Raw genomic sequence first — 57,032 nt, 5'->3', positions numbered from 1 at the left:
TCTGGTTTGGGCTGTTGTGGGCCACAGTAGGTGTTCTGTCTATAGGGTTTATTGTCGGCTTTTTCATTTTAATCGCTAATAGCATTTGGCTGTTATACCGTATGTTGCGCGGCTTATTGATGTTAAATGATAACAAAGCTATGTATACATTTAGCTAAACCTATAACTAGGTTGCCCTGTGTGTATGGCAGGCAACCTAGCCAACGTTATCTCTCTTTACGGCTTAGCTTTCAAAAAATCAGCGACTTCGAGTAGCACTAGTTCGTTATCGTCTTGCTGATTAGGCTCACGACTAGAAGAAAAAGGATAATTATTGTCGTTGCCTACGACGATATGCTTTGCATCCACTACATCGACATTCTCAATAGTGAAAAAGGGAAATTGCAGTACGCCATCTGTTAGCGGTTTACGTGCTAACTGCTGTGGATCTTGGATTGCTAACAAATCAATATAACCAATCTTTTGTACTGCCCCACCCGCCATGTCAGGAGTGAACGCTATTTTGTAAACACGTTTAAACTCAGGTAATTGTGAAAAACACGTGGTGGTGTCTCGATTTGGTTGACAGGCTTTATCAGGGGTTCCCTCACCATTGTCGCGCTCAATGACCAAGGCTGTATTTTCATCAATCATATTAAAGTCGCCAATCGCATGATGCGCAGCCTCTAACGGATAATCCCAGTAACGTCCTGTCCAACGTTCTTTTGCTACATCAAACTCCAAAATACGTAATACCGTGCGCTGATCTTTTTGCTCCCAGCTGCTTGTATTTTGGTCCCACAAGGGCCCTTCTAGCATGGGGTATAAAAAGGCACCGTCTTTGGAAGCTGCCATTCCTTCAATGCCTTTGGAGCGTCGCAAGTTAACATTCGTATAGGTGCCGTCAGGTATAGCTGGCGACGATACGGCATAGTGATCAGGCGAGCGCACGACGTCTTGCTCAACTTCAGTTTCAAACACAGCCTGAATTTGCCCCGCTTTATTTGCTTTAATTAAATACGGACCAAACTCCTCACCAAACCACAGGGAGTCGCCTATTACCTGCATGCTTTCTAAGTCAAAATCAGAGCCCGTTAGATAACGCTCAGGTGTTAATTCGTGCACTATACGAAACGGCACCTTGTGCTGGGGGTCGCTTAAAAACACCGTTTCTAATTGATGGTAATCGCCTTTTTCCCAATCAATACGATAGCGATTGGCATACAACATGGAATCAGATGAGTTGGCTTTGCTGCCAAACCCATTATCTGTCACTATCCACATGGTGCCGTCTGGCATAACTTGAATACCAGAATGACCTTGCAAGGGCTGGCCTTGGATCGGTAAATGATGTCCGGTGAGTCTGTCTGCTGATTTACCCGGCACCGCACCGAGTGCAGTCATTTTCTTTCCCGTGGTGTATTTACCTGATGTCTGTAAGTCTACAGGGGCGTCTTTTGGGGCTGTTAGGGTTGCGTCTGCTTTTAGGACAGCATGGCCTTTTAAGGTCGCGGTGAACTCCTGCTGAGCCCATGCATTTCCAAATGCTAAGGCCATTCCAAAAAACAACACAGTATGCTTCATTTTCACGCTAAGGTCCTTTAACTAAGGTAAAAAAAGCAGTGTAAAGATTTCATGTTAAAAACAAATGACTGTCGTAAAAGCCTTAACTCTTGAAATGTCAATTACTGGGTCTTAGGTATTTTGAAGCGTAACTGCATGTCTCTTTTGCGCCTCATTCTTTAGACAACGCCCTGCCATTGATAAGCTTTAAGTAAAACAGAGACTTATTAATAGATACTCTCCATTTTCCTATTGACAAGCCAGTCTCTGCAGCACATACTACGTAGATGCTTCTAAGCTTGGTGTGTTGCTTTAAAGCGTCAAATCATAATTATTATTAATCAACTCACCGACACGTTGTCATAAAAAAAACATCTCTCAGCGCTACACTGCGCTTATTACTACGTGATCGGTCATTTATAAAAACAACCAAAAGGGAGTCTTATAATGAAAACAATTTACCCAAATGAGCTTATTTCGCGTCCAGAGCACGCAACCTTAAATAAAACTGATATTCGCCTTGGTGATGTGGTTTATTTACAGCCTAAACACGGGCCACAAATTGCCAGCACGGTTATTTATGGTGCCCCTTTGTTCGGCTGCACGACCTATACGGCTGATGCCTCTTGCCAAAAAGGTCAACGTATTCGCTTTCGCTTTAGACTAAAAGATATTCATCATGTTGCACCACGTGTAGATGCTATGCATTAAATACGTTTTATTTTCAGTACAACGCCTGCCTATAGCAGGCGTTTTTTATTGAAGCTACACTAAAGCCATTTAGCACTACTAAGAATCACAAGGAATCACAATGAAAAAAGTCTATTTAGCAGGGCCAGATGTGTTTTTTCATGATGCCGCCTTGCGCGCTGAACAACATAAAAATTTGTGCTTATCCCATGGTTTTGAGCCTTTGCATCCGGCAGACGGTGTCGAAGCAACGGCAGCCGGTATTTATCATGCCAATATTCGTATGATCCAAGAGGCCGATGCCGTATTAGCGAACTTAAACCCATTCCGAGGGGCTGAGCCCGACTCTGGTACTGCATTCGAAGTTGGGTATGCGGTAGCGCGAGGGATTCCTGTTATTGGGTATTTAGCAGGCCCTACCCAGATTAAGGACCAAGTAAAAACCTATTATGGCCCTATCTATTTTGACGATGAAAAAGAAATGTGGCTGGATCAAAACCAAAGCATGGTCGAAGACTTTGGTTTACCCGTCAATTTAATGTTAGGGGTGTCGTCACAACTTGTTTTTGGTGATTTGCTGACGGCTATTATCCATTTGCAGGGCCAGCTTTACGATTAAGCAATGGTACTATATGGCCATTATTGATTCAGGTACGAATGGGCATGATTCCTATATTAATGTATCACCAAGTCGGGACGCCAAACCCTAAAGGCACCCCCTACAGAGGCTTAACGGTACACCCTAACGATTTCAAACGACAAATGGTATGGCTAAAGCGCTTTGGCTATACCGGCTTAGCCATGCGCGATCTCTTGCCCTATCTCACAGGGGAAAAAACGGGCAAGGTAGTCGGTATTACCTTCGATGACGGTTACCGTAATGTGCTTCAACATGCGATTCCGGTGCTAAATGAGCTAGGCTTTACTTCTACGAACTATATCGTTAGCAATCACTTAGGGGGTACGAATTTTTGGGATCATGCCAAGGGTGTGCCCAGCGCAGAGTTAATGACGCACCAAGAACTCCAACAGTGGTTGGCCGCAGGCCATGAAATTGGCTCACACACATTGGATCATGTCCATTTACCCGAGGTCAGCCCCACCGAGGCACAGCGTCAGATCCTGCAGTCTAAAAACGATTTGGAACAGCAGCTAGGCACAGCCGTTGAGGCTTTTTGTTATCCTTATGGACATAAAAACACGGCCATTGAAAACTGGGTTCGTGAAAGCGGCTATAGCAATGCCACGACTACCGCACGCGGTTTAGCTCTTAGCACCGATGACATGATGGATCTACCTCGTGTATTGGTAGCTCGTTCGACGCATATTTTTCGCTTTTTGCAAAAATGCTTAACCCAACTTGAACATAAAAAAAGAACCCAATAATGAGCTTTCCACGCCTGCGTATTGCTTTTGTTACTTTTAAGTTTGGCCATCAATATGGCGGTGCCGAGGCCTACGGTACCGAGCTCATGCGCGAGCTGGCTCTACACCATGATGTGCATGTTTATACACACATTTATGACAGCGCCTGCCCAGTACAGCTTCCTCACACGATTGTGGATGCACCGGCTGCTGGGCCATCGTGGTGGCGTACTTACACCTTCGCTAAAAATATAGAAAAGGAACTGGCGCATCACTCTTTTGATATTGTGCATTCCCATGTGAATGGATGGGTAGCCGATGTCGATGTATTACATGTCAAAAGTGTGCGTTATCACTGGATTACTCAAGCTAGCCCCCTCAAGCGCTTATGGCACCACTTAAGCCCACGTATTGCCATGTATTTATACTTAGAGCAAAAACGTGTACACCTTAAACCGCCTAAACGCACCGTCGTGGTATCGGAATTAGTAAAAAACCAACTTCAGCTGGCCTACCAAACTCAGTATCCCTTCGATGTCGTTACACCTGGGGTGCAGTTGCCTAGCCAGCATTCCGAGCTACGTCATCCTACACGCCGAGCATTAGGTTTTAGCGATACAGACCGTGTCGGTCTTTTTGTGGCCCGTAATCCGCGCAGCAAAGGACTCAATACCCTACTGAGTGCCATGCAAACCCTGCCTGCACAGGTCAAACTATTGATTGTGGGGGTGGCGGCGCCAAAAATTAACTCTTTGCGCCACGAATTAGTTCAGCTTGCTTTGCAAGATCGCGTGGTACTGATCGAGCAAAGCCCAACTATCGAGGCCTATTTTCAGGCGGCTGATTTTGCTGTACACCCAACATTAAACGATAGTTTTGGGATGGCCCCCCTAGAAGCGATGAGCCATAGACTGCCAGTTATTTTAAGTCAGGCTAAATATTGCGGTTTGGCGTATTATGTCGAGCACGAAAAACAGGCTTTAGTTTTACATGACCCGCGCGACTCTGGCGAATTAGCGGCTGCTATCACCCACCTACTGCACAACCCAGTCTTAAGCAAGACGCTCGGAAACGAAGGGCATGCGCTGGCCGAACAACTGAGTTGGGGAAATATTGCTAAACGCTATTTACTTATCTATGCAGAAATTTTAGCAGCACAGCTGCATCGCGCGCGCCCTACTTTGGTAGACCCCCTAGAAAAAAATGAAACCTAACTAAAAACGCCCTCGATCTGATGAAAATCGAGGGCGTTGCTTTAGCGAGTTAACTAAACAGTATTAGTCTGTAGTTAAAAGCTTTTTATAGTAGGTAGGTAGCGCAAACAAAGCCCCATGTACCGCATTGTTATAGTATTGCAATTCGGTTATATCACGTTGCTGTATACGTTGCTCGACCTCGGCAGCATCTATTGCCGTAGGGATTAAGCTGTCCGATACCACAGCCATCGCCCAGTACGCACCATACAATGGGATATGTAAGCCATAGGCATTGACTTGGGCGAACACGGCTTGTAGGTCGGTGTTTAAACGACGGATTTGCTCGGGTTCATAAAATGGTGCGCCTAGATGGATCACCATCGCGCCCCCTTCTGCTAGCGCTTTTTTGCATTCTGCAAAAAAAGCCGGCGTATAAAGCGGACCAGCTGGCGTTTCCGGATCCGTTAAATCCAACAAAATCAAATCAAACTTTTCTGTGGTTTCACGAATAAATTGCGCCCCATCCCCAACTAAGACCTTAGCCCGCGGGTTATCCAGTGCGCCTTTATTAATACGCTGCAAATACGTTTTAGACACCTCAATCACATCTGCATCGAGGTCAACGAGGGTGGCTGATTCGATGGTATTGTGCTTTAAGAGTTCCTCGAGCGCGCCGCCATCGCCCCCACCTAAAATTAAGGCGTTACGTGGATTTGGATGACTAATTGCGGCTGGGTGAACTAGCGTTTCGTGATAGAAAAACTCTTCGTTTTCTGCAGTCATCAAGCAACCATCTAAACGCAAAGTTAGCCCAAGGTCTTTAGACTCTAATAACTCTAAGTGTTGGAACTGGGTCTTTTTTGATAGAACCCGACGTTTAAATCTAAAGCCATAGACGCTGTCTGGGTTAATATTTTCCCAAAGCAGCTCGGCCTCGCTGGGCTCATCTTGGTCACCACGTATTAGGTGATTACGTTGAATTTGCGTAGGATTAAATGCCGCAATAATGCCATCTAGCAGCTGTTGAGCTTTACCAGAATTATCATCGCTAAAATTACACACATAGACATCTAAGGTCACACCGCCTCGTTCAGGCCAAGTATGAATCGCTAGATGAGATTCTGCGAGTAATATGGCTCCTGTTACACCGCCAGGTTCACCTTGGTATTCAGGAAATGTTACCCATTTCTCGCCCACGATGGTCAAACCGGAAAGTTCAGTTTGGTGTCGACATAAGTCTGCCAATGCCACTTCGTCAATAAAAATAGACGTATCGCCGGTACATTGGTATAAATCTGCGGTAAGGTGCAGGCCTTGCATAGGAACAGCGCTCCTTGGTTAAAGGATTTCACTCTGGGATCCACCACAGGAGTGAAAAAAGCCCGAAGCCAATCGTTAATATAAATAGTTTAAGCTTGGCTTCACGAAAACGTAGCATGATACAGCAATAAAAGTGCTGTACCTATGCTGACTCAATAAAAAAGGATGATAGCGGCATATACACCACAGATAGCCGCATATCGATTATTTTAGTACTAAGGCCTTACCACTGGCCAAGGGCACGGCCTAATGCCGCCACCCCCAGCGCAGCAAAGATCAAGGCCGCTACACTGTGCACTAAACGCACAGGAATGGCACCAGCAATACGGTCACCTATAAGCACAGCTGGCACGTTTGCGATCATCATTCCCAACGTTGTTCCTAAAACCACATAAGTAAATGACTGATATTGTGCCGCTAAGGCTACGGTAGCCACTTGGGTTTTATCGCCCATTTCGGCAATAAAAAAAGCAATTAATGTGGTAGTAAAGACACCAAACTTTGCAAGCTGCGCGTCTTTTTCATCGAAGGTGTCTGGAATGAGCATCCAGCCCGCCATGAGCAAAAAGCCTATACCTAGGATCCACGCTAATGTGGTGGGCTGGAATAACCCAGGCAACCACGCCCCTAGCGCACTAGCTAAAGCGTGATTAGCCAATGTCGCAACAAGAATACCTAAGATGATGGGCAGGGGACGTTTAAAACGTGCGGCTAAGATAAACGCCAATAATTGGGTTTTATCCCCTATTTCAGCTAATGCCACAATACCGGTAGAGACGAGAAAAGCATCCACTTTATTATTTCTCCTGGCCGGTTTTTTAGACAATTGACCGTATGGCTTCCCCGGCCATACTGGAAGCCATACGGTCAAAGGTCTTGCCAGGTATAGAACTGTCGGCGCCATGATCCAAGAAGGGATCAAGTATGTTGACGCAAACCTCTACACATTGTTGTGTTAGAGCGGCTACTCCCCAATGACGACCCAAACTATAGCGGATTATTTACGCATTGTCTAACCGATACTTGATATAACTCAATCCGCCTAAGGGATTGCCCGTATAAGCTTATAGGTATCACGCTATAAGCTTATGCTCAAAATGCTAAGAACTATCAGATCATCCGCCCACCTTTGAAGGTAGACCCATGAGCAAAACGGTAAAAACTGAACAATTACAACCTGGCAAGCGAGGTTTTTTAAAAAACTTGCTAGGCGTAGGTGCTGCTGCCACCGTCATTCCCATTACCCCTGTACAAGCAGGTATTAACGATCAACCCCCACGTCGACCTGGTATACCAGGCAAGCGTTACGGGATGGTGATTGATTTACGTAAGTGCATTGGCTGTCAAGCCTGTACTGTAGGGTGTTCAATGGAAAACCAACCCCCTATTGGTCAATTTAGAACCACCGTATTGCAGTATGAAGTGGCCGATTATGACGATGGCCAGCCTGCCATGTTCAATCTGCCTCGTCTGTGCAACCACTGCGACAACCCACCCTGCGTTCCTGTGTGTCCTGTACAAGCCACTTTCCAACGTGAAGACGGCATTGTGCTGGTCGATAACGAGCGTTGTGTAGGCTGTGCTTACTGTGTACAAGCTTGCCCTTACGATGCCCGGTTCATTAATCACGAAACCCAGACAGCAGACAAATGCACATTTTGTGAACACCGCCTAGAAGTGGGTTTATTGCCGGCGTGCGTGGAAACCTGTGTGGGTGGCGCTCGTGTTATTGGTGATTTAAACGATCCAAACAGTATCGCCTCACAAATGATTGCCGAGCATAAAGATGAAGTCAAAGTACTAAAACCCGATATGAATACGGCGCCACGCGTGTATTACATTGGGATGCCCGATGAGTTTGTGGATGGTGTAGAGGGCCAAACCAGCGTGCGCTTGGTGGCTGAATACTAATTAGGATGCCGTTATGAACATTATTGAAATTCTTACCCCTTCCTATGACGCCGCATGGCTACCTTGGGCGGTGCAATACTTCTTTTTAGTAGCCATTGCCTGCACCACAGCCATCACAGCCGCCGTCGTGGCATTACGTCCCGTGGGCGCACCCGAGCGTCAAATTTTGCCAGCAGCAGTAACCATACTCGCTGTGACTGCGGTTGCCGCGCCCGTGGCGCTATTGGCTGACTTACACCAGCCTGCTCGTTTCTGGCATTTTTATGCCTACTTTACCCCTTGGTCGTGGATGTCGATTGGGGCAGTACTTTTACCCATTTTTGTGAGCCTGTCTTTATTGTTTTGTGCATTATGGTGGTTGGGTAAAAACAGTCTGCTGCGCATCTGTGGTTTGGCGCTGATTGTGTCTGCATTAACCATTTTGCTTTACACCGGCGCAGAAGTCATGATTGTCCGTTCACGCCCACTTTGGCATACCTATTTTCTGCCGATTAACTTTGCTCTTACTGGTTGGCTGGCCGCGCTAGGCGCCATGCTATTTGTAGCACGTTGGCTACCAGGCGGTGTGGCAGCCCTACCCGCAGCGTATATGCGTAAGCTCGGGTTACTTGCTTTAGCGCTTCTTACGCTAAGCGCGATGGCGTGGGTGATTACAGGCTGGCTTGGCTTAGACCCCTCTTTTCCCACTGCACTAGAGCTATTTATTACGTATCCTACCTGGCGCACTAGTCTTATAAGCTCAGTGGTTCTGGCTTTACTGTTGTTCCTTTTGCTTCGTGTTCCGGCGTCACGCTTATGTGCCCCATGGCACTCTCTGCTTTGCGCAGTACTGATGATGGCCGCAGCATGGGTATTCCGTTGGGTGGTACTGATGAGTGTCCAAGGAGTCCCTAAATACGGTGCCGGCCTCTACTTACACAGTATGCCTCTTGGTAGTAATGGTCTATTAGGAATGCTAGGGGTATTTGGCCTTTGCGCGGCGCTATTAGCCATTGTCACTTGGTTTATCGACCGCTACCCCTCTTGGACTGCTTTGCGTCCCCACAATGCTTAATGAACAGATTCGGAAATTGCTATGAGTAAACAGGACAAACCCAATAACGACAGACGTAAACTGTTAAAACACGGTTCATTGGCAGCGGGTGGCATGGCCGTCTTTGCTGCTGGTTACACCGATACCGTGGTCAACGCCGTCAAAGGTTTTACCCAAGGGTCGGCAGGGCATCCCCCTAAAAGTGCTACACGTGGGAATGCGCTCACCCCTGAATTCACTATTAACCAAGAAACAGGACAGCTCACTACTCAACCTGGCCAGGTCGTCAGCCCTTCCTTATGTTTAGGCTGCTGGACTCAATGTGGTGTACGCGTACGGGTTGACCAAGAAAGCAATAGCATTATGCGTATTGCAGGGAACCCTTATCACCCGTTAGCCACCACGCGTCCCGCAGACATGAACCTAGAAGTGCGCGAGGTATATGCCAAGCTTGGCTTAGAGTACGGCATTGACGATCGTGCCACCTCTTGTGCACGCGGCAGCTCAATGCAACAGCAGGTCACCAACCCCTATCGTGTCCTCACTCCGCTAAAGCGCGTGGGTAAACGTGGCGAAGGTAAATGGGAAAGCATTAGTTTTGAGCAGCTAATTGAGGAAGTGTGTGAAGGCGGCGATCTTTTTGGTGAGGGTCATGTCGATGGCTTACGTGCCATTTTTGACCGTGAAACGTTAATTGATCCTAATAATCCGGAATATGGCCCCCTATCTAATCAGCTAATTATGACGGATGCGGGTAATGAAGGCCGCACCCCCCTTATTCGTCGTTTTGCTCAACAGTCTTTTGGCACCATGAACTTTGCTAACCACGGCTCGTACTGTGGTCAAAGTTTCCGCGTCGGCGCAGGCTTAGCGCTGGGCAACGTAGCGGGTATGCCCCACGGCAAACCCGACTGGTCCAACGCCGAGTTTGGCTTATTTATTGGCGCGGCGCCTGCCCAGTCAGGGAACCCGTTCCAACGTCAAGGCCGTGAGCTAGCCGAAGCCCGCTCCAGACCAGAAAATCCTTTTAAATATGTAGTGGTTTCACCTGTATTACCTACTTCATCTAGCTTAGCAGCAGGCTCGGGCAATCGTTGGATCGCCGTTAAACCAGCTACCGATTTGGCCCTCGTTATGGGGCTTATTCGCTGGATGCTTGAAAACGAACGCTTTGATCGTCAAATGCTAGCCCAGCCAGGCCCGGCGGCTATGTTAGCTGCGGGCGAGGCCTCTTGGTGTAACGCCACTCACTTGATGATTAACGACCCTTCACACCCGCGTCATGGCACGTTTTTACGTGCGAGCGATATGGGCTGGCCTGTACAGGAACCCGCTGAAGGCGAAGAAGCCCAAGCCGTATTTGTAGTACAACGAGCCGATGGCAGCTTAGCGCCGCATGACACCACATTAGAAAGTGCTGAATTGTTCGTTGATCGTAGTGTGGTCGCACCCGGTCTAGGTGAAACCCCCATCAAGGTATGTAGCTCTTTAAGTAAACTGCGTGAAGAAGCACAGCGTATGAGCTTAGAGGAATACAGTGCTCAATGCGGTATTCCTGTTGCAGACATCGTGGCTTTAGCCGAGGAATTGACCAGCTACGGCAAACGAGCCGTGGTGGATGCACACGGTGGCACCATGAGTGGGGCTGGCTTTTACACCGCCTATGCGATTTCTATGCTTAACACCTTAGTGGGTAACTTAAACGTTAAAGGTGGCTTGGTATTAGATGCTGGTCCTTTTGGCCCCTTCGGTCCTGGTCCACGCTATGACTTCCGTTTCCCCGGTCAAGCACAACCTAAAGGTCTTTCTTTAGCGCGTAACCGCATGGCTTACGAAAAGTCATCCGAATACAAGCGGCGTGTTGCGGCGGGGGAAAATCCGTACCCGGCCCCTGCACCTTGGTATCCTATCGTTAACGGCACCCTTAGCTCTGAAATCATTGCTTCCGGTATGGCTGGTTATCCTTATAAAGCTAAGGCATGGATTAACCACATGGGTAACTTCCTCTATGGTATTGCCGGCATGCGCAATGCCATGTACGACGATTTATGCGACCCGAAAAAAATGCCGCTGATTGTCTCCATTGAGCCATTTATTAATGAGACCAGTGCCATTGCTGACTACATTGTGCCCGATACTGTCACGTATGAAAGTTGGGGCGTCTCGGCGCCTTGGGCTGACGTGATTGCTAAAACCTCTACCGTGCGTTGGCCTGTGGTTGAGCCCAAAGTCAGCCGCACCGCTGATGGCGAACCTATCTCGTTAGAAAGCTTTTTAATTACCGTAGCAAAACGCATAGGCATGCCAGGGTTTGGCGATAATGCTATAGGCGTTCCTAACAGTGATGCACGTCTGGGTATCCATTCGGCTCCCGATTTCTATCTACGCGGTTTTGCTAATATCGCTTATGCCATGAAACGTCCAGTGGCTGACGCTAGCGATGACGACTTAGCCTTAACAGGGGTTGACCGTTACGAAGAGCGCATCAAAGAGCGAGTTTCTGACGAGGAGTGGCGTAAAGTCGCTACCATTATGAGTCGTGGCGGTCGTTTCGACCGAGTCGAAGACGCTTGGGATGAAAACAAGGGTCAGCTCAAGCTACTGCATGAGTTCATGCTCCCTATCTGGGATGAAAAGCTGTTCCTCTCTAAGCACGCTTATACTGGCGAGCATAACAGCGGCTGCCCTACTTGGTACCCGACCCGTATGGCGGATGGCAGTGCCATGCGCGAGCATTACGCCGAGCAAGACTGGCCTTTCCTCATGACCTCTTACAAGTCCAACTTGATGAGTTCAATGTCTATTGCTGTGGATCGTTTACGTCAAGTGCACCCGCACAACCCCGTATCGATTAACAAGGCCGATGCAGAGCGACTGGGGATACGCAATGGCGATGCCATTCGTATTGTCAGCCCAGGACACAGTACCGAAGGGGTAGCTATGATTCGTGACGGCGTCATGCAAGGCGCATTAGCAATCGAACACGGCTATGGTCATAAAGAGCTAGGGGCTCGAGCCCATCAAATTGATGGTCAGACCACCGCACACAATCCTGCCTTAGCAGCCGGGGTAAATATTAACGACCTAGGCTTTCGCGATGTCACCCGCGGTCAACACAATAATGTGTGGATTGACTGGGTTTCCGGAGCGGTTGTTCGCCAAGGGCTACCCGCTCGTATTGAGAAGATTTAATTCATTAAGCTAGCACTTTAATCGTCTAGGCTTAGCACCTTGATAATCACTATCAAGGTGCTTTTTTTTACATCATAATGCTATATTAGCTGATGAAATTATTTGTTAGGCTCTTTTTAGCCCTTAGGTCTCTATTTTGAATTACGTTACATCCAGCCGTCTGCCCACTGAATGGGGCGAATTTAATCTCCATGTTTTTATTGAAAAACAAACCCAGAAAGAACATTTAGTTATTGCAATGGGTGATTTAACCACGCCCGAGCCCGTGCTGTTGCGCTTGCACTCCGAGTGTCTAACGGGTGATGCCCTATTTAGCTTGCGCTGCGACTGTGGTCCTCAGCTAAAAAAAGCCTTACAACGTATTGCTGCCGAAGGCCGCGGTGCTGTTTTATATTTACGCCAAGAAGGCCGTGGTATTGGCTTAATTAATAAAATTCGTGCTTATCACTTACAAGACGAAGGCGCCGACACGGTTGAAGCCAACAATCAATTGGGCTTTGATGCCGACGAGCGTGATTACGAGTTAGTACGCCCTATGCTGGATTTCTTTACTATTGACTCAATTCGTCTAATGACCAATAACCCACGCAAAGTCAAAGCCCTAGAAAATATGGGGTATAACGTAGTAGAACGTATTGAACATCGCATTCAGCCCAACCCTTACAATCAATATTATCTGCACACCAAAGCCTTAAAACTTGGCCATTTATTGCAAAATGGCACCGATGGCTTACCGGACTCAACCGATGATTAATTTCACCTGGGTCGCACCTAAAGGCATGCGTATTCTCACTAGCATAAGTCTATTGATGCTTGCCGCTTGCAGCACAACGCCTAGCTCATCTTTGGCGTTAACCTTTCCTTTTCAAGTCTTAGGTAACGAACCGGGTTGGTCGGTTCGTTTGAACTATGATTTAGCAGCTGACGTGGTGCTGGATACAGGAAGCACGCGTTTCAATACCACCTTTACCCCCACGCACCACAGCACCAACGACTGGGTCGCTCAGGCCAAACAGGGCGATGACCAGTTAGTGTTACGCATTCGGGCGGGCTATTGCAATGACACCATGAGCGATACCGTTTATGCCTACCAAGCGGAACTAGTCATTAATGATAAAGTCTTGCAAGGGTGTGGACGTGCCGCTTTCGATCTGTAGCGAATACGCATTTAATAAAAAAACGCCTCGTTGAGGCGTTTTTTGTATTGAATTCGCTTTAAATTTGCTTAGCGAGCTGGGCAGCTAAACCAATATAACGGCGAGGGGTCATAGCCAATAAATCGGCTTTGACGTTTTCGGGTAGATCCAGTCCGGTAATGAAATCGCGCAAACCTATTTCATTAATGCCTTTACCGCGAGTTAGCTCTTTTAATTGCTCGTAGGGGTTAGGCAAGCCATAACGGCGCATTACCGTTTGCACTGGCTCGGCTAAGACTTCCCAGCAGTTGTCTAAGTCTGTGTTGATGACCTCTGCATTGATTTCGAGCTTATTCAAGCCACGTAAACACGCATCATAGGCCACAACGCTATAGCCTAGACCCACACCTAAGTTACGCAATACGGTGGAATCGGTGAGGTCTCGCTGCCAACGCGATACGGGAAGTTTTTCCGATAAGTGACGGAATACGGCATTAGCTAAGCCTAGATTACCTTCGGAGTTTTCGAAATCAATGGGGTTAACTTTGTGCGGCATGGTGGAAGAACCGATCTCCCCTTCTTTGAGGCGCTGTTTAAAGTAACCCAACGCAATATAACCCCAGATGTCGCGGTTAAAGTCTAATAAAATGGTGTTAGCACGGCCAATAGCATCAAATAACTGCGCCATCCAATCGTGCGGCTCGATCTGGATGGTGTGTTCGTTTTGCACCAAACCTAGCTGCTGCAATACCGCTTTACTAAATGCAGGCCAATTGATTTCAGGGTAAGCGCTTAGATGCGCATTATAGTTTCCGGTGGCTCCATTCAGCTTGGCTAATGGCTCTACCGCCACAATGGCCGCAATGGCGCGCTCTAGACGTACTGCCACGTTGGCAAACTCTTTACCCATGGTAGTTGGGCTAGCAGGTTGACCGTGGGTGCGTGAAAGCAAAGGCTGATCAGCGTACTCGTGTGCCTTGGCTTTAAGGGCGTCACACAGCTTTTGCAACTGAGGCACGATGACCTGCTGACGAGCACGCGTCAGCATGAGCGCGTGCGAGGTATTGTTGATGTCTTCAGAGGTACAAGCAAAGTGGATAAATTCGGCTGCTGAGTTAAGTTCGGCATCGTCTTGGACTTGCTCTTTTAGCCAATATTCGACTGCTTTCACGTCGTGATTAGTGACGCGCTCGATTTCCTTGATGCGTTGAGCATCGGCCTCGGTGAAATTTGTCACAAGGGCATTTAAGCGATCAATGGCCCCTTGGCTAAATGCAGGCAGTTCAGGCAAATTGGCTTGGGATAATGCAATAAGCCATGCTACTTCGACTTCGACACGGTGCGCCATAAAGCCGGCTTCGGATAAAAGGCCACGTAAGTCATTGCAACGGCTTGCGTAACGACCGTCAAGCGGAGACAACGCATTTAAAGGAGTAAGTTGATCAGCAATCTGCATGGTAATTTAGGTATAAGAGGAAAAAATAGCTAAACCGCTATTCTACCATCGGCCTTTGTGTTACGTCCCATTCGCTTAAGCTAGGCTCTATTTAGGCCAACTAAACAGTATTTTTTATGCATCATCGCCTAGCTCTATCACGCCATGCAGTGCAATGCATAGTTCGATTTCAAAAGCCAGAAATAACTGCATATATGCACAGCACATGACATTAAAACCACAAAAAAGTGTGTTTCTACGTATGCAGCCCCAAATATTCTCGTGCTTTATTATTTCCGGGTTAGAACTTGCTATACTTTTTTAGCTAGCAACTCACACATTCTCTCTATGAAACTTCTTGGTTCACTGACTTGCCCATTCGTACGCAAAGTACGCGTCGTTATGGCAGAAAAAAAACTCGACTACGAATTACTTCTCGAAGACGTGTGGGCCGACGACACCATCGTTCAGCAATATAATCCATTGGGCAAAATCCCTTGTCTAATTATGGATGACTACGGTAGTTTGTTCGACTCCCGCGTCATTGTTGAATACCTTGATACCTTATCACCGGTTAGTCGCCTCATACCCCAATCTGGGCGTGAGCGTGCCACCACCAAAGCTTGGGAAGCCGTGGCCGATGGTCTCATGGATGCCGCTGAAAGCATTCACGTAGAATTAACGCAGCGACCGACTGCGCGCCAATGCTCCGATTGGACTAATCGTCAGAAAAATAAAATTTTGGCGGCGCTCAAACACATGGAAGCCGAGCTATCCTCAACCCAGCCGTACTGCACTGGCAATAACCTTAGCCTAGCTGACTTAGCGGTGGGGTGTGCATTAGCCTATCTCGATCTGCGCTTTCCTGACCTAGATTGGCGCTCCGAATGCGAAAAACTGGCAGGGCTTTTGACTAAACTAGAAAGTCGCCCCTCTTTTCAGGCCACAACGCTTGATGAATTGACCGCTAACTAATTATTCCCACAAAAAAACCCCAACCGCCTAAAGAAATAGCGAGGCAGTTGGGGCAATATATGCGTTTTTTTTGGCTTAGAACCCAAAGTGAACACGTAGCGTTTCAAATAGCATCTGCACAGCCAAAAGCAATAACATCGTCGCAAAAATACGCTTTAATGTTTTGACCGGCAATCGATGGGCCATACGTGCTCCGAATGGCGCGCTCAACATACTGCATAGGGTTAGCACCACTAAGGCTGGCCAATACACAAAACCAATTAACCCCTGAGCCAGATTCGTGTATTGAGATCCTGCCCAGACATAGCCTATGCCATTGGCGATAGCAATAAAAAAGCCTAAGGCGGCAGAGGTTGCGATGGCTTTAGGCATGGGAATGTTCGCGCGCACCAAAAAAGGCACAGATAAAAATCCGCCCCCGGCCCCTAGCAGACCAGAAATAAAGCCCACCACCCCACCAAAACCAGTGATCTTCCACGAAGCCGGTAAGCCTACCCCGCTAGGAGGCGGGCTATTTTTAAACATCTTGATCGCGCTATATACCACAAACGAGGCAAAGATCACTGCTAGAGCTACGCCATTCACATAAGCAAATACAGCACCACCTGACAGTAGCCCGCCGATTAACAACCCTGGCACCATGAGTTTGACTACGTCCCACCGGATAGCGCCATGGGTCTGGTGCGCTTTTACACTGGATACTGAAGTAAAAATGATGGTTGCCATCGCCGTCGCAATCGCCACATGCACAGCAATTTCCGCCGGTACCCCAAGCAATGGCAAGAGCAGATTAAGAAAAGGCACGAGAATCATGCCCCCGCCAATTCCTAATAAACCTGCCGCAAACCCAACAAACGCACCCAGTAAAGCAAATAAAAGAATAAACGTCAGAGTCATTACTGAATAATCCCACCACCCAAGCACACCTCGCCATCGTAAAGCACCACGGATTGCCCCGGCGTTACGGCCCATTGGGCCTGCTCAAAATGCAAGCGAAGTGTAGTGGTATCGGCATGAAGAATTTGGCAGGCTGCATCCGTTTGGCGATAACGGGTTTTAGCGGCGCAGTAAGAAAGCTCAGGAGCGTGACCGGCTATCCAACTGATATTTTCGGCATTAAGGTCGTGGTTTAATAACCAGGGATGGTCGTGTCCTTGAACCACATACAGTGTATTGGTGGCTAGGTCTTTGCGTGCCGCATACCACGCATCAGCGGTGCCATCATCACGCTGTTTGCCTTTGATACCCCCTACTCCTAGCCCTTTGCGCTGGCCATAGGTATAAAAAGCTAAGCCCATGTGTTCGCCTACGACTTGGCCTTCTGGAGTTTTAATAGGACCCGGTTTAGTTGGGAGATAGCGATTTAAAAACTCACGAAAAGGCCGCTCACCAATAAAACAAATACCGGTTGAATCTTTTTTCTTAGCATTCGGAAGCTGCAATTGCTCGGCGATACGACGCACCTCGGTCTTTTCAATTTCCCCTAAAGGAAATAAAGTGCGAGATAGCTGCGCCTGATTTAATCGATGCAAAAAATAGCTTTGGTCTTTGCTTTGATCTACCCCTTTTAATAGCTGATATTGCGTGCCCTGCGCTGTGCTTAGCGCCCGTACCCGAGCATAGTGCCCCGTTGCAATACGTTCGGCCCCTAGACTCATTGCATGATCTAAAAACGCTTTGAATTTAATTTCGGCGTTGCACAACACATCGGGATTAGGCGTACGCCCAGCTGTGTATTCACGTAAAAACTCGGCAAAAACACGGTCTTTGTATTCCGCCGCAAAATTAACCGCTTCGATTTCAATTCCAAGTAAATCCGCCACGCTTGCTGCATCTAGCCAATCTTGACGGCTTGAGCAGTATTCGCTGTCGTCATCGTCTTCCCAGTTTTTCATGAACAAGCCAATGACCTCGTAGCCCTGCTGTTTTAATAGCCAAGCGGACACAGAGGAGTCCACCCCACCCGAGAGACCGATTACTACGCGCCCTTTAGAGCCTGTCGAAGTTGTCATAATGCAAATCTGTACCTAAAAAAAGTCGTTTCGACTCGTTATAAAACCTAGTGTATTGTACCTCTGTCATTCATAGAGGCCTTAAATTCATGCCAAGTTGTCGGAGAAATACAAAAAAAGCAGAGCTGAACATCGTGTATTCAGCCCTGCTTTCTTAGAGAGAGGGAATAAGCGAAAAGACTACTTGCTTTGGCGACGTACACGAACCGCCTGAGCCAGACGCTCTAGAACGGCCTCGGAGTCTTCCCAACCGATGCACCCATCTGTAATACTTTGCCCGTAGGTTAACGGCTGCCCGTCAACGAGGTCTTGGCGTCCTGCTACCAAGTGGCTCTCTACCATAACACCAAAAATACGGTCATCGCCTTGTTCGACTTGTTCACATACCTCGTTGATCACTTCGGGCTGGCGGCGGTAGTCTTTATTGCTATTGGCATGGCTGGCATCAATCATAATACGTGGCAATAAACCCGATGCCGTCATTTCCTGACCCGTTTGCTCTACACTAGCCGCATCGTGATTAGGGGCTTTACCGCCACGCAAAATAATATGGCAGTCTTCGTTCCCTTTAGTGGACACGATAGCAGAGTGGCCGCCTTTAGTAACAGATAAAAAGTGGTGAGGCTGCGAAGCAGCTTTAATTGCATCAATAGCAATACGCGTGCTGCCACCTGTACCGTTTTTAAAACCTACTGGACACGACAAACCGGAGGCGAGCTCGCGGTGAACTTGGCTTTCCGTAGTACGTGCCCCAATTGCCCCCCATGAAACCAAGTCTGCAATGTACTGCGGGGTAATCATATCGAGGTACTCACACCCTGCTGGCAGACCTAATGCATTAACCTCTAGCAATAACTGACGCGCAATACGTAATCCTTGGTTGATATTAAAGCTGCCGTCTAGGTTAGGGTCGTTAATTAGCCCTTTCCAGCCTACTGTGGTGCGTGGCTTTTCAAAATAAACGCGCATCACAATTTCTAGCTCGTCTTTGTATTTGTCACGTAAAGGAACAAGACGACGCGCATAGTCCATGGCGGCTTCGGTATCATGAATAGAACAAGGACCAATGACGACGACGAGTCGATCATCTTGATCATGCAAAATGTTGTGAATGGCCTGACGTGCACTGTGCACTACTTTAGATACATCAACTGAGCAGGCAAACTCGCGCATTAAATGCGCGGGTGGGCTTAACTCTTTAATTTCCCGAATACGTAAATCATCTGTATTGTGCGACACGTCTTGACTCCATTGAGGTTGTGCTGCCAGAGCGTGCGGCATAAAAAAAGCCGCCTTGTGCGCTGGCGGCTTTAGTTGGGAATTTTTTGCTATGTGTTCTGTGTACAAGCTATCCCTTCCTGCGCCAGCGGCATAGGAAACGCATAAAAATAAAAGAAGAAAAAGGATAAGGCTTTGTACATAAATTTATCCTAACATACCTTTTAGAAAAAGCACAATCATTAATACTCCCTGTTTCCCCTTCTTCTTGCGATTAATTTTGACTACCGCATTCTCTTTTAAATAGGCTGAGCCTAAATCGTTTGAGTTGAAATGATTTGTTAGGCTATGATTACTATGCAAATAAATTGCTGACCTCATCCGTCAGTTCAGATGAACGTAATCAGAGAAAGGAAAAGCAATGCGCTTATTTTCACGATCTACTCTTCTTTGCGGTACCGCGGCAACGCTATTAACACTAGGGCTTTCCACGCATGCCGCATCCCTAGAGGACATTCAAAAAAAAGGGACTATCCGTATCGCTGTAGCCAATGAAATTCCCTATGGTTATACCGATTTAAACGGCGAAGCCAAAGGGGTTGGCCCTGAAGTTGCCATGCATTTAGTTAAAGCGCTAGGCATCGACAAGATTGAATGGCAAACCACCAATTTTGGTTCACTAATTCCTGGTTTACAAGCCGATCGCTTTGATATGGTTGCTGCAGAAATGGCGATTTTGCCTCAGCGCTGTGAGCAAATTTTATTTTCAGAGCCAAACAGTTCATATGGTGAAGGCTTATTGGTTGCAGCAGGCAACCCGAAAGACTTGCACAGCTACGAAGCCTTTAAAGACAGTAAAAACAAAGTCGCTATTATGGCCGGAGCGGATCAATTAGAAATGATGCAAGCACTTGGCGTCGACGAATCACAACTCGTCACGATTTCCAATAATGCCGATGCCATTTCAACTGTCGCCACGGGTCGTGCAGATGCATATGCTGCCACGGGTCTGACTGCCGCGGAACTCGCTAAACAAAGCGACAAGGTGGAATTAGCCGCTCAGTTTGAAGACCCTGTTATCGATGGCGAGGCCATTCGGAGTTGGGGAGGCTTTACCTTTGCTAAAGATTCAGAAAGCTTGCGTGACGCCATCAATAAAGAATTAGCTGCTTTCAAACAAACCAAAGAATGGCAAGAAATATTGAGCCGTTACGGTTTTAGCGACGTGGATCAGAGCGAATCCAACGCAAAAAGCACTGCCGATCTTTGTATGAGCTCATAACGTATGAGTTGGATAGAATACAGTGGCCCCTTGCTCTCCGGAGCATGGGTCACAGTGCAACTGACTCTTTACTCCTCGGTGCTAGGGGCCGTGTTTGCCTTTTTATTTGGCGTAGGCCGCTTGTCTCACCATTGGTGGGTCAAGGCAATCAGTGTCAGCTTTATTGAGATTTTCCGAGGCACTTCCCTCTTAGTTCAGCTGTTTTGGCTATTTTTTGCTTTACCCATGTTGGGGCAGTTGATTGGTATCGACTTGCGATTGCCACCCGTCTTAGCAGGAACCTTGGCCCTGGCATTAAACATAGGTGCTTATGGCGCAGAGGTGGTGCGCGGCGCGATTCAAGCGGTCCCCCCTTCCCAATACGAAGCCGCTAAAGCCTTGGATTTTAACGCACGCCAAACCATGTGGCGAATTGCCGTGCCCCAAGCCATTCCAGAAATGATGCCCACCTTTGGCAATTTAGCGATTCAGAACCTGAAAGATACGGCGTTGGTGTCATTAATTGGTTTAGCCGATATGGCATTTAGAGCTGAACAAATTCGCAACTTTACCCAAGACAGCACCACCATCTATACCATGCTGCTTTTTATGTATTTTGGCATGGCACTGGTGATTAGTGGTTTGATGCATTTACTTGAACGTTACACCAGCCGTTGGCGTGCAGGAGGTCAATAATGTTATTTGGCATCAGTTGGGATACCAGTAGCGCTTGGGCATTTGCTTGGTCTATTTTACCTATTTTAGGTAAAGGCCTAATCGTGACTTTACAGGCCACCCTACTGGGATTTTTTGTAGCTGCCGTGTTGGGTTTAATTTTGGCGGCTTTAAAAAGCGTCAGACTAAAAGTTATTTCCTGGCCAGCACGGTTTATTAGCGAATTTATACGCGATACACCGTTATTAGTACAGCTCTTCTTTTTATATTATGTCTTGCCTGACTATGGCGTGGTTTTGCCTGCTTTTCTGACGGGCGCCTTGGCCTTAGGCCTGCAATACAGCGCCTACACCTCTGAAGTCTACCGCGCAGGTATTGAGTCCGTGGCACGGGGCCAACTTGAAGCCGCACGCGCTTTGGATTTATCAGGGTGGCGCACCTTCAGCACGATTGTGTTACCCCAAGCCATTCCTCGTATTGTGCCTGCTTTGGGCAATTATTTAGTTTCTATAATGAAAGACGTGCCGATTTTATCGGTCGTTGCTGTACTGGAATTACTTAATGTTGCCAAAATTATTGGTGATCGGAGCTTTCAATACCTTATCCCGCTATCTATGGTCGGACTGATTTATCTTATTATGACCTTGATTGCTGCTTGGCTCGTTCGACTATTAGATGAACGCTTACCCAAAGAAGGGATCCATTTACATCATGACTAACTCTAACACCATTATTGATTTTCAAAACGTGACCAAAAAATTCGGTGATCACACTGTGCTCAACGAGTTAAACTTCACCGTCAACAAAGGTGAAAAAGTCACCATTATCGGACCGTCTGGGTCAGGCAAGTCTACTGTGTTGCGTATTCTTATGACCCTAGAAGACATTCAAGGCGGTGTTATTTACGTAGACGGCGAGCCACTATGGCACGAAAACAAAAACGACCAGCTTGTTCCTGCTAGTGAAGCCCACTTGCGTCACATGCGTAAAAAAATGGGGATGGTTTTCCAACAATTCAACTTATTTCCTCACATGACTGTGCTGCGTAACGTCACTGAAGCACCCATTCATGTGCTGGGGCTAGATAAGAAAAAAGCCAAACAGCGTGCAATGGACTATTTAGATTTAGTCGGCTTAACTGACCATGCTAATAAATTTCCTAGTCAGCTTTCTGGCGGACAGCAGCAACGAGTAGGCATAGCGCGAGCATTAGCCATGCGACCTAACATTATGCTCTTTGATGAACCCACATCGGCTTTAGATCCCGAGTTGGTCGGTGAAGTATTGCAGGTGATTGAGCACTTATGTTCTAAGCATGACCTCACCATCTTGTTAGTCACTCATGAAATGCAATTTGCTCGGCAAATTTCTGATCGTATTTGCTTTTTCGATCAAGGGGTGATTGTGGAAGACGCGCCAGCAGAACAGTTGTTTTCTGCCCCACAGCATGCACGCACCAAAGAGTTCTTAAGTCATTTTATGCAACATAATGGTAATGGTCAGCAAGACTCCCCTTAAAATGCCCTCGACCTAAGCAATGAGGTGTTCCGCACCAGTGATAAAGAAAGGCGTCTCTAAAGACGCCTTTTTTTATCGTAGCAACACGCATCACGAAGGACTCAACACGTGCTGAACAGTGCGCTGTCCTAAAAAGTCAGGCCGAGGCTCTAAACCGTATTTTGGGGCTTGCAGCGCATTTTCTACACTGTTGTACACCATAAACAGATTAGAGCGAGCCCAAGGGCTGATATTGTTTGCAGAGCCATGAATAGTATTGCAATCAAAAAAGATGACGGATCCGGCTTTAGCTTGCACCGTCTCTAAACCCCCTTGATCGACCAACTGAGTCAAATGGTCTTGGCTGGGCACACCATACTCTTGTTTTTTCAAGGACTGCTTGTGGTGTTGTTCTGGCGTTTCACCTAGACACGGCACAAAGTACCGATGGGAACCCGGCACCAGCATTAAAGAGCCATTACTGGCATTGTTATCAGTTAGCAACACAGAGCAACTCAAGGCGCGCATGGCGGGCATACCGTCTTCTACGTGCCATGTTTCAAAATCCGAATGCCAATAAAAGGCTTTACCGGTAAAACCCGGCTTAAAATTAGCACGGGTTTGATGCATGTATACATCCGAGCCAAGAATTTGACATGCTACATTCAGTAAACGTGGGTCTTGTACCAACTGCTGTACCAAGGCACTGTGCTCATGCACTTTGAATAATGAGCGAATAGCATCACTACCAGGTTCAGTGATCGTTCCAGGCTGACCGACTAGCTCTTGGTTTTGCAATAGGCGGTGTAACTCATCCGCATAGGTTTGTACCTCGGCCGGGTCAAACACATCATGCATGACGAGAAAACCGTTTTCTTCATAACTACGTAACTGTTCGGCGCTCAACGCTTTGGCATAGGTTCCTCGTGCATAGACTACGGGCTCAACACGAGGAATTAATGCCATAGGCGTTGCTACGCGAGACGGATAGTAATCGGTAGCAACTGTCATAGATAAATCTCCTAACTTACGTCTGCAGGATAAACTCCCTCTTCATCATGAACTTCCAACCCACTTAATGGCGGGTTAAAGACACAAATCACACGTAACGGTTTTTCACCACCTCGTAGGTAATGCTCGTCATGCTCATCTAAGGCATAGACGACTCCAGGTCCGAGTGCATATTTTTTACCATCGGCTACGGTCTCTATTTCCCCGTCGCCTTCTACACACCATACCGCTTCAAGGTGGTTTTGGTAATGGATATGAGTCTCTGTTCCAGGAAAAATCACCGTTTCATGAAAAGAAAAACCCATGCCGTCTTTTTTAAGTAGAACTCGACGACTAACCCAGTTGTCGGTACGGACTTCGTGTTCAGTTCCAATTACGTCTTTTACATTACGTACGATCATTAGCTTGCTCCGAGTTTAAGAATTTTTGCTGTTTGCGGTGTCTGTGCCATGACTTCAGCAACACTTTGCTCTAGGATGTGCAGCCCTTTTTTCAAGTGCTCTGTCTCAATGGTCAATGCAGGTAAAAGTTTTACCACTTCATCTTGAGCGCCAGAGGTTTCAATGACCAAGCCTTTTTCAAACGCGCGGCTTGCAATTTGTGCCGCCACGTCGGAACCGGCTGGGCTCACCAAGCCCTGAATTAAGCCACGACCTCGGACACTGAGTCCTGACCCAGGATAGCTATGCACAATATTCTCTAGCCAATCACGTACGATGCTTTCTTTTTGTTGGATTTGTTTGCTGAACTCAGCATTAGCCCAATACTCGTCTAATGCAGCCGTTGCCGTCACAAAAGCTAGGTTATTACCACGGAAAGTACCGTTATGGGCGCTCGGCTTCCAGATATCTAACTCAGGTTTCATCAATACCAGTGACATGGGCAGACCATAACCTGACAAGGATTTAGATAGGGTAATGATGTCTGGCTGAATACCGAATTTCTCAAAGCTGAAAAAGGTTCCGGTACGACCGCAACCTACTTGAATGTCGTCAACGATCATTAACATACCGTGAGCTTTACATAACTGCTGAAGCGCTTTTAACCAGCGGGCCGTGGCAACGTTTACGCCCCCTTCGCCTTGAATGGTTTCTACAATCACGGCAGCTGGCTTATCTAAACCGCTGCTTGGATCGTCTAAAAGACGCTCTAGGTAGCTAATGGTATCGACATCAGGCCCCATGTAGCCGTCATAAGGCATAAAGGTCGTGTTCTGAAGCTGAATGCCTGCTGCGTCTCTAAACTTTTTATTTGCCGTTGCTGCTAGAGCGCCGCAACTCACCCCATGGAAACCATGGGTAAATGAAATTACATTTTGCCGCCCAGTTACTTGACGTGCTAATTTTAGTGCTGCCTCAACCGCATTGGTACCGGTAGGGCCAGTGAACTGCAAGGTGTAATTCCAATTACGCGGCTTGAATAAGTGTTTATCCACTGCCTCTAGAAACTCTTTTTTTGCTGAGGTGGCCATATCTAAACCATGCACCACTCCATCGCTTTCCACATATTCAATGAGTTTTTGCTTGAACACTTCATTGTTGTGGCCATAGTTTAAGGTTCCTGCCCCGCTAAAAAAGTCGATGTAATCTTTACCTGATTCATCACGCAATAAGGAGCCCTTAGCGTAAGTAAACAGTACAGGGAAGGAACGGATATAGCCACGCACTTGTGATTCCATGCGTTCGAATATTTTTAAATCTGACATGATTTTCTCCTCGTTGTTATAACAAGTTTGTCGTCAAAGGGCCGATACGCAGTAACGGCTCCACTTGCGGTTTTACAAAATGCTCTGCAATTAAAAAGTCAAGCTCTGTCAGCTGTGCTTGATGGCGCTGAGCTAGTTTTTCAAACAGGCGTCGCGATGAGCTATTGTCTGGGTCTACGGTAGTCTCAATGAACCTAATGTCCTCTAAGCCTTCCCGATCCAATAGCGCATCTAGCATTTTTTGTGCCACACCACGACCACGCATGGTCGCGTGTACAGCGACTTGCCAAATGAATAATGTCTGTTTTTTCTGGGGATGTCGGTAGGCCGATATAAAGCCTACGAGTTGATCTGCATCGTAAGCAACGATGCACGTTTGAGCGAAATGTGTACTTAACAGTAAATACACATAATTCGAATTGAGATCTAACGGAGGGCACGCTTGAACGAGTTCATAAATAGCGGCCCCATCGTTGATGGTTGGCTGGTGGAATCGCAGCGGGTCTTCGTCGCTGCTTTCCGTGTTCGTTGTGTTTGTCTCTGTTTTTGTAATGGTCAAACCACTAAACCCGATTCCGGTGGTACAGCGCCTTCGGGTATCTCCAATAAAGCAGATACAGATTGGTCGGCTTCCATTTCTGCATCTGAGTCAATCAAGGCCACCACTCGCTCTAAGGCCGTAGTAATTTGCTTTTGTTCTTGCTCAGAAAGCTGCTGTAAAGCTTCGCTTAGCTTTTGCTGTAGCGGTGATGGTGTACTTTGGGCTAATTCTTTACCTGCTGTGGTAGCAGACACATACACAATACGACGGTCTTCACGACTGCGTTCACGTTGAACTAGGTTTTTGTCTTCGAGTCGATCTAAGATACCGACCACCGTGCTTGGACTGACGTGCATTTCACGGCTAATCATGGTGGCAGTTAAAGGACCTTTTTCTATAACGGTGCGCAAGCAGACCAACTGAGGGGCTGTAATATTGCTACCCGCCGACAGCTGTCGAGAGTGCAACGCAATAGAGCGTGTGATACGACGTAATGCACGCAATATGCGTAAATCATATTGATCCTGTGTTTTCATTTAGCTTTCATATTCCACATCAAGCAAATAATCATTTCAACTGAAATCATATCCATTGAAATGAGTATTGTCAAATAAAGAAAAGGCCGCTAGTGCGGCCCCCCATCATTCAGTTTTAGCCTTTACTATGCTGTACCACCAACGGTAAGCCCATCAATTCGGATAGAAGGCATGCCCACCCCCACAGGAACGCTTTGCCCATCTTTACCGCAGGTCCCTACACCGGAGTCTAAAGCCATATTATTAGCAATCATTGAAACTTGATTCATGGCCTCGATGCCAGAACCAATGAGTGTCGCCCCCTTTACAGGGTGAACCAATTTCCCATTTTCAATGAGCCAAGCCTCGGAAGCAGAAAACACAAACTTTCCGCTGGTGATATCGACTTGACCACCCCCAAAGTTAGCAGCATAAATGCCTTTTTTTACTGAAGCAATTAACTCATCAGGATGATGAGAACCATTTAACATATATGTATTTGTCATACGCGGCATGGGTAAATACGCATAGGACTCGCGACGGCCATTACCCGTTACGGGCATATTCATTAAGCGTGCGTTCAACATGTCTTGCATGTAACCGGTCAAAATGCCGTCCTCAATCAACACATTGTGTTGGGTTGGGTTGCCTTCATCATCGATATTTAACGACCCACGACGATCGGTTAAGGTGCCATCATCAATGACGGTGACGCCTTTAGAGGCCACCTGCTCGCCAATACGATCACTAAATACGCTTGACCCTTTACGGTTAAAGTCGCCCTCTAAGCCATGTCCCACTGCCTCGTGCAAAAGAATCCCTGGCCAGCCTGCCCCAAGGACGACGGGCATTTCACCAGCTGGTGCGGGTTTGGCCTCGAGATTAATCAAGGCTTGATCGACCGCCTGATCCACATAGTTTTGTAAAAGAGCATCATCAAAATAGCCTAGATCAAAACGACCGCCCCCGCCCGAGCTGCCACTTTCGCGTCGCCCAGCACGCTCTGCTATCACTGTAATAGATAAACGCACTAAGGGACGAACATCAGCCGCTAAACGGCCATCGCTACCAGCCACTAATACCGTATCGCACGTGGCGCCCAAACTGGCCATCACCTGAATGACCTGAGGGTCTTTAGCTCGAGCCATGCGTTCAACTTTTTCAAGCAATGCGACTTTTTCTGGTGCGGTTAGACTATCTAGGGGGTCATTAGGTACATAAAGCAACGGTCTTGTGCTAGGTCGCGCATTGAGCAACGGTATTTGCCCCTGCTGGCCTTGGCGAGCAATGCTGCGCACAGCATGGGCAGCGTTTAGCAAAGCCTCTTGACTTAAGATATCAGAATACGAGAAAGCTGTCTTTTCACCACTAATAGCGCGTACGCCTACCCCTTGTTCAATATTAAAACTGCCTGTTTTAACAATGCCTTCCTCGAGGCTCCAGGCCTCGCTACGCGAATATTGAAAATACAAATCGGCATAGTCCACTCGATGGGTAAAAATCTCAGCCAAACTGTGTTGTAAATCGTGCTCGGTCACGCCCCATGGGGTTAATAAAACCGATTTGGCTGTGCTCAATGCATCCAAAGCCGATGGACTTGTCATCATCTACAATCCTTAAATTACTCAAACAAAGCGGCGATGCGTAAGTGCAGGCAAGCCTGAGCGCACTTCACTTAATCGCTTCTTTTCTATTATGCCATTGACCACCCCTTCGCCTGTGGTCAAATTATCGATTACTACACCCCAAGGGTCGATGAGTTGGGTATGCCCCCATGTTTGACGCCCATTTGGGTGAACCCCGCCTTGGGCTGGTGCCAAAACATAGCATTGGTTTTCTATGGCTCGGGCACGTAGTAAGAGGTCCCAATGTGCTTGACCTGTCGTGTAGGTAAAAGCCGCGGGCAATACTAAAAGATCTATCGGGCCCATTGCCCTAAAAAGCTCTGGAAAACGTAAGTCATAACAAATACCCAAACCGACTTTAAACCCTTGTATGTCAACCACTGTAGGAATTAAATTTCCTGCTTGAATGGTTTGTGCTTCGTCATAGTGCTCGGTTTCGCTTTGGAAGCTGAAGAGATGAATTTTGTCATAACGTGCTATGCACTGACCGGCGGGGTCAAAAACTAATGTGCTGTTGTAATAACGCGTAGTATCTGGCGCCTGTAAACCCAGGGTACCACCAATCAAACACACCCCATGTAACGCCGCCTGTTCAGATAAAAACTGTTGGATGGGGCCATGACCAAATTCTTCTATTAGTGCTTGCTTTTGTGTTTCTGTATTTCCCAAAAAGCAAAAGTATTCCGGTAAAGCAATAATTTCCGCTTTGGAAAGAGCGGCTTGTGCAATCCAATACGCTGCAGCCCTTAAATTTTCGCTTAGATATGGACCAGAAACCATTTGAATAGCGGCTAGCTTTATTCGTTTATTATCAGGATAACTCATCATTATGCTTCCACCATGATCTTTACTTACGCTATTTTTGTTAATACATTTTATTCTTTTATAAAAAGCGTTAGAATCTATTTGTAAGAGTTGGCTCTTACATTAATATAAAATAGTTAAATAACTAAACACACAAACACAGGAAAAGACAATGCCCCAAGAAAACTTCTTAAGTGAAAAACAGCAGCTTGAAAAACAAATACAAAAACTCCAACGTAAAATGCGTACCCTGCACACACGCCAACGCCGTCCTGTTATCAACTCAATTATTAAATCCATGCAAGAGTACGGCATTACCCCAGAGGAAATCACCCAAGCTTTCGATCGCCGTCAAAAACGTGGTGCTACAACGAGTTCTACCCCAGCTCGTTTCCAAAACCCCGAAACAGGCGAAACCTGGACAGGTCGTGGTCGCCCACCCCGCTGGATTGTTGACGCTGAAGCCCAAGGTAAAAATCGTGATGATTTCTTAATTAAGTAAATCGTTTAGGTAAACGGTCAATTAACGCGCTGCTCCACCCAAAGAGCAGCGCGTTTTTTATTATTTAACCTCTACGTATTGCACCTTGCCATTCATTCCAGGAAAATTAGTAAAAGCCGCTTTAGCCAACAAAGGTATAACAGATACTAAGTTATCGTCATCACTTTTATTAATAGCTGTCACTTTAAATACTTCTTTCATTCCCGATTCACGGTCTTTAATTACAACTGATAACGTATTGTTGTATACATTAACGGGAACAGAAACGTATTGGGGTGTGGGATAATACATACCTCCGAAATGCATCGAACCGAAACCCGCCCATATGCCCGTAGAGAACGGTCCGCCATAGAAAAATGGATCATAGGGGTCACTATAACGCTCTACCCATTCTTGTTGTACCGGATTGCCATAGTCAACCTCGACAGCTAAACGGCTTTCATCCCCCCCTTCGACCAAGCCAGCCGCACCCATAGCTATACGCACAGAGTCAGCAACCGATTGAAATTCCAAGCTATTTTTTTGCTCTGCATTGGCTACAATTTGATAACGAGCCTGATACAGCTCGGTAGGCCATTGTTGAAACGTCGTGACTTTTGCTGACCAAGAGCTCGCACACCCAGAAAGCAACAGCACCAATGCACTCAGCCAGAAATAGCTAAGGCTTTTATAGTGAAACTTTGTCTTAGCTACACGCATACCAACTCCTTTATTTACGTGAAAAGACTACAATAAATATATTAATCTTTTTTCTTTTTTATCTCTTGCCAATTAGCCGATGACTCCCACCATCTTAAGAAAAAACTACACTCCTTACGCTTACCAGATCCCGCATTTACACTTGCACTTTGATTTAGGTCTACAGCGTACTCGCATCCATAGTCGCTTTATTGTCCATACCGACACGCCTGGCGCCCCCTTAGTATTAGATGGTGAGGACTTACATCTCTTACGCATTCAGGTCGATGGTCAAGTGTTAGCGGATTCCGACTACTTACTTAGTCCCACTACTCTACATATACCCCTAAGCCAACCCACACACACCATTGAAATTGAAAACTATTGTGAACCGGCCCAAAACACGAGCTTAATGGGGTTATACCAATCGGGGCAGCACTTATTTACCCAATGTGAGGCCGAAGGCTTTAGAAAAATCACATGGTTTGCCGACCGGCCTGATGTGCTAAGCCGATACACAGTGCATTTAGTCGGCGATAAACAGCTGTTCCCCTATTTGCTCTCTAATGGCAATCTTATCCATAGTGCTGAGCTAAGCCCCACGCGCCATGAGGCAATTTGGGAAGACCCTTTTGCCAAACCGTCTTATTTATTTGCAGTCGTAGCTGGTGATTTTGATTGCCGCGAGCAACACATACATACCGCTTCAGGGCGCCAGGTTCTGTTGCAAATTTACAGTGATAAGGGCGATTACGATAAAACCGAATGGGCCATGCAAAGCTTAATTAACGCCTTGCGTTGGGATGAGCAGCGTTTTGGTTTAGAGCTTGATTTAGATCGTTACATGGTGGTGTCAGCGGCTGATTTCAATATGGGGGCAATGGAAAACAAAGGGCTCAATGTGTTTAACGCGGCCTATGTTTTGGCGCAACCGCAAAGTACAACTGATCAAAGCTACCGCGATATTGAAGCCGTCATTGGTCATGAATACTTTCATAACTGGACAGGCAATCGAGTCACCTGCCGTGATTGGTTTCAGCTCTCACTCAAAGAGGGCCTAACTGTTTTTAGAGACCAAGAATTTAGCGCCGATATGCTGGCAGCAGGCCTAGACGGTGCCGCCGCCCAAAGTGCACGCGCGGTAAAACGCATCGATGATGTCAATGTCTTGCATTTAGCCCAGTTCCCCGAGGACGCTGGCCCCATGGCGCACCCTATACGGCCCAATAGTTACGAGGAAATTAGCAATTTCTATACCGCCACCATCTACGAGAAAGGGGCTGAAGTCATCCGCATGTTTCACACTCTGTTAGGCGAAAGCGGGTTTCAAGCAGCATTAAAAACGTATTTTACTCAGTTTGATAGCCAAGCTGTCACTTGCGACGATTTTATGGCGTGCATGGATCAACAATACCAGTCGCAGTTCCCCGGCCAAACCTTGGCTGCTTTTGCAGGGTGGTACGAGCAAGCCGGTACGCCACGTTTAGGGGTACAACTGCACTACGATGCTGCCTTGCAAACAGCAACCTTGACCATTCACCAACACAACCCGCCCGTTGGGATTGAGCTTTTAACACAGCCCTTGGCCCCTAAGCCCGCTTTATTAATGCCGTTGACACTGGGCTTTTTAAATACGCACGGTGCACCTCTTAAAGTGATGCACGAACAAAAAACAGCAAACCAATTCACTTTGCGTATTGACCAAGCCCAGCAACAATTTGTGTTTGAGCAGGTGACCGAAGCACCAGTTCTATCACTGTTACGCGACTTTTCTGCCCCAGTACATCTTGATTATGAACGCCCCCTTGATGAGCTCATTGTACTAGCTCATCATGATGACAATGCTTTTAGTCGGTGGCATGCCATTCAAAATCTGGCGCAACGTTGCCTGCTAACTGACGATGCAACTGAAAGCGCGCCATTGCAACACGCTCTACTTCAGGTATGGACGCGTTTACTCGAAGACACCGACTTATCCAGTGCCTATTTAAGTCGTGCCTTACGCTTACCTAGCGTGCGGCAGCTGCTTACACAAATGCGCCCCATAGCACCTGATGTGTTGGTACGACGTCATCAAAACCTTGAGTACGCGCTCGCGCAACAGCTCAGTCATGCTTGGGCCACTTTATACGAACGCTTACTTAGCCAAACCCCCTCGGCTTATTCTCCTCATGCAACCGAAGCTGGGGATCGCGCTTTAAAAAACCTAGCGCTGCAACAGCTTGTTATGGCTCAGCACCCACACGCTTTAGCGTGGGCCCAAGCCCAATACCATTCTGCCACCAATATGACAGACCAATGGGGCGCGTTAACAGCTCTCGTGCATTATGGTCCTGCTGAACAGCGTCAAGCAGTGTTAAACGACTTTTATGCTACGTGGCACTCTAATGCGTTGGTATTGGATCGCTGGTTTAGCATTCAAGCAAATGCCCCCTACTTCGACGTCAATCAGGCCATTGCTCTTAGCCAGCACCCTGACTTTACTTTACGTAACCCAAACCGGGCGCGTGCATTGATCTTTCAGTTCTGCACGAATAACATGACGCAAGTACACTGCCCATCTGGTTATGATTTTTGGTACAACCATGTCGTGGCTCTGGATGCGCTCAACCCAGAAATTTCTGCCCGCTTATGCCGAGCCTTTGATAACTGGTCCCATTATGCCGAGCCATTCCGTTCGGAACTAAAACAGCGTTTCGAGCGTTTGCAGCAACACTCTCAGCTCTCTCCTAACGTTAAAGAAATCGTTCAAAAAGCTCTCACTATTAAATAACGTCATGCACTTAAAGAAAAACCTTACTCATTATTTAGTTGAACAACAGCGCGAACACCATGTCGTCACCGCTGATGTACGTCTACTCATCGAAACGGTGGCACGCGCGTGTAAAGCCATTGGCCATGCAGTTAGCAAGGGCGCTTTAGGTGGTGTACTAGGTAGCCTAGACAGTGAAAACGTCCAAGGCGAAGTACAAAAAAAGCTAGATGTCATTTCAAATGAAATTTTGCTTGAGGCCAATGAATGGGGCGGCAACTTAGCTGCCATGGCGTCCGAGGAAATGGACACCATCCATCGCATTCCCAGCCATTACCCTAAGGGTAAAAATTTATTGTTATTTGATCCTTTAGATGGTTCGTCAAACATTGACGTCAACGTTTCTATTGGAACGATTTTCTCGGTATTGCAACTGCCCGAAGAAGCTCACAGCCGCACCATTGAGGAAAAAGACTTTATGCAACCGGGCGTGCAACAGGTGGCAGCAGGCTATGCCGTGTATGGCCCACAAACTATGTTGATCCTAACCGTGGGTTCAGGCGTAGTAGGCTTTACATTAGACCGTGAAACCGGCTCGTGGGTGTTAACGCATCCTGCGATTACGATTCCTGAAGACACGGCAGAATTTGCCATTAACATGTCAAATCAACGCCATTGGGAAGCCCCCATCAGTCGTTATATTGACGAGTGCTTGCAAGGCCAAGACGGGCCGTTAGGAAAAAATTACAATATGCGTTGGATTGCTTCCATGGTGGCGGATGTGCATCGTATTTTAACGCGCGGCGGTATTTTCATGTACCCACGTGATCACCGTGAATCGGTCCGTCAGGGTAAGTTACGCTTGATGTACGAGGCTAATCCCATGAGCTTTCTCGTTGAACAAGCCGGTGGTGCTGCTGTTGACGGTGCTCAGCGTATTTTAGATATCCAACCTAATGCATTGCATCAACGTGTCGGTGTGGTGTTAGGCTCTAAAAATGAAGTGGAACGCGTTCAACGTTACCACCTTGAGCACAGCGCCTCGTAACCCTACCAGACGCCTATCAAAAAAGCCGAACTCGACCAGTTCGGCTTTTTTATGGGATAGCACGCAAAACCTCGCCATTCAGGGCGGGGATGGGTCGCTACGCCAATTAATTATCTAGAGTCAAAATCGTAGCCCCAGTCGTTTGACCAGCCGCTAAGGCCTTGTGGGCCTCGCCGACTTGTTCGAGCGGAACCCGTTGTCCAATTTGGATCTTGATCTGGCCACTTTCTACCAAATCAAAGAGCTCATCGGCTGCCGTTTGCATGGCCTCTTGGGTCGCTACAAAGTTGCCTAAGATAGGACGGGTGACATATAACGAGCCTTTTTGCGCCAAAATACCTAAATTAACACCCGTTACTGGGCCAGACGCGTTCCCGTAGCTTACCATTAAGCCGCGTGGTTGCAGACAATCTAACGAGCGCTCCCAGGTTGCGGCCCCTACCCCGTCGTAGACGACCGGCACCTTGGCGCCGTCGGTTAGCTCTAGCACACGCTGTACTACGTCTTCTGTTTTATAATTAATCATGGCCCAAGCGCCATGCTGCTTGGCGAGCTCCATCTTTTCAGCGCTGGAAGCTGTACCAATTAAATTCACCCCTAAGGCCTTGGCCCATTGGCATGCAATCAGGCCGACGCCCCCTGCTGCGGCATGAAATAAGATGGTTTGCCCGGGCTCTAGGCGATATGTTTGACGAAACAAATATTGCACGGTTAGGCCTTTAAGCATCATGGCCGCGCCTTCTTCGAAACTAATGGCATCAGGGAGCTTCACCACGCGATCAGCAGGTAAGCAATGCGCCTCGGCATACGCACCGAGGGGGCCTTGACCATATGCAACGCGGTCGCCTTCTTTAACGTGTGTGACCTCTGCACCTACTGCTTCGACCACACCTGCCCCCTCAAAGCCCAGACCATGAGGAAGCGTAGAGGGATACAACCCGTCACGACAGTAAATATCAATAAAGTTCAAACCGATGGCTTTGTTACGCACCACGACCTCGTGAGCTTGAGGCTGCGGCACAGGAAGCTGCACCATTTGCATTACCTCTGGACCGCCATTTTTCTCAATTCGAATTGCTTTAATCGACGTTGACATAGATAGACTCCTGAATGCATCAAACAATAAAATTAATACAAACGCTGGCGTTGCACTAAACCTGAAATTGACTGCCCGCCTAAAAAAGCCACTGCTTTTTCATGAATATGGCGTGCGGTTGGGTAACGTAATGACACCCCTGAAATGTGGGGTGTCATCGTAATACGTGGATGCTGCCAAAACGGGTGGGTGGTAGGTAAGGGCTCTTGGTGAAATACATCCAATAATGCGCCGCTCATATGTCCACTATCAATGACCTCAAGCAAGTCTTGGTCTACCACGTGGGGGCCGCGCGCCATATTAATTAAGTAACTATCTGGCTGCAGTTTTAATAAATTTGATTTATTTAATAAGCCGGTTGTCTCGGGTGTTAAGGGCAATACATTCACTAAAATACGTGATGCCGCTAAAAAGGCATCGAATTCGTGTTCCCCCGCATAGAGTTTGGTTCCGTTTGAGTCATGACGCGCTGTGCGCACCCATGCGCTAACCGGATAGCCTAAGACCTCTAGGCTTTGCACGACCTTTTGACCTATTTGGCCATAGCCCATTACTCCAATGGGCCACTGTTCGCGGTGTACCGGACGAATCACTTTCCATGTGTTTTGTTGTTGTAGCTCGACATAAGGGGCAAAGCGTTGCGTGGCATTTAATACACCATAAATCGCGTATTCAGCCATTTGCACTGCCATACCGCCGTCCTCGACACGGTACACAGGGATCTGTTCGGGGATCACATCAAAATCTATCGCGTCTACCCCTGCGCCCATATTAAATACCGCTTTCAGTTGAGGCTGCTCGACAAATAACTGCGCATCAGGCCGCCAGACAATGGCGATATCTGCTTTGATTGCTAGACCTGGGGTCCACTCTAGCACCTGCCAGTCGGGCTGTAACTCTTGAAAAATGCGTACCCATTCTTGGCCAGACTTGGGATGCTCTACCGCTATGAACACTGTGGTCATGTTTTATTTACCCTTTTCTTAAAATGGCTTGTGAAGAAGTGCACCACGCAAACTGTTTCTTCTAACAAACACGTTCTGCCTAATTATCACGTCTATTGTTACACTAGAGCCTGTATTACACATACCACGTATCAAAACTCTGCAGCGGCAACGACTTTTCATTGTAAAATGGGCGCTCTGCATGGGTGATGCTGCTCTCGTTATACAATAGAGCCTCGCACAAAACCTAGATGCACTGCAACAGTGTAGTTCACACCAAGTACAAAGACCTGAATACACATGCCGTGCTCTTCACCTTTCCATTCATTTTTTTCTTTTGGTATTTGTTATGGCTGGTCACAGTAAATGGGCTAATATCCAACATCGCAAAGGGCGCCAAGACGCAAAGCGCTCTAAAATTTGGACAAAAATTATCCGCGAAATTACCGTAGCGGCACGCGAGGCAGGCCCCGACCCAGACTCAAACCCCCGTTTACGCTTGGCGATGGATAAAGCCACCGCAGCTAACATGCCTAAAGATAATGTCAGCCGTGCGGTACAGCGTGGTGCGGGCGGTGCCGATGACGGCAACTACGAAGAAGTTCGCTACGAAGGTTACGGAGTGGGTGGTGCTGCCGTTATTGTGGACTGTTTAACCGATAACCGTAATCGCACGGCGCCCGAAGTCCGTCACGCTTTCAGCAAACACGGTGGCAACCTTGGCGTAGACGGGTCGGTCGTTTTCCAATTTAAACATTGCGGGCAATTTATTTTCGCCCCCGGCACCAGCGAAGAAGCCGTTATGGATGCTGCCCTCGAAGCCGGTGCAGACGATATCGTTACCGACGAGGAAGGTCTCATCGAAGTCATTTGCGAGCCGACCCATTTCAGTGCTGTGAAAGCCGCTTTTGAAGCCGCTGGCCTTAACCCTGAAGTCGCCGAAGTCACCATGAAAGCCGAGAATGAAACTGAACTCGAAGGCGATGACGCCGTTACAATGCAAAAACTCCTAGACGCTCTGGAGTCACTCGATGACGTCCAAGAGGTCTACACCACGGCCGTTATGGACGAAACAGAATAATTAACACTTTTTAAGGTACACCCAACCCTCTCCATTATGAAGCTACTAGTTATCGGCGGTGGCGGCCGTGAACATGCCCTGGCATGGCGCCTCACTCAATCCCAACGCGTTGAAATGGTCTATGTGGCCCCTGGCAACGGCGGTACGGCTACTGGTGAACGTATGCAAAACGTTCCCATCACAGAGGTCTCTGAGCTCGTCAAATTTGCCCAAGACAATCAAATTGCTTTTGCCGTGGTAGGCCCCGAGGCCCCTTTAGCAGCAGGTGTTGTGGATGCGTTTCGTGCCGCCGGCTTAAAGATTTTTGGTCCTACTAAAGCCGCTGCGCAACTAGAAAGCTCCAAGGAATACGCCAAGGATTTCATGGCACGCCATCAAATTCCTTCGGCAGCTTATGCGTCTTTCACTGATCTCGAGGCCGCTAAAAGCTATATTCGCGAACACGGCGCACCTATTGTCGTCAAAGCCGATGGCTTAGCGGCGGGTAAAGGCGTTATTGTTGCCATGACCGAAGCCGAAGCCCTCGACGCCGTTGACGATATGCTGGGTGGCGGTATGTTTGGTCAAGCTGGAGCACGTGTTGTGATCGAGGAATTCCTTACCGGCGAAGAAGCCAGCTTTATTGTCATGTGCGATGGCAAACACGTGTTGCCCATGGCCACTAGCCAAGACCACAAGCGCTTAAAGGATAACGACCAAGGGCCTAATACAGGCGGGATGGGTGCGTATTCACCTGCCCCTATTGTCAGTCCTACCTTGCACAATCGCATTATGCGCGAGGTCATCAACCCCACCTTACAAGGCATGGCCAAAGAAGGTCTACCCTACACGGGTTTTCTCTACGCGGGTCTAATGATCGGCGAGGGCCCTGATGCTACCCGTCCCTTAAAAGTGCTTGAGTACAACTGTCGCCTTGGCGATCCTGAAACTCAGCCCATTATGATGCGTATCAAAAACGACTTAACAGAAGTGTTCGAGTTAGCTTTTGCATCAAAATTGGATGATGCTACGATCGATTGGGATCGCCGTACCGCTATTGGCGTCGTGATGGCTGCCGCCAACTACCCCGATGCCCCCCGTTATGGCGATGTCATTCACACTTTGCCAGCCGATACGGAAAAATGCATGATTTTCCATGCAGGCACACAGTTAGACGAGGGCGAACTTAAAACCTCAGGAGGGCGTGTACTGTGCGTTACCGCACTGGGTGAGTCCGTGCGTCGCGCCCAAGAGGCCGCTTATGCTACCGTTACCCATGTGCACTTTGATGGCAAGCAATTCCGTAGTGATATTGGTTGGCGTGCTTTACCTACCTCCGAGTCATAATGAATTCCACTATTCAACCCGTTTATGATTATTTAATTGGTCTACAACAAGACATTGTGGGCCAACTTGAAGCCATAGATGGCAACGCTTTTGCCACCGACCAATGGGAACGTGCCGAAGGTGGCGGGGGCATTTCACGCTATCTAGAAAACAGCACGGTCTTTGAGCGTGCGGCAGTTCTGTTTAGCCATGTCAAAGGCTCACAACTGCCGCCTTCTGCCAGTGCACAGCGGCCCGAGCTTGCAGGCCGCCCTTGGGAGGCCATGGGGGTCTCTTTAGTGATTCACCCCCGTAACCCCTATGTCCCCACTTCGCATATGAACGTGCGCTTATTTGTGGCGCACCCGACTCAAGACGACCAAGAGCCGGTGTTTTGGTTTGGCGGTGGTCTTGATCTCACCCCGTATTATCTTTTCGAAGACGACGCTGTGCATTTTCACCAAATGTGTGCAGATGCCCTCGCCCCATTCGGTGCAGATAAATACCCAGCTTATAAAACGTGGTGTGACCAGTACTTTTACTTGAAACACCGTGATGAAACCCGGGGTATTGGTGGCATTTTCTTTGATGACCTCAACGAAGATGGCTTTGAGCAAAGTTTTGCGCTTATGCAGTCAGTAGGCAACCATTTTGCTAAAGCCTATATGCCTATAGTGAAAGCGCGCTATCAGCTTGAGTACGGTAGTCGCGAGCGTGAATTTCAAGCCTATCGCCGCGGACGTTATGTTGAGTTTAATTTGGTTTTCGACCGAGGCACCCTGTTTGGTTTGCAATCGGGGGGTCGCACCGAATCCATTTTACTTTCTATGCCACCCATGGCTCATTGGCGCTATTGCTGGCAGCCAGAACCCGACAGTCCTGAAGCCAAACTCTACGATTACCTGAAACCCAGAGAATGGCTAAAGAACGCATAGGCTTATTGGGGGGCAGCTTCGACCCAGTTCATCTAGCGCATATTGCGTTAGCCAATGCAGCACTCTATAGCTTACAGCTCCATCAGGTGCAGTTGTTACCTGCAGCACAACCCTGGCAAAAGGAACAACTGGGTGCGCCAGCAGCGCATCGTATTGCCATGTTAGAGCTAGCTTGTGCCCCCTATTATCATTTGGTGGTGAATCCTATAGAAATTGAACGTGGCGGCCCCACATATACCTATGACACTGTCAGTCAGTTGCCCTCTGATAACGATTACTTTTGGATACTTGGTTCGGACCAACTGCAAAACTTTACGAGCTGGCATTATTGGCAGCGCATTTTAGACCACGTGCAATTAGCCGTTGCTAAGCGTCCTGATGCCTCATTACAAGCACCGGCCGAACTTCAAAACTACTTGCAGTCGCAGAACAAAGTCTTACATCATATAGACTTTGCCCCCACTTCTATTTCCGCTACGCTGATACGTGAACGGCTACAACAGCATCAGTCCGTAGCTTCGATGGTGCCTCAAACTGTGGTGCACTACATTGAACAACATCATCTCTATCAGCTATGAAAAATTTTATGAATATCGAAGATCAACTTCAACTTGTGGTGAACGCACTGGACGATGTGCGCGCCCAAGACATTAAAGCCTTTAACACCAGCAAACTTACCGGTCTATTTGATCGCGTGGTCATTGCGAGTGGTAACTCAAACCGTCAAACCAAAGCCTTAGCCGACAGTGTCGTCGATGCGGCAAAAAAGGCCGGCTTGCATGTATTAGCCTATGAAGGCGCTGAAACCGGTGAGTGGGTATTGGTCGACTTAGGCGATATTGTGGTGCATGCGATGCAACCCGCTATTCGCGACTACTATCACCTTGAGGAAATTTGGGGCGAATTCCCCGTAGAGCTTGATCTAAAAACAGATCAAATGCCTTCTTTATCTGACGATTAATTCAACGCCCTTTATGGGCGTTGCGCTTTATGAAAATACACATTATTGCGGTCGGGCAACGCATGCCTGACTGGGTTCAAACCGCATGGCTTGATTACAGTCAGCGCATGCCTGCTGATTACAGTCTAGAGCTTAAAGAAATCAAACCCGAGCCACGAACGACTGGAAAAACCGTCTCACAAATGATGGCCGCCGAGGCCAAACGCATTGAGGCGGCCATCCCTGCCCACGCGCACATCGTGGCCTTAGACGAGCTTGGACGCAACCTAACGACCATGCAGTTAGCCGATCAATTACAACAATGGCGAGATCAAAGCCAAGATCTTGCTATTATTATTGGTGGGCCAGATGGGTTGGACGCGGATTTCAAAAAGCGCTGTCCACAAAAAATACGGTTATCGGACTTGACCCTGCCTCACCCTATGGTACGGGTATTGCTTGCCGAGCAGCTTTACCGTGCCTGGTCAATTAACCACAATCACCCTTATCATCGGAGCTAATCGGTATGACACTGCGAAGAACAAAAATTGTGGCTACCTTAGGACCTGCTAGCGATAGCGCTGCCGCTATAGAACAACTGATCTTAGCGGGAATGGATGTGGCTCGTCTTAACTTTTCTCATGGTTCTGCCGACGACCACCGCACCAAAGCTCAGCTTGTGCGCGAGCTAGCACTCAAGCATGGCCGTAGTGTGGCGCTTATGGGTGACTTACAAGGGCCCAAAATTCGTATTGCTCGCTTTACAAATGGTGCGGTGCAATTACAGCCTGGGCACGCCTTTACCCTGTCTACTACCCACCCCGCAGAAGACGGAACAGAGCAAATTGTAGCGGTCGAATACCCGCCCTTAATTGATGCTTGCCAGCCAGGCGATGAGCTCTTGCTTGATGACGGCAAGATCGTTTTACAGGTACAAGCCGTCCATGATGATCGCGTAGAAACCACCGTGATCAATGGGGGCGAGCTCTCGAACAATAAAGGCGTTAATCGTCGTGGTGGGGGTATTTCCGCACCGAGCCTCACCGATAAAGACAAAAACGATATTTTACTGGCCGCAGCGCTTCAGTTGGATTATGTGGCGGTGTCTTTCCCTCGCTACGGCAAAGACATACAACAAGCTCGCGACCTTTTGCAGGCAGCGGGCTCATCCGCGTGGCTAGTCGCTAAAATAGAACGGGCTGAGGCCGTAGCAGACGATGCTGCCTTAGATGACATTATTTCGGCTAGCGATGGTGTGATGGTGGCTCGGGGCGATCTGGGTGTAGAGATTGGCGATGCTCGTTTAGTAGGTATTCAAAAGCGTATCATTTCCCATGCTCGTACGTTAAATAAGTTGGTCATTACCGCCACCCAAATGATGGAATCCATGACAACCAGCCCCGTGCCTACCCGCGCTGAGGTTTCTGACGTCGCTAATGCCGTACTGGACTACACCGACGCGGTAATGTTGTCAGGGGAAAGCGCCACCGGCCAATACCCTGTGCAAGCTATCCAAGCCATGGCCCGTATTTGCCTAGGCGCTGAAGCAGAACCCACCAGTGGGATCTCCAAGCACCGCTTAGGTGAAGTCTTTCAACGCTGCGATGACACCATTGCGTTGTCAGCCATGTACGCAGCAAACCATTTCCCTGGTATTAAAGCAATCGTAAGCTTAAGCGAAAGTGGTCGTACACCGCTTATTATGTCGCGCATTAAGTCTACCGTACCGATTTTTTGTTTTACCCGACATGCCGCAACCTTTCAACGCAGTGCATTATTTCGCGGGGTATATGGCGTCGACTTTGATGCTAGCGCCTATGCTGCTGACGCCGTCGCCCCAGCCGCTATTGATTTTTTAGTGCAACAAAACCGGCTTCAAGCAGGCGACTGGATTATCTTGACGCAAGGCACACAAAACCAACCCGGCGGCACGGACAGCATGCAAATTTTGCAGGTTTCTTGATGTAGGGGGCCGGTCAATGAGCACTTCACTTTATCTGGCCTCTGCAAGCCCAAGGCGCCACGAGCTATTGCTGCAAATTGGTGTGCCTCATACCGTGCTGCATGTGCCGGCGATGGGGCCTGACGACGAGCCTATTCTGCCTGATGAAACGGCACTGCACTACGTACAGCGCACAGCCCTAGACAAGCTCCACCATGCGTTGCAATGGCGCGCCCAGCGCCCAGACTTGCAGCAAGACTGGCCCGTATTATGCGCCGACACAACTGTCGAGCTAGATGGGCAAATTTTAAGTAAGCCAACTGATTTAGCTGATGCTGCTGCTATGTTGCAGCGGCTCTCGGGGCGTACTCACCAAGTGCACAGCGCCTGTTGCTTAGGCTACAACGGCCACATTTATCGCGCTTTATCTACCAGTACACTTCAGTTTAAACCCCTAAGCCCAGCAGAAATCGAGCGCTACTGCGCATCAAAAGACCCCCTAGGCAAAGCGGGTGCATATGGCATTCAAGGCAGAGCAGCGGTGTTTATTACGCACTTAGAGGGCAGTTACAGCAGTGTGATGGGTTTAGATCTTTACCAAACCCATCAGCTTTTACAGCAAGCGGGATTACAGTAACCCACCCATTTGCAACGCTAAAAATAACTGCAGCAACTCATCTTCAGTGATGGGTTTGTTATTAAGTAGCAAGGTGTCTTGTTTTGCATCAAAGGCAAATTGCAATCGTACCTCAGTGCCATCGTAAGTCACCAAACCGACTTCTTGGCCAGCCTCGACGGCACTATCAAATAGCATGTCAAACATAGAGGCCATTAAGCCGTTCCCGGCCACTACCTGCTGCAACATAGGCCGAGACAGGGCAATATCTAACGTTACTATTTCGTAGACTTGGCTTAGCTCGCCTTGTAATGCGGTGCCCTCTTTGAAATGCTGTACCAACGCTGGGGCGCCTTTCATGCGCGTCGCAATAGCGCTATTCCCACTTTGATTCGTCCACGTTAATTTGGCGTGTTCTAGCTCGGGCTCATAGCCCAAAAACTCGCCAATTAAAACACGCAGTTTGGCTTCGTCTTCAGGCTGCTCAGACTCGGCCACCAAAGCCATCTGATTGAGCAGGTCTTGATGCAAATTTTTTGCCTTCACATCAAAATCCAAGCGGCCATAATCTGTGCCTTCGACCACAATTTGTTGTAGGGCGTACGCGGCAGCTACATTCATTAGCTCGCCTTGCATGGCATAGTTGGCTTTGGCTTCTAGCCCCTTAAGATCCAGGACACCCGTTTCCGTAGAATTTAAATGCAAGGTATCTAGATTGAGCACCGAGTTATAATGCGCTTGAGCTGGGTTTTCATTGGCATCGACGTGAATACGCAGCTGGCTTAGTTCGAGCTTAAATTGCTCGGGATTCATCACACTTAACTTCGGTGCCGTCACATCAACGGTAATCTCCCCCGTTTTATTTTGGTAATCGTACCCTACCGCTACCGCTTCGGTAGTTAAGGTCGTTTCGGCCTCAGGATCCGTATAATTCACAGCCGCAAGCTGTGCTTGGCCCTTAACCGTGCCGCCAAAGCCAAACACTGTTTTGGTTGTGATGGGGCGCTGGTTCTGAGCAGCATCGAACCAGGCCTGGGTTTGCACAGTGCGTACCAATTGGCCCTCAGCCACTGCCAGTGCTGGCGCGAAATGCCTCGCCGCAATAGGTAAAGGGCCATGATAGATTTTGTCTTCTAATTTAAAAGTGAAATCTGTTTCTGCATCGGCCAGCTCAACCTCGTATTGAACCGTAGAGGAAAAAAGACCTCGCTCATAGTGGGTAATATTAAAGCTACGCTTTTGATCAAACAGAGCCATAGAGGAATGCGTGGCAAGAAAGTCTTGTACGACGGCAGCTTGCTTATGCACCTCGCCTTTTACTCGACCTCCTACATACCACGTGCTACCGACATAGACCACTGCTACTACCGCTGCACCGAGCGCTAGCTTTACTGTTTTACTCATGAATTAGCCTTTTAGAGTTTGAATAATATGAGAGACGTCCTGACTTCCTAAACCTTGACGCTGCACGATTTGGTAAAGTTGTTGTACCGCATGACTGACTGGCATCGCAGTGCCTTGCGTTTGCGCTAGCTCTGCAATGGTGTTTAGGTCTTTTAACATAGTCTGTACGGTTGCCGTTGGCTGTTCGGGCAAATGTAACATGCGACTTACAAACTCTTGTAATAGCACGGAATCCGCCCACCCACCCGCCAGGGCCTCGGGTAACTTCGCCACCTCCACATTGGCATCTTGAGCTAAGCACATGGCTTCCGCTATGGCTGTAATGGTCGCTGTGACGATGGTTTGATTGCATAGCTTAGTGACTTGACCTGCACCCACCGCCCCCATATGGGTGACCTGAGCGGCATAAGCGGCCAACACAGGCCGAATACGTTCCACCTGTTCTGCTGCGCCCCCCGCCATAATGGCCAGCGTACCCGCCTCAGCGCCAGCGGTGCCACCTGAAACAGGGGCATCCACCCAATGCCAGCCTGCAGGCAGTTGTTTTGCCAATGCTTGTGTACGCTGTGGTGCAATTGAGGAATGATCAACCACCGTTATGGCTGTCTTTTTTTGGGCTTGAACCAAGCCGTGTTTACCAAAAACCACCTCTGCCACCGCATTCGCATCAAACAAACACAGAATCACCACATCAGTATGCGCGGCTAAGGCTTGAGGGCTGTCATACACGGTGGCCCCTGCAGCTGCTAAAGGAGCCGTTTTGGCTTGACTCCGATTCCAAACGGCTAATTGATGCCCTGCTTGGAGTAAACGCCTACACATTGGCAACCCCATCAAACCGATTCCTGCAAATCCAATACGCATGTTGTCTCCTGAGCTCAAAATAAAAGCGCGCTAAAGGCGCGCTTTTTCACTAACTTGGTAAAAATTTAAGAAGCTGAGGTTTCGGCTTCGTTGAGTTTGCGCGATAGCTCGCGTGGCAAGGGGAAAGAAATGGTTTCCTCTACCCCTTCAAGGGTGCGCACAGACAGCCCGCCTAGTTCTCGGATACGCGCTATGACCTGTTGGACTAGCTCTTCGGGTGCAGATGCCCCCGCTGTAATACCGACACGCTTTGCATTCACAAACCAGTCTTCTTGTACCATGGCAGGATCATCTAATAAATACGCGGGGGTGCCTATGCGTTCGGCCACCTCGCGTAAACGATTAGAGTTAGAACTATTAACACTGCCTACTACCAACACCACATCGCACTGAGGCGCCATAAACTTGACGGCATCTTGGCGGTTTTGTGTGGCATAGCAAATATCGCTTTTTTTAGGCTCTTCAATTTCAGGGAAGCGCTCTCGTAGGGCCTGAGCGACTTCTTCGGCATCATCCACCGACAACGTAGTCTGGGTCACAAAAGCCAAATTACTGGGGTCAGTCACCTGTAAATTGTGTACGTCCTCGACCGTTTCCACTAAGAACATACCGGCATCGGCTTGACCTAAGGTGCCTTCGACCTCGGGGTGCCCCTTGTGCCCGATCATGATGATTTCACGGCCCTCGGTGCGCATTTTAGAGACCTCTCGGTGCACCTTCGTCACCAAAGGACAGGTCGCATCAAACACCGTCAACCCTCTTTTTTCGGCCTCTTGTCGTACTGCAAGAGACACGCCATGAGCTGAAAACACCACGATGGACCCAGCGGGGGCTTCGTCTAATTCTTTAATAAAAATCGCGCCTTTGTTGCGCAAGCTTTCTACCACATAGCGGTTATGCACAATTTCATGACGAACGTAGATCGGTTTACCGTGTAGCTCTAACGCACGCTCTACAATATCAATGGCACGATCCACACCCGCACAAAAACCACGCGGTTGCGCCAAAACGACCTGCAGGTCATCTAAAGATTCAATCTGAGGCTTCATAATATTCCCAAAATATGTACGTCTAGACGTATTTGTGCGCCGGCTAGAGGATGATTAAAGTCAAATAAAGCGGAATCGTCATTCCATTGCTTTAATACCCCGGCATACCGAATACTCGTTGGGGAGGCAAACTCCACCATATCCCCTGGCTCGTAAGTTTCCTCGGGGTTTTGTAGATCGGTCATGAGTTCTCGAGCTACCCATTGCACCAATGCGGGGTTACGCTCGCCGTAGGCCTGTTCGGGCTCTAGGGTACAACCAAAGACGTCCCCTTCGGTGCGACCCAACAAGGCGGCCTCTAAACCCGGGGACCATTGTCCAGTGCCTAGCTGTAATGTAGCGGGGCGGCCATCAAAGGTATTCGCAAAGACAGTGCCCCCAGCTGGACCCGTCAAAATTTGAATGCAATAGTGCAGCGTTAGGTAAGAGTCCGCATGGACAATTGGTCGCTCGTCTTGATTTTCCACGCTCAAGGTCTGTCACCCTATTAGTCTAAATCGTGATTATTCATTTGCCTATTTTAATGCCTACAATGACTTCTGACAGCAAAACCCTAAATAATGTACGCCCACGCGAGCGTTTACTTCAATCTGGCCCCGCTGCGCTTAGCGATGCAGAGCTACTGGCTATCGTGCTTCGCACAGGCTACAGGCAGCGGCCCGTACTGCAATTGGCGCAAAGCTTATTGAACGAGTTGGGCGGATTGCGTGGTCTTTTAGCCACTGATATCACACAATTACAGCAATTTAGCGGCATTGGCTTAGCTAAAGCCTGTGAAATTTCAGCTATGAGCGAAATTAATAAACGAGCCCTACAACAATCCTTGCAGATGGGTCCTGTGATGAATCACCCTCACCTCGTCAAAGACTATTGCATTGCGCGTCTCGGTCACTTAACCATAGAACACTGCATTGCACTTTATCTTGATAATCAGTTGCACCTAATCACCAGCGAAGAGGTCGCCAAAGGTACCTTAACTCAAGCCTCTGTCTACCCCCGTGAGCTTGTAAAATCTGCCCTAAAACATCATGCTGCCGCTATAATACTTGCACACAACCATCCCTCGGGTGTGCGTCAGCCTAGCGATGCCGATTTACATCTTACGCAACAGCTGCAACGCGCCCTAAGCTTGGTCGATATACGCTTAATAGACCATTTAATCGTTACCGCCGGATATGCCACCTCTTTGGCCGAACTAGGTAAAATGTAGTCATTGCTTTTATGCAACGTTTACCTCATGCTTTTTCAAGTACGTGTCATTTTCTTTGCAAAGTCGCGCTTAAATGTTAGAATCTTTGGTTTTACAGGATACGTGGCAGATTAGTGTTAATCCATCTGTTGGCGGTCCGCTTTAGACAACAGGATAACATCATGAAAGTAGGCATCCACCCCGAATACCGCGAAGTGGTGTTCTTGGATCAACAAACTGGTAACACTTTTATTACTCGTTCTACCGTTAATACTCGTGAAAACATCGAGCTAGATGGTAAAACATACCCCCTATTCAAGTGTGACGTCACCTCCGAGTCCCACCCTTTCTATACCGGTGCACAAACACGCATCGTTGAAACAGGCCGTGTCGAGAAATTCCGCGCCCGTTTTGCTCGCACTGCTGGTACGCTTAAAAAATCCTAAGCCCAGCTCTCAGAAAAGCAGCCTTCTTGGCTGCTTTTTTTATTTTCCGTTCCCTGACAACTCCGCCCCCCTAGCAGCTAATATGAATTAAGATATGTCTCTGTTTTTATCTTTATTCTAAATGCTGTGTCCATAACTACTCCTCACACAACTCCTGCGCGTTTAACCACTTCTGCCGCGAGCAAACTGCCGCGCGCTGTGTTGTGGGTAGTCGGTTTAATTTATATTTTTGCCGGGTTATTTCTGCGTGACCCATGGAAAACGGACGACGTCATCGGCCTAGCCGCTATGCTCAGCGCCGTCCAATACGAAGGCTGGCAATCCATTATTACCCCTCAAATCGGTAATTTAGCATTCGCTGAAATAGGCCCCTTGCATGTGTGGATAGGGGTACTAAGCATTAAAATCTTTGCGCCTTTCTTTGCGCTTTTTACCTCTTCGCTTGATGCCACCATTCTTGCTTCACGCTTACCCAACTTACTGTATTTTTTGGTGCTCATCAGCACTTTATGGCAAGGGGTATTTAGACTAGCCAATCGGCGTGCAGCGCAACCACTGCCTTTACCTTTTGGTGGCGAGCCTTCCTCTGTAGACTATGGCCGCATGATTGCTGACGCCGCGTTACTGTTATGCGTTGCTACAGTGGGCATCATTTGGCGACTGCACGAAACCTCTTCGGTACCCTTAAGCCTAGCGCTGTATGCCACGGCTTTTTATGCCCTCAGCTTAACCTACACCAAGCCCTTGCGTGCCGCTTTACTTTTAGGGGCGGCTATTGGTCTTAGCTTCCTTAATCAAGGCTTATGGGTCGCTTTAAGTCTTTGTCTTAGTGCAACACTGGCCTATGTGCTGTGCATGTCGTTACGCCAACATGTGCAATCCCTAGTGCTTGCATTTTTCACCGCGATCGGCCTGGTTACGTTGTGGATTATGGCAGCTAAAGGCTATCCCTATTGGTGGCAACAATGGCAACTCTGGCATCTACAACAAATAGCGTGGCCACACACTAGCGCTCTGATGAAAAGTGGGCGCGATTTACTGTGGTTTCTGTGGCCGACCTGGCCTCTAGTGATAGTTGCACTGTGGCAATGGCGCTCTTGGCTACGTTTTGCTCACATTGCTATTCCTGTTAGTTTATTAATCGGCCCATTGGGCTTGCTCTTATTTTCTAGACAACCCTTTGAGCCAGAGTATGCGTTACTAGTGGTACCGTGCGCTGTATTAGCTGCTTTTGCCTTACCCACTTTACGCCGTGGCGCCATTAATAGTTTCGACTGGTTCGCCGTGATGTGCTTTTCTTTATTTACCGCTGCTGTCTGGCTAGGCTGGATAGCACAACATACTGGCTGGCCCCCAAAAATTGCTCAGAGTATCCATCGTCAAACTCACGGCTTTGACACCAGCATCTCGTGGGTCATGTTTAGCGTCGCAGTGTTGGGCACCCTAGCGTGGGTAAGCTTAGTCAGTTGGCGTTTGCGTACTCATCCGCCTGCGCTATGGCGAGGGACCGTGCTGTCTGCGGGCGGCTTAATTACCACTTGGCTGTTGCTTATCACATTGTGGCTGCCTGCATTGGATTATGCGCGTAGCTATAGGCAAGTGTCACAGGAGCTGGCCCAGCAAGTGCAGCAATTACCTGCCAATGCATGCATCCGGGCCGTGGGTTTAGGTCTTGGACAGCGTGCCTCGTTTTATGCGTTTAATGGAATGAATTTTAGCTTTGACGCCAGGTGCCCATATATCTTGCAACAAACTTCGCCAAAACTAAGCACAACTGAACAAAATAGCCTTTTACGACCCACCAAAGAGCTTTGGCAAGGCCGCCGAGGCGGCGATCGCAATGAGATGTTCCGCCTGCTAGAGCTCAAGGTGCAGCCTTAGTTATAGATGTAATCACGACGCCATGGGTAGCTTAGATCGGCGGGGTAATCCAACTCGTCCGGCCTAGGTCCATGCATAGGCTGCGCTAATACCTGATGCAAAGACACCCACCCTTGTTCAAAACCCATTGCGCAGCCAGCTAAATACACCCTATAAGCACGCAAAGAACGCTGGCCATCTGCTGTATTTAAGATTTGGTTTGCCTCATCCATATGCTGCTCAAGGCGATCACTCCAGGCCCACAAGGTACGTGCATAGTGTGGGCGCAAATTTTCTATGTCTACTGCTTCTAGCCCCCCTTCTGCTAAATGTCGTGTGACATGACTAATATGAGTCAGCTCGCCCCCAGGGAAAATAAACTTATCAATAAACTCACCCATGCCTGCCCCCAATTGGGTGTGCTCCACCCCTCCCGACGTAATACCATGGTTCAGCACTAGCCCGCCCGGACGCAGGAGCTCATTAATACGGGAGAAATAGTGGGTAAGCTGAGCACGCCCCACATGCTCAAACATGCCAACTGAAGCCATTTTATCGAAGGGTTGCTCTGGGTCAAGCTGGCGGTAGTCCATTAAGGTCATGGTGACTCGGCCCTCGAGCCCTTTTTCTTGAATAAGCTGGTTAACATAAGCATGTTGATTTCGAGACAAGGTAATGCCTGTTGCCTGCACCCCGTACTGTTCCGCTGCCCATAACAGCAACCCACCCCAGCCAGCCCCTATATCTAAAAAACGCTCGCCAGGTTGCAATTTCAGCTTTCGGCAGATTAAATCCAGCTTGGCTTCTTGGGCCTGCGCTAAGGTAGAGTGTGGCTGAGCATAATAGGCGCAGGAATACACGCGTCTTGGATCCAGCCAAAGCGCATAAAAATCATCTGATAAATCATAGTGAAATTGAATTTGCTTTGCATCCCGCTCTAGAGTGTGGCGCCAAGCAGAGCGTAAACGCTGCAAAAAATTAATAAAAGCCCCGGAGCGACTTTGGTTGATAGGGGTAGTAGGCAATATGCTTACGGCGGCGCGCATTAGGTTGCGTATGGAGCCTTGAAAGTCAAAGTCCCCATTCACATAGTCCTCGCCCAGTAAACCAACCTGGCCCGATGCTAAGCGCGTTAATGCGCTTTGCGTTTTCGCATGCACGATGAGCTCTGGGTTTGCATCCCCAAGCACGGCGCCATCGGGCATAACAAGCCGCGTAGGCATGGGAAGTTTATCTAGCACTGATTGAATTGCTGCGTTGACACTCATTTTCTGCCTCCTATGTGTATTGCAAAATGAAAACTTTGCTAAGCACTAAAACATGGATGATGCCTATCGTTTGCCCTACAAGTGCATGCTACTATGGATGGTTTCTGTATTTGATGCTGGAATTATGTCTACCTCTAAACCAAAACGTCATTTATCCAACACGATTCCGTCTTGGTTAGTACTCATGGGGCTACTGACTGCTTTAGGGCCTCTAGCCGTAGATATGTACCTTCCCGCTTTCCCTCAGATAGCGGTTGACCTCGCTACCTCTGAGGGGCGCGTAGAACGCACTCTTGCCAGTTATTTATTTGGGATGGCGTTAGCCCAACTTTTTTATGGGCCGATAGCCGATCGTTTTGGTCGTAAACCTCCTTTAATTTTTGGGGTTTTACTTTTTAGTATTGCTTCGATTGCAGTCGCTTTGAGTCAAGACATAGAGCACTTGACTTTATGGCGCATCGTACAAGCCTTTGGGGGCGCCTCTGGGGCGGTCATACCTCGTGCTGTGATTCGAGACCACCTCGAAACACGTGACGCTGCCAAGGCCTTATCGATGATTATGCTCATTATGGGAGCCACACCTATTCTAGCCCCCATTATTGGAGGCCAGGTTTTGCTTTTTGCAGATTGGCGTTTTCTGTTTCATATAATGACTTTATGCGGTGCCGCTTTATTGATTAGTACCCTTTTTACTATGAAAGAAAGCTTAGATAAAGCGCACACCATTCCTTTACGCCCCAAGTTAATTGCTAAAAATTATAAAGAGCTACTACAACATCGGAGTTTTTTACTTTACTCACTCGTCGCAGCATTTGGCTCCGCAGGCATGTTTGCCTATATTAGTGGTGCACCTCGTGTATTTATTAGCGCTTTCGAGGTGCCCATTACTTGGTTCGGCGCCTTGTTCGGCCTCAATGCATTTTGTCTTATCGCTGCCTCACAGATTGGTGTGCGCCTCCTCAAATACTATTTACCGCATCGCATCTTAGCTGTCGCCCAAACCATACAGTTCAGCACGGTTATGGTTGGCTTAGTATGCACTCTTCTAGGTATAATGAATGTCTATGGGGTTATGGCAATGCTGATGGTATTTATGGCTTGTCAGGGTTTTATCAATCCCAATGCAGCAGCATTAGCACTCTCGGCCCAAGGCCACCGTCTTGGCGTCGCTTCAGCTCTGATGGGCACCTTACAAATGCTTTGTGGTGCGCTGTCTGGTCTAGCCGTCAGCTCATGGCACACGATTTCTGCTGTGCCACTTGTGGCAGTACTTAGTGCATGCGTTACTATTTCGTGGTTTTCGGGTCGAAAAGCCTTGAAAGAAATGGTGTAATGCTTGCTTTGCCGCCATTTTTTATATTAGAATGTATTGTTTTATGAACTACTTAGACTAAATCAGAGCAACAAAACCATGTTTTCTTTGATTTAGTTTGTGCTTTAATGCGCCCGTAGTAACGATTTTACTGCAAGCGCGGAAGCCGATTTAGACTCTAAAGGGGTATAACCATGGCACGCGTATGCCGAGTTACCGGAAAAGGCCCAATGGTGGGCAATAATGTTTCTCACGCCAACAACAAAACTAAACGTCGTTTTTTGCCAAACCTGCAATCACGCCGTTTCTGGGTTGAAAGCGAAAACCGCTGGGTACGTTTACGCGTATCCACCCAAGCTCTACGTTTGATCGACAAAAACGGTATTGAGTCCGTTCTTGCTGACATGCGTGCTCGCGGCGAACGCGTTTAATCGCTCGCTTCATCTCACAGCTAGTTAAAGGAATACATCATGGCTAAAGGAATCCGCGAGAAAATTAAACTCGAATCCTCCGCAGGTACTGGTCACTTCTACACCACAACCAAAAACAAGCGCAATACACCTGAAAAAATGGTCATCAAAAAATTTGACCCCGTAGCGCGCAAACACGTAGAGTACAAAGAAACTCGTCTTCGTTAATACCCTTGGTATTACCCAGCGAGACTACGGCAAAAGGCCCTGCAACTGCAGGGCTTTTTTGTGGTTAAATTATTTAGCTCTTACAACACTGGCACAAGCGCTTTTGCCCCGTATAATGTAAGGGTTCATTTTATTCATACCTTACTTGGTAGCTCAAATCTCATGCAGGAAAGTTATAATCCACAACAAGTCGAACGCGCTGCCCAACAAAACTGGCAAGACCGCGACGCTTACCGCGTTGTAGAAAACGCTAAAAATGCCGATGGCAGCTTAAAGCCTAAATTTTATGCCTGTTCCATGTTGCCCTACCCCAGTGGCAAGCTCCATATGGGACATGTGCGCAACTACACCATTAATGATGTAATGGCGCGCCAACTTCGACTTCGTGGCTATAACGTTCTTATGCCCATGGGTTGGGATGCTTTTGGAATGCCTGCTGAAAATGCAGCCATTAAATCCCAAGTCCCCCCTGCACAGTGGACTTACGACAACATTGCTTACATGAAAAAGCAAATGAACGCCATGGGGCTGGCGATTGACTGGTCGCGTGAAATGTGTGCTTGCGACCCGGACTACTACAAGTGGAACCAATGGTTCTTCTTAAAAATGCTCGAGGCAGGTATTGCTTATCGCAAAACGCAAACCGTTAATTGGGATCCCGTTGACCAAACCGTTTTAGCCAACGAACAAGTTATCGATGGCCGAGGCTGGCGTTCCGGTGCCCTCGTTGAAAAGCGCGAAATCCCAGGCTACTACTTGGCCATTACACGCTACGCAGACGAACTCTTAGACCAAGTTCAACACCATCTACCTGGCTGGCCCGAACGCGTGCGTACTATGCAGGAAAACTGGATCGGCAAGAGCTTTGGTGTGCGTTTTGCTTTTGAGCATACCATTACCGATGACAACGGCCAGCTTATCCAAGACGGACGCATGTTTGTGTTTACTACACGTGCCGACACCATTATGGGGGTCACCTTTTGTGCGGTTGCTCCCGAACACCCTCTAGCCACTCAAGCCGCGCGCACCAATCCCGAGTTGGCTGCCTTCATTGAGAAATGTAAAAAAGGGGGCCAATCTGAAGCCGACATTGCTACCCGTGACAAAGAAGGTATGGCAACTGGCCTAACAGTCACCCACCCCATCACGGGCGCTCCGGTCGAGCTCTGGGTCGGTAACTACGTGCTTATGTCATATGGCGACGGGGCCGTGATGGGCGTGCCTGCTCATGACGAGCGCGACTTTGCTTTTGCTCTCAAATATCAGATCCCCATCAAACAAGTCATTCAGGTGGGCGAGCACGTCTTCTCAGACCAACAATGGCACGACTGGTACGCCGATAAAGACACGGGCGTTACGGTCAACTCGGGTGATTTTTCTGGCTTGAGCTCTGCCGAAGCCATTGATCAGGTGGCTGCCTACCTAAACCACAAACAGCTAGGTGAAAAGAAAACCACTTACCGTTTGCGCGACTGGGGTATTTCACGTCAACGCTATTGGGGAACGCCTATCCCTATTATCCACTGCGCAGACTGTGGGCCTGTGCCAGTACCCGAGAGTGATCTCCCGGTTATTTTGCCCGAGCACCACATTCCTGACGGTAGTGGCAACCCACTCAATAAAGACGAAGCCTTTCTTGCTTGCTCTTGCCCTAAGTGTGGTAAAGACGCACGCCGTGAAACCGATACGATGGATACGTTTGTAGACTCATCGTGGTATTTTATGCGCTATGCCTCACCCAAAAACAGCACTGCCATGGTCGATGAGCGCAATGATTACTGGATGCCAATGGACCAGTACATCGGCGGTATTGAGCACGCTGTTTTGCATTTGCTTTATGCCCGATTCTGGACCAAAGTCATGCGCGATCTGGGTCTAGTTAACTTCGACGAGCCGTTCACCAAGCTACTCACTCAAGGGATGGTGCTGAATCACATCTACAATCGACGCACGCCGCAGGGCGGCCTCGAGTATTTCTGGCCCGATGAAGTCGAAAACATCCATGACGATAAAGGTAGTATTATCGGCGCACGATTAAAGTCGGATGGCTCAGAGGTCAACTACGACGGCATTGGCACGATGTCCAAGTCCAAAAACAATGGCGTTGATCCTCAGCATTTAATCGACGAAATGGGTGCCGACACAGCGCGTTTATTTGTTATGTTTGCCAGCCCCCCAGAGCAAACCCTTGAGTGGGCCGAGTCTGGTATTGACGGCGCCAATCGCTTCTTACGTCGCCTCTGGAACTTTGCCCACAAGCATCAAGCACAACTTAAAGACGGCGTAGGCCAAGCGGTGCCTAACGACCTTGATAGCGCCGCAAAAGACTTACGTCGCGAAATTCACAGCATCTTAAAACAAGCGGAATACGATTACCAACGCATCCAATACAACACCGTTGTGTCGGGGGCGATGAAAATGCTTAATACACTTGACCATGCAAAACTGGCTAGCTCTTCGGCTAACCATGCCGTATTGGCCGAGTGTTACTCTATCTTGTTACGCGTGCTTTACCCCGTTGTGCCACATATCACCTGGAGCCTCTGGCAAGAGCTTGGCTATGCTGGCATTCATGGCGATTTACTTGATGTCACCTGGCCTCAGGTTGATGAAGCTGCTTTGGTTGCCGATGAAATCAACCTAACCCTACAGGTCAACGGTAAACTACGCGGTACACTCACGGTGCCTAGTTCCGCTGATAAAGCCGCCATAGAGCAGGCTGCCGTCCAGCACGAGGCGGCGCAACGTTACCTCGAGGGCCGCGAGCCAAAACGTATTATTGTCGTTCCGGGCCGTTTGGTTAATATTGTCGTAGGGTAAAACGCGTATGCTTAGCACCTCATTCTCTTTTTTTACAAAACGTAGCGCACTGCTAGTCAGCAGTTTGCTGGTGCTAAGCATCGTCTTAGGTGCCTGTGGTTTTAAACTTAAACAGGCCCATCCATTACCTTTCAACACGCTTTATACCAATATCTCTGACAACTCGGCTTTTGGTGCACAGTTACGTCGGGTTTTACGCGTCAACTCACCCTCACTGCGCTTTGTCTCGCAACCTGAATTAGCTCAGGTTCAACTTATACAGGAACAACTGCGGCGCTCTGTGCGTGAGTTATCCCTAGACCCATCTGGGCAAGTGGAAAACTATGAGTTGCATCTTGAACTGATCTTCAGCTTAATTGACGCTTCGGGGCAAGCCATATTGCCCTCTACTGTTTTAAGCTCTACACGGGAAATTCCCAACTCACCAAACAACTCCGAGGCCAAAGCCCAAGAAATGGAAACCCTGTTTCAAAGCATGGAAATGTCATTGGTGGATCGCGTTCTGCGTCGGCTTAGTGCTTCAGATATTGCAGAGGCCTACGAGGCCAGCCTACATCCCCAGACCAGTTCCCCCACCCCTAAAGCACAACCCCCTGCTTCTGCAACCTCGTTCAACTAACCGTGGCCACAGCTCGTTTATCTCTTACTCCGCTGCAAAGCTGCTATTGCATTAGTGGCGATGAAATTCTTTTACATGTCGAGGCGTGCGATGCGATTCGTCTCGCCTCTAGGGAGCAAGGGTTTACTGAACGGCATCGCTTTGTCATGGACGGGCGCAGCGATTGGACCGAGGTGTTCGAAGCCAGTCAGGCGTTATCGCTTTTTGGGGATAAGCGCCTCATTGATATCAGTATCCCTACAGGTAAACCAGGCCGCCAAGGCAGCGAGGCCATTTTGCAAATCGTGGCACAGCAGGCCCAACCTAATCCGGATACTGTTTTTTTATTTCAACTGCCTCGTTTAGATCGCAGTACCCGAGCAAGCAAATGGGCTAAAGCCCTTGAATCAAACAGCCAGTGGTTAGACGTACCCACCATTTACAAAAACCAGCTGCCTAACTGGCTGCAACAACGGACTCAGCTCAATAAACAACACCTGGATGAGGACGCTCTACACTGGCTAAGTCAGCAAGTCGAAGGAAATCTACTCGCAGCCCATCAAGAAATCCAAAAAATGGCGTTGCTGTATCCCGAAGGTACGCTCACTCTTAACCAAGTGCAGGCTGCGGTTTTAAATGTTGCCCGTTATAATGTGTTTGACTTGCGCGAAGCCATGCTCTTAGGTGATGCAAAACGTGCTTTAACGATACTGCACGGGTTACGCGGGGAAGGTGAAGCCTTACCCCTAGTATTATGGGCCATAGGCGATGAAATTCGTCTTTTAGCCTCGCTCTCTGCACTGCAACAAAGCGGAGGCAATTTGCAAAATGCATTGCGCGCTCAGCGCGTTTTTGGCCCTCGCGAACAACAACTAATGCGCTGCCTACAACGCATTGCGCCACATGCATGGCCTGCTGCCGTTCGGCATGCCCACGAGGTCGACCAGCTCATTAAAGGGCTTTCTGTTCCAGGTTGTCTAGATGACCCTTGGGAAGAAGCCGCCCGTTTGTGCTTACGCATTGCCTTAGCCAATTAGGTATAGGCATTCTTATCATTCGTTTTTAATACAACGCTATGACCGAACA

General features: G+C 48.3%; 58 protein-coding genes and 1 riboswitch (2 of these 59 running past the window's edge). Of the genes, 36 read left to right on the top strand and 22 right to left on the bottom strand.

What is annotated here, in order from left to right; genetic code table 11:
• Window positions 1-158, top strand: the 3' end of a protein-coding gene (locus tag GGR41_RS00845; protein ID WP_167660234.1) for a DUF4870 family protein. Its footprint begins 193 nt before the window's first position; the window shows 158 of its 351 coding nt (coding positions 194-351); the start codon falls outside the window, past its left edge; the stop codon is at window positions 156-158.
• Between the two features lie 58 nt (window positions 159-216).
• Here the strand turns inward: GGR41_RS00845 and GGR41_RS00840 are convergent, their stop codons facing one another.
• On the bottom strand, window positions 217-1,563 hold the full coding sequence (locus GGR41_RS00840) for an esterase-like activity of phytase family protein (RefSeq protein WP_167660233.1): 1,347 nt from the start codon (window positions 1,561-1,563) through the stop codon (window positions 217-219).
• Window positions 1,564-1,989: 426 nt separating this feature from the next.
• Here GGR41_RS00840 and GGR41_RS00835 point away from each other — a divergent pair, with 426 nt between their 5' ends.
• The 4 genes from GGR41_RS00835 to GGR41_RS00820 all read left to right on the top strand — a co-directional run bounded on the left by GGR41_RS00835 (window position 1,990) and on the right by GGR41_RS00820 (window position 4,811).
• A complete protein-coding gene (locus GGR41_RS00835) occupies window positions 1,990-2,253 on the top strand; it encodes a hypothetical protein (RefSeq protein ID WP_167660232.1) in 264 nt (87 codons plus the stop codon).
• Between the two features lie 100 nt (window positions 2,254-2,353).
• Window positions 2,354-2,851 carry a nucleoside 2-deoxyribosyltransferase gene (locus tag GGR41_RS00830; protein WP_167660231.1) on the top strand — a complete coding sequence of 166 codons (498 nt, stop codon included), beginning with the start codon at window positions 2,354-2,356 and terminating at the stop codon, window positions 2,849-2,851.
• 38 nt (window positions 2,852-2,889) lie between these two features.
• Complete coding sequence (locus GGR41_RS00825; RefSeq protein WP_229711111.1) at window positions 2,890-3,618, top strand: polysaccharide deacetylase family protein; 729 nt, start codon at window positions 2,890-2,892, stop codon at window positions 3,616-3,618.
• Complete coding sequence (locus GGR41_RS00820; RefSeq protein WP_167660230.1) at window positions 3,618-4,811, top strand: glycosyltransferase family 4 protein; 1,194 nt, start codon at window positions 3,618-3,620, stop codon at window positions 4,809-4,811. Before GGR41_RS00825 ends, GGR41_RS00820 begins: the two co-directional genes overlap by 1 nt.
• Before the next feature lie 63 nt (window positions 4,812-4,874).
• Here the strand turns inward: GGR41_RS00820 and speE are convergent, their stop codons facing one another.
• Entirely contained in the window at window positions 4,875-6,113 is a 1,239-nt protein-coding gene (gene speE, locus GGR41_RS00815; protein WP_167660229.1) for a polyamine aminopropyltransferase, read from the bottom strand.
• Window positions 6,114-6,336: 223 nt separating this feature from the next.
• On the bottom strand, window positions 6,337-6,906 hold the full coding sequence (locus GGR41_RS00810; protein WP_077733590.1) for a TMEM165/GDT1 family protein: 570 nt from the start codon (window positions 6,904-6,906) through the stop codon (window positions 6,337-6,339).
• Between the two features lie 6 nt (window positions 6,907-6,912).
• A riboswitch (yybP-ykoY riboswitch) is annotated at window positions 6,913-7,109 on the bottom strand.
• A 147-nt stretch (window positions 7,110-7,256) separates the two neighbouring features.
• On the opposite strand from GGR41_RS00810, the gene dsrO reads away from it, so the two are divergent.
• The 5 genes from dsrO (at window position 7,257) to GGR41_RS00785 (ending at window position 13,406) form a co-directional block, all read left to right on the top strand.
• Complete coding sequence (gene dsrO, locus GGR41_RS00805; protein ID WP_077733591.1) at window positions 7,257-8,024, top strand: sulfate reduction electron transfer complex DsrMKJOP subunit DsrO; 768 nt, start codon at window positions 7,257-7,259, stop codon at window positions 8,022-8,024.
• 13 nt (window positions 8,025-8,037) lie between these two features.
• Window positions 8,038-9,078 (top strand): NrfD/PsrC family molybdoenzyme membrane anchor subunit, encoded by a 1,041-nt coding sequence (nrfD, locus tag GGR41_RS00800; protein WP_167660228.1) that lies wholly within the window; start codon window positions 8,038-8,040, stop codon window positions 9,076-9,078.
• Between the two features lie 21 nt (window positions 9,079-9,099).
• Window positions 9,100-12,249: a tetrathionate reductase subunit A gene (locus GGR41_RS00795; RefSeq protein WP_167660227.1), complete on the top strand. Its 3,150-nt coding sequence runs from the start codon at window positions 9,100-9,102 to the stop codon at window positions 12,247-12,249.
• Between the two features lie 136 nt (window positions 12,250-12,385).
• Window positions 12,386-13,003, top strand: coding sequence for a GTP cyclohydrolase II (ribA, locus tag GGR41_RS00790; protein WP_209279706.1), 618 nt, complete (start codon window positions 12,386-12,388; stop codon window positions 13,001-13,003).
• Window positions 12,996-13,406 carry a COG3650 family protein gene (locus GGR41_RS00785; protein WP_167660226.1) on the top strand — a complete coding sequence of 137 codons (411 nt, stop codon included), beginning with the start codon at window positions 12,996-12,998 and terminating at the stop codon, window positions 13,404-13,406. Before ribA ends, GGR41_RS00785 begins: the two co-directional genes overlap by 8 nt.
• Before the next feature lie 58 nt (window positions 13,407-13,464).
• Here GGR41_RS00785 and purB read toward each other — a convergent pair whose 3' ends face one another.
• The gene (purB, locus tag GGR41_RS00780) at window positions 13,465-14,841 is read right to left on the bottom strand and encodes an adenylosuccinate lyase (protein WP_167660225.1); all 1,377 of its coding nucleotides are present in this window, start codon (window positions 14,839-14,841) and stop codon (window positions 13,465-13,467) included.
• 327 nt (window positions 14,842-15,168) lie between these two features.
• Here purB and GGR41_RS00775 point away from each other — a divergent pair, with 327 nt between their 5' ends.
• Window positions 15,169-15,795, top strand: a complete 627-nt coding sequence (locus GGR41_RS00775) for a glutathione S-transferase N-terminal domain-containing protein (protein WP_167660224.1) — start codon at window positions 15,169-15,171, stop codon at window positions 15,793-15,795.
• A 75-nt stretch (window positions 15,796-15,870) separates the two neighbouring features.
• Here the strand turns inward: GGR41_RS00775 and GGR41_RS00770 are convergent, their stop codons facing one another.
• The 3 genes from GGR41_RS00770 to aroG all read right to left on the bottom strand — a co-directional run bounded on the left by GGR41_RS00770 (window position 15,871) and on the right by aroG (window position 19,046).
• On the bottom strand, window positions 15,871-16,692 hold the full coding sequence (locus tag GGR41_RS00770; RefSeq protein ID WP_167660223.1) for a sulfite exporter TauE/SafE family protein: 822 nt from the start codon (window positions 16,690-16,692) through the stop codon (window positions 15,871-15,873).
• Window positions 16,692-17,807, bottom strand: a complete 1,116-nt coding sequence (gene mnmA, locus GGR41_RS00765) for a tRNA 2-thiouridine(34) synthase MnmA (protein ID WP_167660222.1) — start codon at window positions 17,805-17,807, stop codon at window positions 16,692-16,694. Before mnmA ends, GGR41_RS00770 begins: the two co-directional genes overlap by 1 nt.
• A gap of 180 nt (window positions 17,808-17,987) precedes the next feature.
• Window positions 17,988-19,046 carry a 3-deoxy-7-phosphoheptulonate synthase AroG gene (gene aroG, locus GGR41_RS00760; protein ID WP_077734968.1) on the bottom strand — a complete coding sequence of 353 codons (1,059 nt, stop codon included), beginning with the start codon at window positions 19,044-19,046 and terminating at the stop codon, window positions 17,988-17,990.
• 400 nt (window positions 19,047-19,446) lie between these two features.
• Between aroG and ehuB the strand changes: the two genes are divergently transcribed.
• From ehuB to ehuA, 4 genes are read left to right on the top strand one after another with little or no spacing between them, the layout of a single operon-like run.
• Complete coding sequence (gene ehuB / locus GGR41_RS00755; RefSeq protein ID WP_167660221.1) at window positions 19,447-20,307, top strand: ectoine/hydroxyectoine ABC transporter substrate-binding protein EhuB; 861 nt, start codon at window positions 19,447-19,449, stop codon at window positions 20,305-20,307.
• Window positions 20,308-20,310: 3 nt separating this feature from the next.
• Window positions 20,311-20,982 (top strand): ectoine/hydroxyectoine ABC transporter permease subunit EhuC, encoded by a 672-nt coding sequence (gene ehuC / locus GGR41_RS00750; protein WP_167660220.1) that lies wholly within the window; start codon window positions 20,311-20,313, stop codon window positions 20,980-20,982.
• Window positions 20,982-21,680: an ectoine/hydroxyectoine ABC transporter permease subunit EhuD gene (gene ehuD / locus GGR41_RS00745; protein WP_167660219.1), complete on the top strand. Its 699-nt coding sequence runs from the start codon at window positions 20,982-20,984 to the stop codon at window positions 21,678-21,680. Before ehuC ends, ehuD begins: the two co-directional genes overlap by 1 nt.
• Complete coding sequence (gene ehuA / locus GGR41_RS00740) at window positions 21,673-22,479, top strand: ectoine/hydroxyectoine ABC transporter ATP-binding protein EhuA (protein ID WP_167660218.1); 807 nt, start codon at window positions 21,673-21,675, stop codon at window positions 22,477-22,479. The genes ehuD and ehuA overlap by 8 nt, the downstream gene beginning before the upstream one ends.
• A 90-nt stretch (window positions 22,480-22,569) precedes the next feature.
• Here ehuA and thpD read toward each other — a convergent pair whose 3' ends face one another.
• The 7 genes from thpD to GGR41_RS00705 all read right to left on the bottom strand — a co-directional run bounded on the left by thpD (window position 22,570) and on the right by GGR41_RS00705 (window position 28,683).
• A complete protein-coding gene (gene thpD, locus GGR41_RS00735) occupies window positions 22,570-23,469 on the bottom strand; it encodes an ectoine hydroxylase (RefSeq protein ID WP_167660217.1) in 900 nt (299 codons plus the stop codon).
• Between the two features lie 11 nt (window positions 23,470-23,480).
• Window positions 23,481-23,870 (bottom strand): ectoine synthase, encoded by a 390-nt coding sequence (locus GGR41_RS00730; RefSeq protein ID WP_167660216.1) that lies wholly within the window; start codon window positions 23,868-23,870, stop codon window positions 23,481-23,483.
• Window positions 23,870-25,174 (bottom strand): diaminobutyrate--2-oxoglutarate transaminase, encoded by a 1,305-nt coding sequence (gene ectB, locus GGR41_RS00725; RefSeq protein WP_167660215.1) that lies wholly within the window; start codon window positions 25,172-25,174, stop codon window positions 23,870-23,872. The genes GGR41_RS00730 and ectB overlap by 1 nt, the downstream gene beginning before the upstream one ends.
• A gap of 16 nt (window positions 25,175-25,190) precedes the next feature.
• Entirely contained in the window at window positions 25,191-25,733 is a 543-nt protein-coding gene (gene ectA / locus GGR41_RS00720) for a diaminobutyrate acetyltransferase (protein WP_209279704.1), read from the bottom strand.
• Complete coding sequence (locus tag GGR41_RS00715) at window positions 25,730-26,251, bottom strand: MarR family winged helix-turn-helix transcriptional regulator (protein WP_077733604.1); 522 nt, start codon at window positions 26,249-26,251, stop codon at window positions 25,730-25,732. Before GGR41_RS00715 ends, ectA begins: the two co-directional genes overlap by 4 nt.
• 125 nt (window positions 26,252-26,376) lie before the next feature.
• Entirely contained in the window at window positions 26,377-27,837 is a 1,461-nt protein-coding gene (gene tldD, locus GGR41_RS00710) for a metalloprotease TldD (protein ID WP_167660214.1), read from the bottom strand.
• Window positions 27,838-27,855: 18 nt separating this feature from the next.
• Window positions 27,856-28,683, bottom strand: a complete 828-nt coding sequence (locus GGR41_RS00705; protein WP_167660213.1) for a carbon-nitrogen hydrolase family protein — start codon at window positions 28,681-28,683, stop codon at window positions 27,856-27,858.
• 148 nt (window positions 28,684-28,831) lie between these two features.
• On the opposite strand from GGR41_RS00705, the gene GGR41_RS00700 reads away from it, so the two are divergent.
• Window positions 28,832-29,161, top strand: coding sequence for an H-NS histone family protein (locus GGR41_RS00700; protein ID WP_167660212.1), 330 nt, complete (start codon window positions 28,832-28,834; stop codon window positions 29,159-29,161).
• Window positions 29,162-29,221: 60 nt separating this feature from the next.
• On the opposite strand, the gene GGR41_RS00695 is transcribed toward GGR41_RS00700, so the two are convergent.
• On the bottom strand, window positions 29,222-29,860 hold the full coding sequence (locus tag GGR41_RS00695; RefSeq protein WP_167660211.1) for a DUF4136 domain-containing protein: 639 nt from the start codon (window positions 29,858-29,860) through the stop codon (window positions 29,222-29,224).
• Window positions 29,861-29,939: 79 nt separating this feature from the next.
• On the opposite strand from GGR41_RS00695, the gene pepN reads away from it, so the two are divergent.
• Together pepN and GGR41_RS00685 are read left to right on the top strand one after the other, a co-directional pair.
• Window positions 29,940-32,612 (top strand): aminopeptidase N, encoded by a 2,673-nt coding sequence (gene pepN, locus GGR41_RS00690; protein WP_167660210.1) that lies wholly within the window; start codon window positions 29,940-29,942, stop codon window positions 32,610-32,612.
• A 4-nt stretch (window positions 32,613-32,616) separates the two neighbouring features.
• Entirely contained in the window at window positions 32,617-33,639 is a 1,023-nt protein-coding gene (locus GGR41_RS00685) for a class 1 fructose-bisphosphatase (protein ID WP_167660209.1), read from the top strand.
• Between the two features lie 106 nt (window positions 33,640-33,745).
• Here the strand turns inward: GGR41_RS00685 and GGR41_RS00680 are convergent, their stop codons facing one another.
• Complete coding sequence (locus GGR41_RS00680; protein ID WP_167660208.1) at window positions 33,746-34,735, bottom strand: quinone oxidoreductase family protein; 990 nt, start codon at window positions 34,733-34,735, stop codon at window positions 33,746-33,748.
• A 32-nt stretch (window positions 34,736-34,767) separates the two neighbouring features.
• Window positions 34,768-35,700 (bottom strand): 2-hydroxyacid dehydrogenase, encoded by a 933-nt coding sequence (locus GGR41_RS00675; RefSeq protein WP_167660207.1) that lies wholly within the window; start codon window positions 35,698-35,700, stop codon window positions 34,768-34,770.
• Window positions 35,701-36,028: 328 nt separating this feature from the next.
• Here GGR41_RS00675 and GGR41_RS00670 point away from each other — a divergent pair, with 328 nt between their 5' ends.
• The 8 genes from GGR41_RS00670 to GGR41_RS00635 are packed head-to-tail and all read left to right on the top strand — an operon-like array spanning window position 36,029 to window position 42,519.
• Window positions 36,029-36,760 carry a YebC/PmpR family DNA-binding transcriptional regulator gene (locus tag GGR41_RS00670; RefSeq protein WP_077733611.1) on the top strand — a complete coding sequence of 244 codons (732 nt, stop codon included), beginning with the start codon at window positions 36,029-36,031 and terminating at the stop codon, window positions 36,758-36,760.
• A gap of 36 nt (window positions 36,761-36,796) precedes the next feature.
• Window positions 36,797-38,086 (top strand): phosphoribosylamine--glycine ligase, encoded by a 1,290-nt coding sequence (gene purD / locus GGR41_RS00665; protein WP_167660206.1) that lies wholly within the window; start codon window positions 36,797-36,799, stop codon window positions 38,084-38,086.
• Complete coding sequence (gene hemF / locus GGR41_RS00660; protein WP_167660205.1) at window positions 38,086-39,000, top strand: oxygen-dependent coproporphyrinogen oxidase; 915 nt, start codon at window positions 38,086-38,088, stop codon at window positions 38,998-39,000. Before purD ends, hemF begins: the two co-directional genes overlap by 1 nt.
• Window positions 38,982-39,578, top strand: coding sequence for a nicotinate (nicotinamide) nucleotide adenylyltransferase (gene nadD, locus GGR41_RS00655; RefSeq protein WP_167660204.1), 597 nt, complete (start codon window positions 38,982-38,984; stop codon window positions 39,576-39,578). The genes hemF and nadD overlap by 19 nt, the downstream gene beginning before the upstream one ends.
• Complete coding sequence (gene rsfS, locus GGR41_RS00650) at window positions 39,575-39,961, top strand: ribosome silencing factor (RefSeq protein WP_244951416.1); 387 nt, start codon at window positions 39,575-39,577, stop codon at window positions 39,959-39,961. The genes nadD and rsfS overlap by 4 nt, the downstream gene beginning before the upstream one ends.
• Window positions 39,962-39,990: 29 nt before the next feature.
• The gene (gene rlmH / locus GGR41_RS00645) at window positions 39,991-40,461 is read left to right on the top strand and encodes a 23S rRNA (pseudouridine(1915)-N(3))-methyltransferase RlmH (protein ID WP_167660203.1); all 471 of its coding nucleotides are present in this window, start codon (window positions 39,991-39,993) and stop codon (window positions 40,459-40,461) included.
• Window positions 40,462-40,466: 5 nt separating this feature from the next.
• The gene (gene pyk / locus GGR41_RS00640; protein WP_167660202.1) at window positions 40,467-41,903 is read left to right on the top strand and encodes a pyruvate kinase; all 1,437 of its coding nucleotides are present in this window, start codon (window positions 40,467-40,469) and stop codon (window positions 41,901-41,903) included.
• A gap of 16 nt (window positions 41,904-41,919) precedes the next feature.
• A complete protein-coding gene (locus GGR41_RS00635; protein WP_167660201.1) occupies window positions 41,920-42,519 on the top strand; it encodes a Maf family protein in 600 nt (199 codons plus the stop codon).
• Here GGR41_RS00635 and GGR41_RS00630 read toward each other — a convergent pair.
• The 4 genes from GGR41_RS00630 to GGR41_RS00615 all read right to left on the bottom strand — a co-directional run bounded on the left by GGR41_RS00630 (window position 42,511) and on the right by GGR41_RS00615 (window position 46,288).
• Complete coding sequence (locus GGR41_RS00630) at window positions 42,511-43,902, bottom strand: YdgA family protein (protein ID WP_167660200.1); 1,392 nt, start codon at window positions 43,900-43,902, stop codon at window positions 42,511-42,513. The two genes, GGR41_RS00635 and GGR41_RS00630, sit on opposite strands and share 9 nt — an antisense overlap.
• 3 nt (window positions 43,903-43,905) lie before the next feature.
• Window positions 43,906-44,766, bottom strand: a complete 861-nt coding sequence (locus tag GGR41_RS00625; RefSeq protein WP_167660199.1) for an NAD(P)-dependent oxidoreductase — start codon at window positions 44,764-44,766, stop codon at window positions 43,906-43,908.
• 65 nt (window positions 44,767-44,831) lie between these two features.
• The gene (gene ispH, locus GGR41_RS00620; protein WP_077733618.1) at window positions 44,832-45,815 is read right to left on the bottom strand and encodes a 4-hydroxy-3-methylbut-2-enyl diphosphate reductase; all 984 of its coding nucleotides are present in this window, start codon (window positions 45,813-45,815) and stop codon (window positions 44,832-44,834) included.
• Entirely contained in the window at window positions 45,812-46,288 is a 477-nt protein-coding gene (locus tag GGR41_RS00615; RefSeq protein ID WP_167660198.1) for an FKBP-type peptidyl-prolyl cis-trans isomerase, read from the bottom strand. Before GGR41_RS00615 ends, ispH begins: the two co-directional genes overlap by 4 nt.
• 50 nt (window positions 46,289-46,338) lie before the next feature.
• Between GGR41_RS00615 and radC the strand changes: the two genes are divergently transcribed.
• The 3 genes from radC to GGR41_RS00600 all read left to right on the top strand — a co-directional run bounded on the left by radC (window position 46,339) and on the right by GGR41_RS00600 (window position 49,331).
• Entirely contained in the window at window positions 46,339-47,025 is a 687-nt protein-coding gene (gene radC, locus GGR41_RS00610) for a RadC family protein (protein WP_308633660.1), read from the top strand.
• A gap of 161 nt (window positions 47,026-47,186) precedes the next feature.
• Complete coding sequence (locus tag GGR41_RS00605) at window positions 47,187-47,450, top strand: type B 50S ribosomal protein L31 (protein WP_077733620.1); 264 nt, start codon at window positions 47,187-47,189, stop codon at window positions 47,448-47,450.
• 126 nt (window positions 47,451-47,576) lie between these two features.
• A complete protein-coding gene (locus GGR41_RS00600; protein WP_229711094.1) occupies window positions 47,577-49,331 on the top strand; it encodes a glycosyltransferase in 1,755 nt (584 codons plus the stop codon).
• On the opposite strand, the gene GGR41_RS00595 is transcribed toward GGR41_RS00600, so the two are convergent.
• Window positions 49,328-50,578, bottom strand: a complete 1,251-nt coding sequence (locus GGR41_RS00595; RefSeq protein ID WP_167660197.1) for a class I SAM-dependent methyltransferase — start codon at window positions 50,576-50,578, stop codon at window positions 49,328-49,330. The genes GGR41_RS00600 and GGR41_RS00595 overlap by 4 nt on opposite strands.
• A gap of 124 nt (window positions 50,579-50,702) precedes the next feature.
• Here GGR41_RS00595 and GGR41_RS00590 point away from each other — a divergent pair, with 124 nt between their 5' ends.
• From GGR41_RS00590 to GGR41_RS00560, 7 genes are all read left to right on the top strand, one after another.
• On the top strand, window positions 50,703-51,911 hold the full coding sequence (locus GGR41_RS00590) for a Bcr/CflA family multidrug efflux MFS transporter (protein WP_244951415.1): 1,209 nt from the start codon (window positions 50,703-50,705) through the stop codon (window positions 51,909-51,911).
• A gap of 173 nt (window positions 51,912-52,084) precedes the next feature.
• On the top strand, window positions 52,085-52,321 hold the full coding sequence (gene rpmB, locus GGR41_RS00585; protein ID WP_077733622.1) for a 50S ribosomal protein L28: 237 nt from the start codon (window positions 52,085-52,087) through the stop codon (window positions 52,319-52,321).
• Window positions 52,322-52,360: 39 nt separating this feature from the next.
• Entirely contained in the window at window positions 52,361-52,528 is a 168-nt protein-coding gene (rpmG, locus tag GGR41_RS00580; RefSeq protein ID WP_077733623.1) for a 50S ribosomal protein L33, read from the top strand.
• 162 nt (window positions 52,529-52,690) lie between these two features.
• A complete protein-coding gene (leuS, locus tag GGR41_RS00575; protein WP_167660196.1) occupies window positions 52,691-55,348 on the top strand; it encodes a leucine--tRNA ligase in 2,658 nt (885 codons plus the stop codon).
• Between the two features lie 7 nt (window positions 55,349-55,355).
• Complete coding sequence (locus tag GGR41_RS00570; RefSeq protein ID WP_077733624.1) at window positions 55,356-55,967, top strand: LPS-assembly lipoprotein LptE; 612 nt, start codon at window positions 55,356-55,358, stop codon at window positions 55,965-55,967.
• Window positions 55,968-55,969: 2 nt separating this feature from the next.
• Window positions 55,970-56,983 (top strand): DNA polymerase III subunit delta, encoded by a 1,014-nt coding sequence (gene holA, locus GGR41_RS00565; protein WP_077733625.1) that lies wholly within the window; start codon window positions 55,970-55,972, stop codon window positions 56,981-56,983.
• 38 nt (window positions 56,984-57,021) lie between these two features.
• On the top strand, window positions 57,022-57,032 hold the 5' end (the start) of the coding sequence (locus GGR41_RS00560; protein ID WP_167660195.1) for a glutamate-5-semialdehyde dehydrogenase. 1,270 nt of this gene lie beyond the right edge of the window; only the first 11 of its 1,281 coding nucleotides appear in the window; it begins with the start codon at window positions 57,022-57,024; its stop codon lies beyond the right edge, outside the window.

It is taken from the genome of Paenalcaligenes hominis (assembly GCF_011927625.1).
In the GTDB taxonomy this organism is placed as follows: domain Bacteria; phylum Pseudomonadota; class Gammaproteobacteria; order Burkholderiales; family Burkholderiaceae_B; genus Paenalcaligenes; species Paenalcaligenes hominis.
This window is presented reverse-complemented; position numbering and strand designations above follow the sequence as displayed.

What these genes read in the sequence shown, in the direction of transcription:
- GGR41_RS00840 (WP_167660233.1), bottom strand. Translation starts at nt 1,563, where the DNA reads ATGAAGCATACTGTGTTGTTTTTTGGAATGGCCTTAGCATTTGGAAAT.
- GGR41_RS00835 (WP_167660232.1), top strand. Translation starts at nt 1,990, where the DNA reads ATGAAAACAATTTACCCAAATGAGCTTATTTCGCGTCCAGAGCACGCA.
- GGR41_RS00830 (WP_167660231.1), top strand. Translation starts at nt 2,354, where the DNA reads ATGAAAAAAGTCTATTTAGCAGGGCCAGATGTGTTTTTTCATGATGCC.
- GGR41_RS00825 (WP_229711111.1), top strand. Translation starts at nt 2,890, where the DNA reads ATGGGCATGATTCCTATATTAATGTATCACCAAGTCGGGACGCCAAAC.
- GGR41_RS00820 (WP_167660230.1), top strand. Translation starts at nt 3,618, where the DNA reads ATGAGCTTTCCACGCCTGCGTATTGCTTTTGTTACTTTTAAGTTTGGC.
- speE (WP_167660229.1), bottom strand. Translation starts at nt 6,113, where the DNA reads ATGCAAGGCCTGCACCTTACCGCAGATTTATACCAATGTACCGGCGAT.
- dsrO (WP_077733591.1), top strand. Translation starts at nt 7,257, where the DNA reads ATGAGCAAAACGGTAAAAACTGAACAATTACAACCTGGCAAGCGAGGT.
- nrfD (WP_167660228.1), top strand. Translation starts at nt 8,038, where the DNA reads ATGAACATTATTGAAATTCTTACCCCTTCCTATGACGCCGCATGGCTA.
- GGR41_RS00795 (WP_167660227.1), top strand. Translation starts at nt 9,100, where the DNA reads ATGAGTAAACAGGACAAACCCAATAACGACAGACGTAAACTGTTAAAA.
- GGR41_RS00785 (WP_167660226.1), top strand. Translation starts at nt 12,996, where the DNA reads ATGATTAATTTCACCTGGGTCGCACCTAAAGGCATGCGTATTCTCACT.
- purB (WP_167660225.1), bottom strand. Translation starts at nt 14,841, where the DNA reads ATGCAGATTGCTGATCAACTTACTCCTTTAAATGCGTTGTCTCCGCTT.
- GGR41_RS00775 (WP_167660224.1), top strand. Translation starts at nt 15,169, where the DNA reads ATGAAACTTCTTGGTTCACTGACTTGCCCATTCGTACGCAAAGTACGC.
- GGR41_RS00770 (WP_167660223.1), bottom strand. Translation starts at nt 16,692, where the DNA reads ATGACTCTGACGTTTATTCTTTTATTTGCTTTACTGGGTGCGTTTGTT.
- mnmA (WP_167660222.1), bottom strand. Translation starts at nt 17,807, where the DNA reads ATGACAACTTCGACAGGCTCTAAAGGGCGCGTAGTAATCGGTCTCTCG.
- ehuB (WP_167660221.1), top strand. Translation starts at nt 19,447, where the DNA reads ATGCGCTTATTTTCACGATCTACTCTTCTTTGCGGTACCGCGGCAACG.
- ehuC (WP_167660220.1), top strand. Translation starts at nt 20,311, where the DNA reads ATGAGTTGGATAGAATACAGTGGCCCCTTGCTCTCCGGAGCATGGGTC.
- ehuD (WP_167660219.1), top strand. Translation starts at nt 20,982, where the DNA reads ATGTTATTTGGCATCAGTTGGGATACCAGTAGCGCTTGGGCATTTGCT.
- ehuA (WP_167660218.1), top strand. Translation starts at nt 21,673, where the DNA reads ATGACTAACTCTAACACCATTATTGATTTTCAAAACGTGACCAAAAAA.
- thpD (WP_167660217.1), bottom strand. Translation starts at nt 23,469, where the DNA reads ATGACAGTTGCTACCGATTACTATCCGTCTCGCGTAGCAACGCCTATG.
- GGR41_RS00730 (WP_167660216.1), bottom strand. Translation starts at nt 23,870, where the DNA reads ATGATCGTACGTAATGTAAAAGACGTAATTGGAACTGAACACGAAGTC.
- ectB (WP_167660215.1), bottom strand. Translation starts at nt 25,174, where the DNA reads ATGTCAGATTTAAAAATATTCGAACGCATGGAATCACAAGTGCGTGGC.
- GGR41_RS00715 (WP_077733604.1), bottom strand. Translation starts at nt 26,251, where the DNA reads ATGAAAACACAGGATCAATATGATTTACGCATATTGCGTGCATTACGT.
- tldD (WP_167660214.1), bottom strand. Translation starts at nt 27,837, where the DNA reads ATGATGACAAGTCCATCGGCTTTGGATGCATTGAGCACAGCCAAATCG.
- GGR41_RS00705 (WP_167660213.1), bottom strand. Translation starts at nt 28,683, where the DNA reads ATGATGAGTTATCCTGATAATAAACGAATAAAGCTAGCCGCTATTCAA.
- GGR41_RS00700 (WP_167660212.1), top strand. Translation starts at nt 28,832, where the DNA reads ATGCCCCAAGAAAACTTCTTAAGTGAAAAACAGCAGCTTGAAAAACAA.
- GGR41_RS00695 (WP_167660211.1), bottom strand. Translation starts at nt 29,860, where the DNA reads ATGCGTGTAGCTAAGACAAAGTTTCACTATAAAAGCCTTAGCTATTTC.
- pepN (WP_167660210.1), top strand. Translation starts at nt 29,940, where the DNA reads ATGACTCCCACCATCTTAAGAAAAAACTACACTCCTTACGCTTACCAG.
- GGR41_RS00685 (WP_167660209.1), top strand. Translation starts at nt 32,617, where the DNA reads ATGCACTTAAAGAAAAACCTTACTCATTATTTAGTTGAACAACAGCGC.
- GGR41_RS00680 (WP_167660208.1), bottom strand. Translation starts at nt 34,735, where the DNA reads ATGTCAACGTCGATTAAAGCAATTCGAATTGAGAAAAATGGCGGTCCA.
- GGR41_RS00675 (WP_167660207.1), bottom strand. Translation starts at nt 35,700, where the DNA reads ATGACCACAGTGTTCATAGCGGTAGAGCATCCCAAGTCTGGCCAAGAA.
- GGR41_RS00670 (WP_077733611.1), top strand. Translation starts at nt 36,029, where the DNA reads ATGGCTGGTCACAGTAAATGGGCTAATATCCAACATCGCAAAGGGCGC.
- purD (WP_167660206.1), top strand. Translation starts at nt 36,797, where the DNA reads ATGAAGCTACTAGTTATCGGCGGTGGCGGCCGTGAACATGCCCTGGCA.
- hemF (WP_167660205.1), top strand. Translation starts at nt 38,086, where the DNA reads ATGAATTCCACTATTCAACCCGTTTATGATTATTTAATTGGTCTACAA.
- nadD (WP_167660204.1), top strand. Translation starts at nt 38,982, where the DNA reads ATGGCTAAAGAACGCATAGGCTTATTGGGGGGCAGCTTCGACCCAGTT.
- rsfS (WP_244951416.1), top strand. Translation starts at nt 39,575, where the DNA reads ATGAAAAATTTTATGAATATCGAAGATCAACTTCAACTTGTGGTGAAC.
- rlmH (WP_167660203.1), top strand. Translation starts at nt 39,991, where the DNA reads ATGAAAATACACATTATTGCGGTCGGGCAACGCATGCCTGACTGGGTT.
- pyk (WP_167660202.1), top strand. Translation starts at nt 40,467, where the DNA reads ATGACACTGCGAAGAACAAAAATTGTGGCTACCTTAGGACCTGCTAGC.
- GGR41_RS00635 (WP_167660201.1), top strand. Translation starts at nt 41,920, where the DNA reads ATGAGCACTTCACTTTATCTGGCCTCTGCAAGCCCAAGGCGCCACGAG.
- GGR41_RS00630 (WP_167660200.1), bottom strand. Translation starts at nt 43,902, where the DNA reads ATGAGTAAAACAGTAAAGCTAGCGCTCGGTGCAGCGGTAGTAGCAGTG.
- GGR41_RS00625 (WP_167660199.1), bottom strand. Translation starts at nt 44,766, where the DNA reads ATGCGTATTGGATTTGCAGGAATCGGTTTGATGGGGTTGCCAATGTGT.
- ispH (WP_077733618.1), bottom strand. Translation starts at nt 45,815, where the DNA reads ATGAAGCCTCAGATTGAATCTTTAGATGACCTGCAGGTCGTTTTGGCG.
- radC (WP_308633660.1), top strand. Translation starts at nt 46,339, where the DNA reads ATGCCTACAATGACTTCTGACAGCAAAACCCTAAATAATGTACGCCCA.
- GGR41_RS00605 (WP_077733620.1), top strand. Translation starts at nt 47,187, where the DNA reads ATGAAAGTAGGCATCCACCCCGAATACCGCGAAGTGGTGTTCTTGGAT.
- GGR41_RS00595 (WP_167660197.1), bottom strand. Translation starts at nt 50,578, where the DNA reads ATGAGTGTCAACGCAGCAATTCAATCAGTGCTAGATAAACTTCCCATG.
- GGR41_RS00590 (WP_244951415.1), top strand. Translation starts at nt 50,703, where the DNA reads ATGTCTACCTCTAAACCAAAACGTCATTTATCCAACACGATTCCGTCT.
- rpmB (WP_077733622.1), top strand. Translation starts at nt 52,085, where the DNA reads ATGGCACGCGTATGCCGAGTTACCGGAAAAGGCCCAATGGTGGGCAAT.
- rpmG (WP_077733623.1), top strand. Translation starts at nt 52,361, where the DNA reads ATGGCTAAAGGAATCCGCGAGAAAATTAAACTCGAATCCTCCGCAGGT.
- leuS (WP_167660196.1), top strand. Translation starts at nt 52,691, where the DNA reads ATGCAGGAAAGTTATAATCCACAACAAGTCGAACGCGCTGCCCAACAA.
- GGR41_RS00570 (WP_077733624.1), top strand. Translation starts at nt 55,356, where the DNA reads ATGCTTAGCACCTCATTCTCTTTTTTTACAAAACGTAGCGCACTGCTA.